Origin of the sequence: Streptomyces sp. NPDC002232 (assembly GCF_042890295.1) — a bacterium.
Lineage (GTDB): Bacteria > Actinomycetota > Actinomycetes > Streptomycetales > Streptomycetaceae > Streptomyces.
In genome coordinates this window covers 227240-284568 of sequence record NZ_JBIARV010000005.1, presented here as the reverse complement: position 1 = coordinate 284568, position 57329 = coordinate 227240, and the positions used below count along the sequence as shown (strand labels likewise).

The following is a 57329-nucleotide window of genomic DNA, read 5'->3' as shown; positions in this document are numbered from 1 at the left end:
GCAGGGCTCCGACCGGGAGGGGTGCCGCGCCGAGCGGGCGGGGTACGGGTGGGGGCGCCGTCCGCCGGCCCGGCGCGCGGACGGCGAGCAGCGCGAGGCCGAGGAGGACGGCGGCGGCGAGCGCGTCGAACCAGTAGTGGTTGGCGGTGCCGACGATGACGAGCAGGGTGAGGAGCGGGTGCAGGAGCCAGAGCACCCGCCAGCGGGACCGGGTGGCGGCGATCAGGCCGATCGCGACCATCAGGGCCCAGCCGAAGTGCAGCGACGGCATGGCCGCGAACTGGTTCGCCATCGAGTCCGTCTCCGGCGTCGCCCCGTAGACGGAGGGGCCGTAGACGCGGGCCGTGTCGACGAGTCCGGAGGCGGCGAGCATCCGGGGCGGGGCGAGCGGCATCAGGAGGTGCAGCGCGAGCGCGGCGCCGGTGGTGAGGGCCAGTACCCGGCGCGACCACAGGTAGTGCGCGGGGCGGCGCCAGTACAGCCAGACCAGGAAGGCGACGGTGGCCGGGAAGTGCACGGCCGCGTAGTACGTGTTGGCCGCCCGGATGAGCGGCTCGCCGTGCAGGAGCAGCTGCTGGATCGTTCCCTCGCCCGGCAGGTGGAGCGCGCGCTCGGCGTTCCAGACGTGGTCGGCGTTCCGGAAGGCGCGGGTCTCGTGACCGTTGGCGAAGAGCCGGCCGCACTTGTAGACGAGGAAGAGCGCGGTGACGAGCAGGAGCTCGCGCACGAGCGGAGGCCGGGCGGGCCCGGCCGCGGTCGACGCCGGGGACCCGGGCGCGGATGCCGATTCGGGCTTCGGTTCGGGTGCGGAGGCGGGCTCGGACGTGCTGTCCGGGTGCTCGGTGCCCCCGGTCCCGGCCGGGCCGGGGTGCGGAGGCGTCCCCGGTCCTGCAGGACGTGGTCCTCGTATCCCGCGTATCCCGACAGCCATCGTGCGGCCCTCTAATCCGTCAAATCGCCAACAAACGGAGTGAGCCTAGATCCGATTCAATCGAGACGCAAGCGTATCGATACGTTTGCGTCTCGATTGTGCACCCCCTACTCTCGTATGTGCAGAGACAGAGGTGTCCGGGAGGGATCGATGTCCACTCAGGCCGCGACCGCGGCAGCCCGTCGGAGCAAGATCACGCCGGAGCGCGAGACGGAGCTGTACGACGCCGTGCTGTGCCTCCTGCGCGAGGGCGGCTACGACTCGGTGACCATGGAGGGCGTCGCCGCCCGCACCAAGTGCGGCAAGGCCACCCTCTACCGGCAGTGGGGCACCAAACCCCAGCTCGTGACCGCGGCCCTCGCCCGCCGCCGCTGCACCGTCTTCACCGGCATCGACACCGGCACCCTCGCCGGCGACCTGCGCGAGGCCGCCCGGATCGCCGTGTCCCACCGTGAGCGGGACGCCGAGCTCATGGAGGCCGTCGCCCAGGCCTACATGCAGCACCCCGACCTGCGCGCCGCGCTCCGCGAGACCGTCATCGCCCCCGAGATCGCGGCCATCGACGCCGTCGTGGCCCGCGCGGTCGACCGCGGCGAGGTCGACGCCGACAACCCGGCGATCGGATTCGTCGCGCCCTGCTTCATGGGCATGCTCCGCATCGAGCGGATCTTCGAGGAGCGCTTCGCGGACGCCTCGACCATGCCCACCTTCGTCGACGCCGTCCTCCTCCCGGCCCTGCGCGTCCAGGGATGACCCCGGGGCCCCGCGCGGACCGGCGACGACCCGCGCCGGACCGGTGACGACCCGCGCGGACCGGTGACGGCCCGCCGGACCGGCGACGACCCGCGCGGACCGGTGACGACCGCGCGGACCGGTGACGACCCGCGTCGCGCCGCGCGTCGGGGCGGGCGGGACGCGGCCCCGTCCCGCACCCTGGAGCCATGGCCGCAAGCACACCCGCCGTCCGCGTCCGCCGCGTCTACGAGGACCCGTCGCCCGACGACGGGGTGCGCGTGCTCGTCGACCGCCTCTGGCCGCGCGGCCTGAAGAAGACGGACGCCCGCATCGACGAGTGGCCCAAGGCGCTCACCCCGTCCACCGAGCTCCGCCACTGGTACCACGGCCCCGAGGGCGAGTACGAGGAGTTCAGCCGCCGCTACGAGGCGGAACTCGCCGCCCCGGAGGCCGCCGCGGCGCTCGACCGGCTCCGGGACCTCGCCGCCCGGGACACGGTCACCCTCCTGACGGCTGCGAAGGACCCCTCCGCGAGCCACACGTCCGTCCTGGCCCGAGCGCTGAGAGGCCCCGGCGGAAGTCGTTGATCACGTGATGGCCGGCCCGGCGTGGGTCGGCAAGGGGAATCAACCGCGAGCCCGGGGGCACGCTGCACTCCATGACCACCGGGGAACGACGCACGCGGAAGGAAGCCTCATGGCTCGACTCGGCTGGACCTTGGAACAGCGCGCCGGCGTCAGGACGTTCAGCCGTCTCACCACGATCTTCGCCGTCCTGTGTCTGATCATCGGCGTCGTCACCCTCATGATGGGCAACGCGGCGGGCTGGGTGATGATCGGCCTCCCCGTCCTCGTGTGGGCCGGCATGTTCCTGTTCCTGCGGAACACCGAGAGGTCACAGCCCTGAGACTCTCCCGGAGCCGGGACCACCCCGGCCCCGCCCGCCCTGAGCCCGTAGCCGAGGCGCCTCCGCGGCGGCGTCCACCGGGTCCCCGCCCGTCGACTCCGTACGCTCGGCCAACTCCCGCGCCCACGCCACCAGTCCGGCCACGTCGATCCCGTACGCGCCGGACACCGGGCTCCCGCCCGCCAGCCGGTCCGCGCCCCGGCGCAGCAGCCGGGCGCCGCCCGACGCGTTGCCCCGGGCCGCGTGCGTCAGGCCGACGGCGAGCTGGGCCAGCCCCTGCCACAGGTCCCGCTCCGCCGCCGGGCCGGACTTCCAGGCGTCCTCGAAGACCTCGTGCGCGTGGAAGGGCATCCCGGCGTCGAGCAGCCGCTGCGCCTCGCGCACGGTCTCCCCGGGCTCGCGGACGACGCCCTCGGGCAGCCGGGGCACCCCCTCCGCCCCGTACGGCAGCGGACGGCCCAGACCGTCCCGCGGCCTGGCGCTGCGGGCGCGCCCCTCCTGGTCACGATCCCTCCGCGCGCCCTTCCCCGCGCCGTCGCCCCCACCGGAGGCTCCGTCACCCCCACGGTCCTGGCCATCCGTTGTCCGGTTCACCCGCCCATTGTGGCCCGTCGGACGATCACGGGCGCTAGGCTCGACGGTCCGGCGCTGTTCCGGTCCGCGCGGGGGTGCCGGACGCGTCATGCCAACAGTTCGTGTGGGGAGTGAGTCACCGGTGCCGACGGATCCCGAACAGTCGCCGCCCGCAACGCCTTTCGCACCCGTCCGCCCCGACGCGGAACGGGGCGGTCTGCTCGAGCGCGGTCCCGAGCTCGCCGCGGCCGCCCACGCCGTCGACGAACTCGTCGCCGGAGCGGCGGCGGGCGGTCCCGGACGCGGCGGCATCCTCGTCTACCGGGGCGAGGCGGGCATAGGCAAGACCGCGCTCCTGACCGAGATACACCGCACCGCCCGCGACCGCTGCACCGTGCTCACGGCCCGGGGCGGCGAGACCCTCACCTCCGTCCCCTTCCACCTCACCCGTCAACTGCTCCAGCCCGCCCTCGACGGCTTCGCCGAACACGAGGTGCGGCAGCTCTTCGGCGACCACTTCGACCTGCTCGCCCCGGCGCTCGGCCTCGCCGTGCCCTCCTCGGACGCGCCCGCCGACCCGCAGGGCGTGCTCATCGGCCTCGCCCGGCTCCTGGACCGCCTCGCGGAGCGGCTGCGGGACCGGCCTCCGGTGCTGCTCGTGGACGACGTGCACTGGGCCGACGCCGAGTCCCTGGCCTGGCTCGACGCCTTCACCCGGACCCGGCGCGACCACCGCCTGCCGGTCCTCGTCGTCCTCGCCCACCGCCCGTTCCTGCGGGAGCCGAAGGGCCCCGGCGGGCCCGCGACGCTCGCCGCGCTCGCGGGCCGCGCCGTGCTCACCCTCGGCCTGAACGCCCTCACGTCCGGCGCCACCGCCGAGCTCGCCCGGGACACCCTCGGCGGGCACGCGGACGAGCCGTTCTGCCGCGAGGTGTGGACGGTGACCTCCGGCAACCCGTACGAGACGGTCGAGCTGCTGGCCAAGGCCCGCGACCGGATGCTCGAACCCGTCGCCGGCTCCGCGGGCCTCCTCCGCGACCTCGGCGCCGGCGCCCGGGGCGGCGGTCTCGTCGCGCGTCTGGAGGAACTCGGCAGCGGCCCGCGCCAACTCGCCTGGGCGACCGCGATCCTCGGGACCGACAGCACGCCGGAGCTCCTCGCCGCGCTCACCGGCATGGGCGCGCAGCAGGTCGCCGAGCACACCGAGAGCCTCCGGGCCGCCCGGATCGTGACCGCGCCCACGCGCGGCCGCAACGGACTCGCCCTCGTGCCCGTCCCGCCGCTGGAGTTCACCCATCCGCTCATCGCGACCGCCGTGTACGGCTCGGTGCCGTCGAGCGTGCGGACCGCCCTGCACGGCCGCGCCGCCTGGGCGCTCGCCGAGGCCGGGCACGGACCGGCCGCCGTCTCCCGCCACCTCCTCGAAGTGCACCCCGACGAGGACCAGGACGTCGTGGGCCGGCTGCGGGCCGCCGCCGTCGAACACCTCGCCGTCGGAGCCCCGGACGCGGCCCGCCGCTGCCTGGAGCGCGCCCTCGTGGAGCCGCCGGGCGCCGACACGTACGCCAGGGTCCTGTACGAACTCGGCTGCGCCTCCCTGCTCACCGCGCCCGCCGCCACCGTCCGGCACCTGCGCTCCGCGCTCGACCTGCCCGGCCTCGACGACGAGCTGCGCATCGACGCGACCTACCGGCTCGTCCAGGCCCTCGCCCACAACAACCAGCTCCAGGAGGCCGCGCGGGCCGCCGCCGTCGCGTACGCCCGCACCCCGCCCGGCACCGGCCGACGGCGTCTCCAGGCCGCGCACTTCATCTACGAGGGGTTCCAGGCCTCCGAGGAGGACGGCCCCGACCGCTCCCGCCGGCTCGCCGAACTCACCGCGGGCCTGACGGGCGCCGACAACTCGGAGCGGGCCCTCATCACCGTCCGCAGCTTCGACGCCACCATGCGCGGGGAGCCGGCCACCGAGGTCGTACGGCTCTGCGACCTGTCCCTCGTCGACGGCGCGCCCGCCCGGGGCCTGGGCTGGACCGACCCCGTCTGGGGCTTCGAGATCCCCGCCTTCACCGGCATCGCCTACGCGTTCGCCGACCGTCCCGACCGGGCCGAGGCCCTCTTCACCGAGGCGGTCCGGGCCTTCGAGATCTCCGGCTGGAGCGGGGCGCACCTCGCCTTCGGCCACACCCTCCTGGGCCTGGTGCACCGGCGCCGCGGCAACCTGCCCCGCGCCCAGCACCACCTGGAGGAGGGGCTCCGGCTCGCCGACCGCGTCGGCGACGGTCTCCCCGTCCACTGGGACACCGCCTGCCTCCTCGTCGACACGCTCGTCGCCCGGGGCCTCACGGGCCAGGCGCGGGCCGTGGCCGACCGGTACGCCTTCGGACCGCCCTGGCCCGGCGCCATCGTGCTGCCGGACGGCCCCAGCGTCCTCGGCCGGCTGCTGCTCGCCGAAGGCCGCGTCGAGGAGGCCGTGTCCACCCTGGAGGGCGCCGCCGAGGCCCTGACCGTCCGGGGCCGCCACCACATCGTGTGGGCGCCGTGGCCGCTCGACCTGGCCCGCGCCCTCGCACCCACCGACCCCGACCGGGCGGCGGGGATCGCACGCGAGGCCCTCACCCACGCGGAACGCCTCGGCACCCACACCGCGCTCGGCGAGGCCCTGCGCTGCCTGGCCCTCTTCGCCGGCCCCGCCGAGGCCCGCGAGCTCCTGGAGCGGGCCGTCGCCCACCTCGCGGCGTCGCCGTCCCGCTACGAGGAGGCCCGCGCCCGCTTCGACCTCGCGCACGCCACGGGCTCCGCCGCCCTCCTCGCCGAGGCCACCGCCCTGGCCGCCACCTGCGGCGCCGACCTCCTCGCGCCGGACGCCGTGACAGCCCGTGCGTCATCCCGCCCCCGGGAGTGAGGTAGTGTTTTCCCTGCACGGCGACGCGGGAGAAACCCCGCGATGACGAGCATCGGGACGTGGCGCAGCTTGGTAGCGCACTTGACTGGGGGTCAAGGGGTCGCAGGTTCAAATCCTGTCGTCCCGACTTGAGGAAGTCGGAAGCCAGGGGCCGTTTCAGAGCAATCTGAAACGGCCCCTGACTCGTTCCCGCGACCCGTCGGTGACCAGCTCGCCTCGGCCGCGTCGCCGGGCGACCACGATCGGGCTCGGCTCGGCATGAGCGCAGCCCGCCCCGGTCGCCCTCGGCTCAGCACGACCGCAGCCCGCCCCGGTCGCCCTCGGCTCGGCACGGCCGCGGCTCGCCCCGGTCGCCTTCAGGTGCACGCTGGCCAGCGGCTTCGCGTCAAGAACGTGTGAAGAGCGGGGTACTCGGCGCAAAGAACGCGCCAGGACGTGCCGGGACCGCGCGGGCGCGGGGACACCCTGAGCGGACCTGAGTACGAAGGAGACACCCGCATGTCCGCTCTGACCACCGAGAACGGGGCCACGCCCGTCGCCGAGGAGCCCCCTGATACCGGTGCGCGCCACAAGCTGACCGCCGTCACCGGGCTCGCCGCGCTCTCCCTGGACGCCATGGCGTCGGTGGCGTACGGGCCCGAGGCCATCGTCCTCGTCCTGGCCGCGGCCGGCGGACACGGCCTCGGTTTCACGCTCCCGGTCACGCTGGCCATCGCGGGCCTGCTGGCCGTCCTGGTGGCCTCGTACCGGCAGGTCATCGCGGCCTTCCCGGACGGCGGCGGCTCCTACGCGGTGGCCAGGACGCACCTGGGCCGGCGGACCAGCCTCGTGGCCGCCGGCTCGCTCGTCCTCGACTACGTCCTGAACGTGGCCGTCGCCGTGACGGCCGGTGTCGCCGCCCTCACCTCGGCCTTCCCCGAGCTGTACGGCGACCGCCTGTGGATCTGCCTCGCGGTCCTCGTCCTGATCACGGGCGTGAACCTGCGGGGGATCGTCGAGTCGGCCCGCGCCTTCATCATCCCGACCGCCGTCTTCATCGGCGCGATCCTGGTCCTGATCGCCGTCGGTCTGTTCCGCGACGCCCCCGTCTCCACCGCCGCCTCGGAGGGGCACGCCTCCGTGCTCGCCGACAACGCCACCGCCGTCGGCGCCCTCCTGCTCCTCAAGGCCTTCGCCTCGGGCTGCTCGGCGCTGACCGGCGTCGAGGCGATAGCGAACGCGGTGCCCTCCTTCCGCGCCCCCGCCGCCCGCCGCGCCATGCGCGCCGAGGTCGCCCTCGGCGCGCTGCTGGGGGTGATGCTCATCGGCCTGTCCGTGCTGATCTCCCGCTTCGGGCTCCAGCCGGTGGAGGGCGTCACCGTCCTCGCGCAGCTGGCCGACGCCTCCCTCGGGCACAACGGGGCTTTTTACGTCATCCAGTTCGCGACCATGGTGCTGCTCGCGCTCTCCGCGAACACGTCCTTCGGCGGACTGCCCGTCCTGCTGAAGCTCCTCGCCCGCGACAACTACCTGCCGCACGTCTTCGGTCTGAAGGCGGACCGCCAGGTCCACCGCCACGGCGTCGTCTGGCTCGCGGTCGTCTCCGCCGGGCTCCTCGTCTTCTCCGGCGGCGACACCAACACCCTGGTCCCGCTCTTCGCGATCGGCGTCTTCGTCGGCTTCACGATCGCCCAGACCGGCATGGTCCTGCACTGGCGCCGCGAGCGCGGACCCCGTTGGCTCGGGAAGGCCCTGCTGAACGGCCTCGGAGCCGTCCTCACCGGAGTCTCCGCGGTCGTCGTCACCGCCACCAAGTTCCACGACGGGGCCTGGCTGATCGTCATCGCGCTGCCCGTGCTCGTCGCCCTCTTCGAGACGGTCCACCGCGCCTACGGCCGGATCGGCGAGCGCCTCGGCGTCGGCCGGATCCCGGAGGCGCCGCACCGCGAGCGTTCGCTCGTCCTGGTGCCCGTCTCCTCGCTGACCCGCGTCACCAGTGAGGCCCTGACCGCGGCCGTGTCCCTCGGCGACGAGGTCCGTGCCCTCACCGTCTGCCACCCGGACCCCGAGGACCAGGCGGCCACCGAGGCGCTCGAACGCGACTGGGCGCTGTGGAACCCCGGTGTCCCCCTGGTACGGCTCCCCTCCGAGCGCCGCTCCCTCGGCCGGCCCATCGCCGCCTACGTACGCGAACTGGGGGCGACCCGGCCCGGCACCCGCGTCACCGTCCTCATCCCGGAGGCCGAGCCGGAGCGCCTGTGGCAGCGGGCCCTCCAGAACCAGCGGGGCGCCGTCGTCGCCCATGCCGTCCGCCGCGACACGGACGCGGTCGTCTGCCGGCTCCGCTTCCGCTGCTGACGGGGGCCGCGACCCGTCAGGGATCCGTATGGGACTCCTCCGCCCGGTGCACTCCACGCCGCACCGGGCGGAGGCTTGACGTGCAGGGGGCAGAAGGGGGGCCGGATCCTGCGAGGTGGATCATGAGGGTTCCGCTTCGGGACACGGCCGCCGTCGCCGCCGGAGTCCTGGCACCGTTCGTCGCGGCGCTCGCGCTCCTGCCGCTGCGGACGTCCGTCACGCACACGAACCTGGCGCTGCTGCTCGTCGTCGTGGTGGTCGCCGTGTCCGCGCTCGGCAACCGCCTCGCGGGAGCCCTCGCCGCCCTGTCGGCCGCCGCCTGGTTCGACTTCTTCGCCACCGCGCCGTACCAGAGCTTCCACATCCAGGACCGCGCCGACGTGGAGACCGCCGTCCTGCTGCTCGTCGTCGGCCTGGTCGTCTCCCAACTGGCCGCGTACGGACGGACGATGAAGCGGGTGGCCGTCGCCGACGCCACGCATCTGGAGCGGCTGCACGGGACGACGCGACTCGTCCGGTCCGGCGGTTCGTCCGCCGACGTCGTCCGCAGGGTCCGACAGGAACTCGTCGAGGTGCTGGAACTGCGGTCCTGTCGCTTCGAGTACGGCACGCTCATCGGGCGTCCGCCCCGGCTCGACCCCGACGGGTCGGTGCAGGTGGAGGGCTGGGTGTGGGACCTGGAGCGGCAGGGCTGGCCGGAGGGCGAGATCGAACTGCGCGCCCTCGTCCACGGCCGGTACCAGGGCCGCTTCCTGCTGACTCCCGCACCCGGCTCCGCACCGCCGCCGCTGGAGGCTCGGCTCGTCGCCGCCGACCTGGCGGCCCAGGCCGCCGCCGCACTGGACGAGGACGCGGTCAGCGCAGCCCGGAGATCCTGAAGACCGACGCGGCGGTGTCCCGTTCGACCCGCCGCCCGAGCCGCTGGAGGTCCCGCTCGCCGTCCCTCAGCGTGCCGTTCTCGCGGGAGCTCCTCGCCCCCGCTTCCAGGAGCAGCCAGAGCGGCGGGTTGGCGAGGAGGACGCGCAGTTCGACACGGGCCGCGCCGCCCTCCGCGTCGGCCAGCACGAGACGCTGCTCGACGCCGTCCGGCCAGCGGAGGACGGTGAGCCGGTCGGTGCGCACGGCCGTCCGGGTCCACAGGGTCCGGACGGTCAGCAGGCCCGGCTCCGCGACGACCTTGGCGGGCAGCAGGACCACGAAGAGGACCACGGCGAGGGCGATCCACAGCAGCGTCGCCGGCAGGCGCAGGCCACCGTCGAAGGCGTCCACGATCAGCGAGACGGACAGGAGCAGCCCGGCGCAGCCGGTCGCGGCACGGGCCTCCCCGGCCCACTCGCGGTCCTGGACCGCGGGGTGACCGGACTGCGGCTGCGGGATGAATCGTGGCTCCATGGCTCGGACGCTAGAGCTGTCGAGGGGCCCCGGCGGTCCGTCCTGACGGGCTTCCTACGCGGCCTCGGCCGACCTTGACGCCCGGCTGACGGGTCCGGCGACGTGCTGGACGTACTCGCGGGTGAGCCGGAAGCCGGCGGTCCAGGCGAGGAGGCGGCCCTCCCGGTCGTCGCGCGAGCAGCTCCAGCTCGCGCGGTGGCCGCGGGCCGTGATGTCCGAGGTCAGGCCGGTGACGCAGGCCAGGGCCAGGTGCCGGCGGCGCTCGTCGGGCGCGGTGGCGCAGGCGACGTCCTCGTACCGGCTGCCGACGAACCGGGAGCAGGCCACCGCCAGGACCCTTCCTCGGCGCGTCGCGATCCATCCGAGCCCCGAGGCCGCGAGGGCGCCGGATCCGCCCCAACTCCCGTGGATCCAGGCCATGGCCGGGTCCAGCGCGGCGAGTGCCGGGGCGTCCTCCGGGGTGATTCCGCGGACGGTCACGCCCCGGGGCACGCGGGGGGTGACGGCGGGGCCGCGGTGGACGTAGAGCATCCGCTCCCACGGTACGAGGGGGTCGAAGGCGGCACCGAGCACGGGCACGAAGCGCCCCGACGTCTCGACGAAGTGGCCCGCGAGCGGGGCCAGTTCGGCCGGAGTGATCGCGCTGGGGTCGCCGGCCAGGAGAGCGTGGCCTCCACAGGTCACCGCCACGACGCGGGGCTCGTCGGCCCGGTCGGTCCACCACTGGCCGTGACCGGTGGAGAGGACGTGGTCGGCGAGGGCGGCGGTGCCGGGTGCGCCCGAGAGGAACACGCGTGCGGGCGCGGGCGGTTGGTGGGACGCGTGCGGGATCACGGGACCTCCTGGTACGGAACGGGGGAGGGGCGGCCCGGACCCGGGCCGCCCCCGGGGAGCTCAGCGGGCGCCGGCCCCGCGGCCGTGGTGCGCCTTCTTCCTGCGGCGAAGCGGGGTAGGGCGGGAGGGGCGGACGGCGCCTGCTGGGGCGCGCGGGAATGCATCGCGGAGGGCCTTCTGGATGGGCCAGGCCACCGCCCGATCGGCGTGAGCCGGGAGGCTACGGCGGGGCCGTCCTCGTCCGCTTCCCGTGGGCGCGGAGGGAAGCCCTCCGACGCCCACGGGACCGCTGCGGACGGACAGCGACGCTCGCGGTGCGGGGGCGCGGCAGCCGGATGGGAGGGCAGCCGTGCCCCCGCGGTCCGGGGACGATCAGGCCACTGACGTCCACGGCCCGGTGAGCGACCGAGAAGAAAGCTAGGCCCACGGAGGGGATGAGACGCTCTCGGAGGGCCCGAATTGACGCCGCTCTGACGGAGGTTGGCCCCGGTCGTCAGAGGCCCGTCAATTCAGACCGCGAGACCATCAGGAGCACGTCAACGGCGTCGGGGGGTGGCCGCGCCGGGCCGCAGACTCCTCGGCACGGGGGATCGGACGACCGTCCGAGGTGTGAGGGTGGGAGGGACGCGCGGCGACCGCGACCGGCGGCGCGCACGGTCCGGACACGACGGCCCGGACCGTCACTCCCGCACCGGCGCCGGTGGTACGACCGGTGGGCCGTTCCGGGCCGCGACCACGAGGGGGCGCGGCCCGGACGGCCGTTCACCCGCCTCCTCGATCTCCGCCGACCGGGTGGCTCCGCGTCAGGGCCCCGCCAAGACGCCGTCAGCATGCGGTCGTACCCCGCAAGGGTCCCGTCAAGGTGCTCGTACGCGCACCGCGCAGCGGGTTTCCTCACCTCGGGAAGCCCGTCGGGACTCAGCAAGGAGTGACGCGCCCATGAGCGTGGAGAACGTCGTCGGACTGTTCGTCGCCGCCGGCATCGTCGGCTATCTCGTGGCGGCGCTGATCCGCCCGGAGAAGTTCTGAACCTGCCCGCGCCGTCGAAGCCCGTCCACCCGGAGGGACCGCCGGGGACGCTCACGGTCTTCGTCGGCGCGGCCACCGGGGTCGGCACGACCTACCGCATGCTGGACGAGGGCCGCCGCCGCGCCGCACGCGGTGCGGACGTCGTCGTCGGCGTCGCGGCCTGCCGGGGCCGGCCCCGCACCGAGGCGATGCTCGCAGGCCTGGAGGTCCTGGGGCCCGCCCGCGCCGTGCACGAGGACCTCGGCCGTCCCGAGCTCGATCTCGACCGGGCCCTGCGACGCGCGCCCGCCCTGATCCTCGTCGACGACCTCGCCCACACCAACGCGCCGGGTCACCGCAACATCCACCGCTGGCAGGACGTCGGGGAACTCCTCGCCGCCGGCATCGACGTCGCCACCACGGTCGGCGTCCGGCACCTGGAGTCCCTCGGCGACGTCGTCGAGAAGATCACCGGAGTGCCGCAGGACGAGACCGTGCCCGACGCCGTCGTCCGCCGCGCCGACCGGATCGAACTCGTGGACATGGATCCGCAGGAACTGCGGCGCCGCATGGCCCACGGCGACATCCACCCGCCGGAGGACGTCGACGCGACCCTCGCCAGCTGCTTCCGTACGGGCAACCTCATCGCGCTCCGCGAACTGGCCCTGCTGTGGGTGGCCGACCGGGTCGACGACGCCCTGCGGAGATACCGCGCCGAGCGGGGCATCGACGGCGTCTGGGAGATACGCGAACGGATCGTCGTCGCGCTCACCGGCGGACCCGAGGGCGACACCCTGCTCCGGCGCGCGAGCCGCATCGCCGCCCGGACCGCCCAGGGCCGGCTGCTCGCCGTCCACGTCGTGCGCGGCGACGGACCGGCGGCCGGTACCTCCCACGCGGCCCTCGCCCGCCAGCGGCGGCTCGTCGAAGGCCTCGGCGGCTCGTACCACACGGTCCTCGGCGACGACGTCCCCACGGCCCTCGTGGAGTTCGCCCGGGCCGAGAACGCCACGCAGCTGGTGCTCGGCACCAGCCGCCGGGGCCGGCTCGAACGCCTCCTCACCGGCCGGGGCATCGGCGAGACGACCGTCGCGCTCTCCGGCGACATCGACGTCCACACGGTCACCCACGAACGGGCCGGGCGCGGCCGCACGCTGCCCTCGCGACGCCCGCCCCTGCCGCTCGCCCGCCGGATCGCCGGGCCCCTCGCGGGAATCGTCCTGCCCTTTCTGCTCACGTGGGTCCTCGACGGGACGCGAGGCGTGTTCAACCTGACGAGCGAGGCGCTGCTCTTCCTCGTCACCGTCGTCGGCGTGGCCTGCATCGGCGGGGTCGTGTCGGCGCTCGTCGCCGCCGTCACCGCGTCGCTCCTGCTCAACTTCTGGTTCGTCCCGCCCGTGGGAGCCTTCAGCTTCGCCGACGCGGACAACGTGCTCGCCCTCGCCGTGTTCCTGCTCGTCGCCGCCGTCATCGCCGGGGCCGTCGACCGTTCCCTCCGGCTGACCAGACGGGCGGCCCGCGCGACCGCCGAGGCCGAGACGCTCTCCTCGCTGGCGGGTTCGGTCGTGCGCGGCGACCACACCGTGCCGGCGCTGCTCGCCCGTACCCGGGAGATCTTCGGCGCCGAGTCCGTCGAGCTCGTGCCCGCCGCACAGGTCACCGGCGCACACGCGGGAGACCCGGCCGTCAGCCAGGTGGCCGTCGGCGACAGCCACTTCCTCGTCCTGCGCGGCCGGACCCTGCCGGCCTCGGACCGGCGTGTCCTGGCCGCCCTGGCCGCCCACGTGACCGCGGCCGCCGAGCACGCCCGGCTCGCCGAGGCCGCGGCCGAGGTGGAGCCGGTGCGCGCCGCCGACCGGATGCGCACCGCGCTCCTCGCCGCGGTCAGCCACGACCTGCGCACCCCCCTCGCCGCCGGATGGGCGGCCGTCGCCTCCCTGCGCGGTACCGACGTCGAGTTCACCCCCGACGAGCGCGAGGAACTGCTCACCACCGCCGACGAGTCCATGGCCCGGCTGGCCCGGCTCATCGACAACCTGCTCGACATGAGCCGCCTCCAGGCGGGCGCCCTGAAGCTCTCCCTGCGCCCCACGGCACTGGAGGAGGTCCTGCCCGCCGCTCTCGACGCCCTGTCCTCCGACGTGCCCCCACCGGTCCTGCGGGGCTTCGAGCAGGCCCCGCCGGTCTTCGCCGATCCGCCCCTGCTGGAGCGGGTGATCGCCAACCTGGTCGGCAACGCCGGCCGTCACGCCCCGCGTGCCCACCCGGTCCTGCTCACCGTGAGCGCGCTCGCCGGCCGGGTGGAGCTGAGGGTCGTCGACCGGGGCCCCGGGCTCCCGCCCAGCGATCGGGAACGCGTCTTCGAGCCGTTCCAGCGCCTCGGGGACACCGACAACACCACGGGCCTCGGCCTCGGCCTCGCTCTCGCCCGGGGCCTCACCGAGGCGATGTCCGGCACGCTGACGCCGGAGGACACCCCCGGCGGCGGCCTGACCATGGTCGTCTCGCTGCCCTGCGCGGACTGAGACGCACCGCTCGGCGCGGTCGTCGATACGGCCGGGCACCCGGAGCCGGCGGGGCGGTCGGTCCGCGAGGCGTTCCGTGGGCCCCGGGAAGACGGACGCGTACGGGCAGGCGAAGGCCTGGTTCCGGCCTCGGAGGCCAGGGAGCCGTAGGGGACGCGTCAAGACGGCACCGCGCCGCGTATGGGGGCCGTTAACGAGCGCCGATCCGTGGCCGAAAGGCGATTTCCTCATCTCGTCCGAGAATCCGTTCTTCCTTCTTCCTTCATCCGGGAGCTCACGATGGCCGACGTGGCCTTCGTCGTCACCACGATCGCGGTCTTCGCGCTGGTGGCCTTCATCGCCAAGGGGGTGGCCAAACTGTGACTGCCGAGAACATCGTCGGTCTGATCGTGGCCGTCGCCCTGCTGGTCTATCTCGTCCTCGCCCTCGTCAAGCCGGAGAGGTTCTGAGTACGGATATGAGTCCTGTTCTTGCTGGCGTGCTCCAGCTCCTGGCGTTGATCGTCGCCCTGGGCCTGTCGTACCGGCCGCTGGGTGACCACATGGCGAAGGTGTACTCCTCGGAGAAGCACCTGAGGCCGGAGAAGTGGATCTACAAGGCGATCGGCGCGAACCCGTCGGTCGAGATGCGCTGGCCGGCCTATCTGCGCGGGGTTCTGGCCTTCTCCGCGGTGAGCGTGCTGTTCCTGTACCTGCTCCAGCGGGTGCAGGGCTCCCTGCCCGGCTCGCTCGGGTTCGTGTCGATCGACCCCGACCAGGCCTTCAACACGGCCGCCTCCTTCGTGGCGAACACGAACTGGCAGTCGTACTACGGCGAGCAGGCCATGGGCCACGTCGTCCAGACCGGTGGCCTGGCCGTGCAGAACTTCGTGTCGGCGGCCGTCGGCATCGCGGTCGCGGTCGCCCTCGTCCGGGGCTTCGCCCGCTCCCGCACCGGTGAGCTGGGCAACTTCTGGGCCGACCTGGTCCGGGGCACCGTCCGCGTCCTCCTCCCGATCTCCGTGATCGGCGCCCTGGTGCTGGTCGCCTGTGGCGCGATCCAGAACTTCTCCGGGATCCACGAGGTCGGCCAGTTCACCGGCGGCTCCCAGCAGTGGAACGGCGGCGCGGTGGCCTCGCAGGAGGTCATCAAGGAGCTGGGCACGAACGGCGGCGGATACTTCAACGCCAACTCGGCCCACCCCTTCGAGAACCCCAACGGCCTGTCCAACCTCTTCGAGGTCTATCTGATCCTCGTGATCCCGTTCGCGCTGACGCGGACCTTCGGCCGGATGGTCGGCTCCCTGAAGCAGGGGTACGCGATCCTCGGCACGATGGCCGTCATCTGGGTCGGCTTCACCGCGCTGATGATGTGGACCGAGTTCGCGGGCAAGGGTCCGGCGTTCGAGCTCGCCGGCGGCGCGATGGAGGGCAAGGAGACCCGCTTCGGCATCGGCGCCTCCGCGATCTTCTCGGTCGCCACCACCCTGACGTCGACCGGTGCGGTGAACTCCTTCCACTCGTCGAACACCGGCTTCGGCGGCGGCATCAACCTGCTGGGCATGCAGCTCGGCGAGATCGCGCCCGGCGGTGTGGGCTCCGGCCTGTACGGCATGCTGATCATGGCGGTCATCGCGGTGTTCATCGCGGGTCTGATGGTCGGCCGCACGCCGGAGTACCTGGGCAAGAAGATCGGCACCCGCGAGATCAAGTTCGCGGCCTGCTACATCCTGATCACCCCGGCGCTGGTGCTCTGCTTCACGGCGGCCTCGTTCGTCCTGGACACCCCCGGGCACTCGATGACCAACTCCGGCGCGCACGGCTTCTCCGAGATCCTCTACGCGTACACCTCCGGCGCCAACAACAACGGCTCCGCCTTCGCGGGGCTGAACGCGGACACGCAGTGGTTCAACACCACGATCGGTCTCGCGATGCTCCTCGGCCGGTTCCTGCCGATGGTGTTCGTCCTCGCGCTGGCCGGTTCGCTGGCCGAGCAGACCCCCGTCCCCGAGACGGCGGGCACGCTCCGCACGGAGAAGCCGCTCTTCACCGGCCTGCTGGTCGGCACGATCCTGATCATCACCGGCCTCACCTACTTCCCGGCCCTCGCGCTGGGACCGCTCGCCGAAGGGCTCGCGGCATGACCGACGACCTGAAGAAGCACGAGGACGACATGTCCACCACCACGACGGCCCCCAGGGCGCCCCACGGCGACCTGTCCGGAGGGCACCAGGCCCCGGGGCGGATCGGCGGGGGCCTGTTCGACCCCCAGCAGCTGATCAAGTCCTTCCCCGACGCGGTCAGGAAGCTCGACCCGCGCGTGATGATCAAGTCACCCGTGATGTTCGTGGTGCTCGTCGGTTCGGTGGTCACCACCGTCCTGGCGGTCATGAACCCGGGGGACTGGTTCGGCTGGGCGATCACCGCCTGGCTGTGGCTGACCACGGTCTTCGCCAACCTGGCGGAGGCGGTCGCCGAAGGCCGGGGCAAGGCGCAGGCCGACACCCTGCGCAAGGCCAAGACCGACACCGTCGCGCGCCGGATCATCGGTACGAACGAAGAGCGGGTCCCGGGCACCGAGCTGAGGATCGGTGACCTGGTGGTCTGCGAGGCCGGCGACGTCATCCCCGGCGACGGCGACGTCGTCGAGGGCGTCGCGTCCGTGGACGAGTCCGCCATCACCGGCGAGTCCGCCCCCGTGATCCGCGAGTCCGGCGGCGACCGGTGCGCGGTCACGGGCGGTACGAAGGTGCTGTCCGACCGCGTCGTCATCAAGATCACGACCAAGCCCGGCGAGACGTTCATCGACCGGATGATCAACCTGGTCGAGGGCGCGGCCCGGCAGAAGACCCCGAACGAGATCGCCCTCAACATCCTGCTGGCGTCCCTCACGATCGTCTTCCTGCTCGCCGTCGTCACGCTGAAGCCGTTCGCGATCTACGCGGGCGCCGACAAGCAGACCTCCCTCATCGTCCTGACGGCCCTCCTGGTCTGCCTGATCCCGACGACCATCGGCGCGCTGCTCTCGGCGATCGGCATCGCCGGCATGGACCGGCTGGTCCAGCGCAACGTGCTCGCCATGTCCGGGCGGGCCGTCGAGGCCGCCGGCGACGTGTCCACCCTGCTCCTGGACAAGACGGGCACGATCACGCTCGGCAACCGCCAGGCCTCGGAGTTCGTACCGGTCAAGGGCACCACCGCGGCCGAGCTGGCGGACGCCGCCCAGCTGTCCTCGCTCGCCGACGAGACCCCCGAGGGCCGCTCGATCGTGGTCCTCGCCAAGGAGAAGTACGGCCTGCGCGAGCGCCACCAGGGCGAGCTGACGGGCGCCACCTGGATCGAGTTCACCGCCCAGACCCGTATGTCCGGCGTCGACGTGGACGGCAGGCGGACCCGTAAGGGCGCGGCCGGTTCGGTCGTCGACTGGGTCCGTGAACAGGGCGGCGAGGTCGCCGACGACGCCGACGCCCTGGCGAACGGGATCTCCGAAGCCGGCGGCACCCCGCTGCTCGTCGCGGTCAAGGACGCCAAGGGCGCCCGCGTGCTCGGCGTCATCCACCTCAAGGACGTCGTCAAGGAGGGCATGCGGGAGCGGTTCGACGAGCTGCGCCGCATGGGCATCAGGACGGTCATGATCACGGGTGACAACCCGCTGACCGCCAAGGCCATCGCCGAGGAGGCGGGCGTCGACGACTTCCTCGCCGAGGCGACCCCCGAGGACAAGATGGCCCTCATCAAGCGCGAGCAGGCCGGCGGAAAGCTGGTCGCCATGACCGGTGACGGCACCAACGACGCCCCCGCGCTCGCGCAGGCGGACGTCGGCGTCGCGATGAACACGGGCACGTCGGCCGCGAAGGAGGCCGGCAACATGGTCGACCTCGACTCCAACCCGACCAAGCTCATCGAGATCGTCGAGATCGGCAAGCAACTCCTCATCACCCGAGGCGCGCTGACGACCTTCTCCATCGCCAACGACGTGGCGAAGTACTTCGCGATCATCCCCGCGATGTTCGCCGTCGCCTACCCGTCGCTGGACAAGCTCAACATCATGGGCCTGGCCTCGCCCGAGTCCGCGATCCTCTCCGCCGTCGTCTTCAACGCCCTGATCATCGTGGCCCTGGTGCCGCTCGCCCTCAAGGGCGTGCGCTACCGGCCCTCCAGCGCCGACTCGATGCTCCGACGCAACCTCGGCCTCTACGGACTCGGCGGCCTGATCGCCCCGTTCATCGGCATCAAGATCATCGATCTGCTCCTCTCCCTCATCCCCGGAATCGGCTGACATGAACAACTCGGTAGGAAACACCGGCCGTGTGCTCTGGGCGGGCCTGCGCGCCCTCCTCGTCCTCACCGTGATCTGCGGCGTCCTCTACCCGCTCGCCGTGACCGGGATCGCCCAGGCGGTGTTCCCGGGCAGGGCGAACGGCTCCGAGGTGAAGGAGGACGGCAGGGTCGTCGGCTCCGAACTCATCGGGCAGACCTACAACCTCCCCCCGAAGGACGGCGAGGAGACGCCGGCCCCTGACCTGAAGTGGTTCCAGCCCCGTCCCTCCAACGGCCTGGGCGCCAACAGCGTCAACACCCAGTACCAGCTGATCCTCTCCGGCGCCACCAACCGCTCCGGCGACAACGCGGACCTCATCCAGTGGGTGAAGGACGCGAAGGCGGCCGTCGTCAAGGACAACTCCGTCCCCGGCCACACCGTGAAGCCGTCCGACGTCCCCGCGGACGCCGTCACCTCCTCCGGCTCCGGCCTCGACCCGCACATCTCCCCGGAGTACGCGAAGATCCAGGTCCACCGGGTCGCCGAGCAGAACCACCTCACCGTCGCCCAGGTCGACAAGCTCGTCGCCGACCACACCGACGGCCGCATCCTCGGCTTCGTCGGCGAACCCCGCGTCAACGTCCTCCAGCTCAACATCGCGCTCAAGGAACTGACCCAGGGCTGATGAGCTTACCGAAGCGGCACGGGAGCCGGCGGATCCGGGAACACCCCGGGCCCGCCGGCTCCCGCGGCACCCCGTACGACACGGACCAGGCGAACCACACGAACCGCACGCACAAGAGGAAGGCAGCACGCCGATGACGCGGGTGCTGGTGGTCGAGGACGACGCACAGCTCGCACGAGCTCTGGTCATCAATCTGCAGGCCCGCCGCTACGCGGTGGACGCGGCGCCGGACGGAGCCACGGCGCTCTCCCGCGCCGCCGCCGACCCACCGGACGTGCTGATCGTCGACCTGGGGCTGCCCGACATGGACGGCGTCGAGGTCATCCAGGCCGTGCGGCGCTGGAGCCGGGCCCCCGTCCTCGTCCTCTCCGCGCGCAGCGGCTCCGAGGACAAGATCCGTGCCCTCGACGCGGGCGCCGACGACTACATGACCAAGCCGTTCAGCATGGACGAACTCCTGGCCAGGCTGCGCGCCGCCACCCGCCGCGCGGCCGAGGCACCGACGCTCGAACCGGTCGCGGGCGGCCGGGTCAGCACCGACGACTTCACCGTCGACCTGGTGGCGAAGAAGGTGAGGCGGGCGGACCAGGACGTGCGGCTCACCCCGACCGAGTGGCACCTGCTGGAAATCCTGATCCTCAACCCCGGCCGGCTCATCAGCCAGCGCAGGCTCCTCCAGGAGGTCTGGGGCCCGAGCTACAGCACCAAGACCAACTATCTGCGGGTCTACATGGCCCAGTTGCGGCGGAAACTGGAGGCGGACCCGTCGCACCCCCGCTATCTGATCACCGAACCCGGTATGGGCTACCGGTTCGAACCGTAGAGCCGTAGGAGAGACGCAGAACATGGGACGCGGGAAGCTGCGCATCTACCTGGGGGCCGCGCCGGGCGTCGGCAAGACCTACGCGATGCTCTCCGAGGGGCACCGGCGCGTCGAACGCGGCACGGACTGCGTCGTGGCCTTCGTGGAGCACCACGACCGGCCCCGGACCGAGGTCATGCTGCACGGCCTGGAGACGATCCCGCGCCGGACGATCGAGTACCGGGGCACCTCCTTCACGGAGATGGACGTGGACGCCGTCCTGGCCCGGCGGCCCGCCGTCGCGCTCGTCGACGAGCTGCCGCACACCAACGTCCCCGGCGCGCGCCACGCCAAGCGCTGGCAGGACGTCGAGGAACTGCTCGCCGCCGGCATCGACGTCGTCTCGACGGTCAACATCCAGCACCTGGAGTCCCTCGGCGACGTCGTCGAGGTCATCACGGGCATCCGGCAGAAGGAGACCGTCCCGGACGAGGTCGTCCGGCGCGCCGACCAGATCGAACTCGTCGACATGTCGCCCCAGGCGCTGCGCCGCCGCATGGCGCACGGCAACATCTACAAGCCGGACAAGGTCGACGCGGCCCTCTCCAACTACTTCCGCCCCGGCAACCTCACCGCCCTGCGCGAACTGGCCCTGCTCTGGACCGCCGACCGGGTCGACGAGTACCTCCAGGAGTACCGGACCGAGCACCGCGTCTCCAAGATCTGGGGCTCCCGGGAGCGGATCGTCGTCGGTCTGACCGGCGGGCCCGAGGGACGCGCCCTGATACGGCGGGCCGTGCGGCTCGCGGAGAAGGGCGCCGGGGGCGAGGTGCTCGCCGTGTACATCTCGCGCAGCGACGGTCTGACCTCGGCGTCCCCGAAGGAACTGGCGGTCCAGCGCACGCTCGTCGAGGACCTGGGCGGCACGTTCCACCATGTCGTCGGCGACGACGTCCCCGCCGGGCTGCTGGACTTCGCGCGCGGGGTCAACGCCACACAGATCGTGCTCGGGGTGAGCCGCCGCCGCTCCTGGCAGTACGTCTTCGGCCCCGGCGTCACCGCGACCGTCGCGCGCGAATCCGGACCCGACCTCGACGTCCACATCGTCACGCACGACGAGGCGGCCAAGGGCCGCCGGCTGCCCGTCACCGGGCGGGTCCGCCTCGGCCGGTCACGGACCATCTGGGGCTGGCTCGTGGGCCTGGGCGGGCCCGCCCTCCTCACCGTGCTGCTCGGCACCGCCGCCCCGGACGTGGGGCTGGCCAACGACGTCCTGCTCTACCTCACGCTCACCGTCGCGGCGGCGCTCCTCGGCGGACTCAGGCCGGCCCTGGCCTCCGCCGCCTTCGGGTCGCTGCTGCTGAACTGGTTCTTCACCCCGCCCCTGCACCGGCTCACGATCGCCGACCCACGCAACATCGTCGCCCTGGTGGTCTTCGTGGGAGTGGCGATCTCGGTGGCCTCGGTCGTGGACCTGGCCGCGCGCCGGACGCATCAGGCAGCCCGGCTGCGCGCCGAGGCGGAGACCCTGTCGTTCCTCGCGGGAAGCGTCCTGCGGGGGGAGACGACCCTCGAAGCGCTCCTCGAACGGGTCCGGGAGACGTTCTCGATGGAGTCGGTGGCGCTGCTCGAACGCCCCGGCGAGACGGAACCGTGGTCCCGCGTCGTCGTCGTCGGGCACCACCCCTGCGACCGGCCGGAGGACGCGGACGTGGACATGCCCGTCGGCGACCACCTGGCCCTCGCCCTGACGGGCCGGGTGCTGCCGGCCGAGGACCGGCGGGTGCTCGGCGCCTTCGCCGCCCAGGCCGCCGTCGTCCTCGACCGGCAGCGGCTCGTCGGCGAGGCCGAGGAGGCCCGGAAGCTCGCCGAGGGCAACAAGATCCGCACCTCCCTGCTCGCCGCCGTCAGCCACGACCTGCGGACACCGCTGTCCGGCATCAAGGCGTCGGTCACCTCCCTGCGCTCCGACGACGTGGACTGGTCGGAGGAGGACCGCGCGGAACTCCTCGAAGGCATCGAGGAAGGCGCCGACCGTCTCGACCACCTCGTGGGCAACCTCCTCGACATGTCCCGCCTGGAGACCGGCACCGTCACCGCCGTCATCCGGGAGACCGACCTCGACGAGGTCGTCCCGATGGCCCTGCTGGGCGTCCCCGAGGACGGCGTCGAGCTCGACATCCCCGAGACGCTCCCGATGGTCGCCGTCGACCGGGGCCTCCTGGAGCGGGCCGTCGCCAACATCGTCGAGAACGCCGTCAAGTACAGCGCGCCCGGGCGGACCGTCCTCGTCTCGGCGAGCGCCCTGGCCGACCGCGTGGAGCTCCGGGTGGTCGATCGCGGCCCCGGCGTCCCGGACGACGCCAAGGACCGCATCTTCGGGCCCTTCCAGCGGTACGGCGACGCCCCGCGCGGCGAGGGCGTCGGCCTGGGCCTCGCGGTGGCCCGGGGCTTCGTGGAGGCGATGGGCGGAACCGTGACGGCGGAGGACACACCCGGCGGCGGGCTGACCATGACGGTCACCCTGCGGAGGGCCGAGGGCGCCGCCGCCTCCGCCCCGGACCTGGCGGCCGAGGGGACCGGCTGAGGCGCCCGGCGCCGGCTCCGACCTCGCATCGCTGCGCACCCGCGCCGAACCGGCGGGACGGCGGCGCTGAATCAACGCGCAGTTCCGTACGAGGAGTTCGGACCCCTCAACGACCCCCGGCCCCGCCCGTGGGTGCCGGGGGGCGTACCGCCGGTGGGCGGATGTCCTCCGGGTGGGCCGTGTGCCGGAGGGCCTCCTCGTACGAGATCATGCCCGTCGAGAGGAGGGCGTTGATGCCGGTCTCCAGGGTCTGCATGCCGTCGCGCTGGCCGGTCGCGACCATGTTGCGGATCTGGCGGGTCTTGCCCTCGCGGATCAGGTTGCGGATCGCCGACGTGCCCACCAGCACCTCGAAGGCGGCCACGCGGCCCCCGCCGGTCCGGGGGATCAGCGTCTGGTTGAGGATGCCGACCAGCGTGTGCGCCAACTGAAGCCGGATCTGCGGCTGTTGCTCGGACGGGAACACGTCGACGATCCGGTCCAGGGTCTGCGACGCGTCGTTGGTGTGCAGGGTGGCGAAGACGAGGTGCCCGGTCTCGGCGATGGTCAGGGCCGCCGCGATGCTCTCCGGATCGCGCATCTCGCCGAGGAGCAGGACGTCGGGATCCTCGCGCAGCGCCGCGCGCAGCGCGCCGGCGAACGAGTCGGTGTCGGTGCCGACCTCGCGCTGGCTGACCGCCGAGCGCTTGTGCCGGTGCAGGTACTCGACCGGGTCCTCGATGGTGAGGATGTGCACCGCCCGGTATGTGTTGACGTGGTCGAGGAGCGCCGCCAGGCTCGTCGACTTGCCCGATCCGGTCGGCCCGGTGACCAGGACGAGACCCCGCGGCACGCCCGCCCAGCCGACGACGACCGGGGGCAGCCCCAGGCGCTCGGGCGACGGCACGTCGAACGGGATGATCCGCAGCGCCAGCGCAGACGCGCCGCGCTGCACGAAGGCGTTCCCGCGCAGCCGGGCCTTCTCGCCCCAGCTGAACGCGAAGTCGACCTGCCTCTCCCGGCGGAACCGCTCCGTGAGCTCTCCGCCCAGCACCCCGGTCACCAGCAGGTCGACGTCCGCCTCGGTCAGCGCGGCGTCCTCGACCGGGCGCAGGGCCCCGTCGACGCGGAGGAACGGCGCCGATCCCGCTGTGAGCAGCAGGTCGCTGCCGCCCCGCTCCCACAGCTCGCCGAGCAGATGGTCGATGATCGCGGCACTCGGCCCGGACATGGTGGCCTCCAAGAGGTCGTGCTGGTTCACGGCCGGACCGTCCACTGCTTGACGGTGCCGGTGTGTCCGTCGAAGGACACGGCGGCCCGGACGAGCGGGCCGGACAGCAGGTCGATCCGGGCGCCGGCGAGGTGCGCGCGGGCGCCGCCGCTCCCGGCGGTCACGGTGGGGGTCACCGTCAGCCCGGCCAGCTGGGAGACCCGGGTCAGGCCGCACGCGGCCAGGTCGATCTGGTCGGTCACCGGGCCCCCCGCACCGGGACGGACGGGCACGTCCCATGAGCCCTCCGCTCCGGCGCAGGTGCTGCCGGGGAAGTCCACGGACACCGCCACCGACCGCACGTCGCCGTCCTCGTGGTGCGCCACCCGCAGGACGGCGTGGTCGAGGGGGCCCGTGGTGACGGGCGCCGGCCGGTCGTACCCGCCGAGCGTCAGGGACGCCCGGCCGCCGCCGGGGATCGTGGCGTCCGTGACGTCCACGGGGGCGCCGGGCGCGGGATCCGTGAATCCGGTGACCGAGGCGGCCGAGGACGGGGGCGCGATCACGGCCGGATACGTCGTGAACAGCACCGGCTCCGGCGGGATCCCGATCACCGGGCGGAGGTACCCGGCGGCCGGGCCGATACCGAGCCGCACGGTCCGGGCGACGATGCCCCGGGTGACGACCTGCGAGCGGACCTGGCGCATCGACAGGTCGACGGCGCCCGTCGGCGCGTAGACGGTGCCGTTGACCAGCAGGCGACTGTGGTCGGTGGCCGTGTCGGCGTCGGCGGTGGACTTCAGGACCGCGCACCCGCGGCCCGAGGTGAGGCAGCCGGACAGGGGCCGGAGGGACGGGGCCCGGAACACGATGTCCAGCTCGACGCCGTCGAGCCGGTCGACGGCGGCGGAACCGCCCGCCCCGAGCCGCGCCGTGTAGTCCACGGTCAGACCTGACAGCTGGCCGTCCTTCGTCACCCCGCAGGCGCCGAGGTCGACCACGTCGACGCCGAGCGCCCCCGCACGCGGGGTCAGGGGGTGGTCCGCGTCGCAGGCGGTACCGGTGCCGGAGACGGTCAGCGTGGTCGTGGGCGGCACGGCCGGCGGGGGCGGTTCCGTCGGCTCGGGGGGTTGCGTCGGCTCGGGCGGTGCCGGGGTGGTGTCGTCGTCCTGGTGCGCCACGCGCAGCACGACCCTGTCGATCACCGAGCCCGCCGGGAGGGGCGGCGCCGCGAAGCCGCCGAGCCGGATCGACGCCGACGGGGTGGCCGTGGCGAGCGTGGCGGTGGCGGCGGCGTTGTCGATCTCCCGCGCGCTCTCCGGGGCGAGGAACGCGGCGGCGGTGGAGGCCGAGGTGCTGACCGCCTCGGTCGGCCGCACCGGGAGCGGCGGGCGGTACGCCAGTTCCAGGGCGGCGCCGTCGAGTTCGGCGGTGGCGGTGGTGCCGTCGGCGCCGAGGGCGGCGGTGTACGTCACGGTCAGGCCGGTCAGCTGGGCGGGGTCGGTGAGCCCGCAGACGGCGACCAGGTCCAGGGCGTCGGTGTCCAGGGCGCCCTGGTGCGTGGCGAGCTTCCTCGGGGTGGTGCAGGAGCGTGGCAGGCCGGGCCCGGTCAGCGTGACCGAGGCCGACGGCGGCGGACCTCCGGCCGCCCCGGGCTCGTCGCGGTGCGCGACGCGCAACAGGGCGCCGTCCAGGACCGAGCCGGGCGGCACGGCGGGCGGGTCGAAGCCGCCGAGGACGATCTCGGCCTTCGGCGTCGTGACCGGGTCGAGTGCGGCCCGGGCCGTGCGGGTGCCGTCGATCGCCTCGGCGTCCGCCGAGGGGGCGAACGTCGTCGACTCCGCGCTCGTCGCCGGCCGGGGCTCCGGCAGGTCGTAGACGACTTCGAGCCACACGCCGTCCAGGGAGGCGCTGCCCTCGGCGCCGCCCGCCCGCAGCCCGGCCCGGTAGGTGGTGGTCAGGCCGGTCAGCTGTGCGGCGTCGGTGATGCCGCAGGCCCTCAGGTCGACGCGGTCGTCGCCCAGGCCGGCCCGTGCGGTGAGCGGCAGGTCCGTACAACCGCCGCCGCCCGCGGGGGCGACGTCGATCCTCGGTGCCGCCGCGTCGCCGGTCTCCCGGTGCGCCACGCGCAGCACGGCGGAGCGGACCGTCGCGTCCGGCGGCAGCGGCGGCTGCCCGAACCCGGCGAGGGTGAGCGACGCGGCCGGGGCCGTCGTGGTCAGATCGGCGCCGGCCACCGAAGGACCCGGCTGTTCGCCGATCTCCAGTGCGTCGTCGGGGTCGGTTCCGGCCGCTGTGAACCCGGTCGACGCCGTCACCTCGGTCGGCTTGAAGGTGGTCGGTGTGCGGTAGGCGACCTCCAGCCAGACGCCGTCGAGGCGTGCGGTGGCGGTGGTGCCGCCGCTGTCCAGGGCGGCGGCGTAGGTCACGGTCAGGCCGGCGAGCCGGGCCGGGTCCTTGAGCCCGCACGCCTCCAGCAGATCGAGCGGGGCATCCGTGGCGAGCGCCGTGTGCCGGGGCAGATCGGCGGTGCGGCAGGCGTCCCCGCCGACGGCGGCCGTGACCTTCACGGCGCCGGGGGCGGTCAGGTCGCCGTCCTCCTCGTGCCGGACCCGCAACGTCGCTCCGGTGGCGACCGAGCCGGGCGGCACCCGCGGGGTGAATCCGGCGAGCTCCAGGGACGCCGAGCGGTGCTCCGACGGGTCGAGTACGGCGTCGGCCGTGCAGCCCGAGGCTCCCGTCGGGCGCGGACACCCGGGCAGGGTCGGCCGCTCGCCGCCGGTCAGGGCGTGCCCCGGGTCGGCGAAGCCGGAGTTCGTGACGATCGCCGTCGGCTTCAGCGTGTGCGAGGGCTTCGGCGGCTGGATCCCGTACACCGCCACCTGCTGGGCGTCCGGGGTCACCGGGGCGCACAGTTCGGCCCGGCCCCGGTCGACCTGGAAGCGGCTGCCGCCGCCCATCATGATCGCGACGCCCTCGGGCCGCGTGGGGGCGCAGCCGCCCGGGTCGGGAACCGCCGGGCGCGAGGGGGCCCCGGGGTCCCACCCCGCCGGGGTGCCGCCGATCACGTCGACCGTCGGGTCGTCGACCGTCCAGACCGTGCTGCCGCCGGTGAAGCCGAAGTCGAAGGAGTACACGCCCGGTTGCAGCCACACGACGACGCCGGGACAGCCGCCGCCGGTGAGACGGGTGAGGGCCGCGGCGTCGTCGTAGTGGCCGGGCCGCAGCCGCACCAGCCAGGAAGCGCCGCCGGGGCACGCGGGCACTGCGCGCCGGACCGGGACGGCGGTGGCGGGCGGGGCGTAGTCGGGATCGCCGCCCACCACCGGGTCGGCGGGCGCCGGCGGGGTGTCGTCGGCGCAGCCGCGCACGTACGGCGCCTGGGTCGCGGGCAGCCGGGGCTGGGTCACCGCGTCGGAGCAGTTCCCGACGGCCGACACGTCGCCCGACACCACCATCGAGGCGCCGGTCCCGGTGGTGATGTCCCCCCGGGAGAAGACCCCGCCCTGCACGCGCAGGCCGCGGGTGGTCACGTCGATGCCGTCGTCCGGCGCCGTGCCCAGGCTGCGCAGGGCGTCCTGCGGCTGGGTGGCGCGCGTGGTGGCGGGGGACGAGTTCAGGGGGTCGCAGTGGACGGTCATCCGCCGTCCGTTGAGCGGTGGGGCGGTGTAGTCGGCGCAGGGGTTGCCCTGCGAGAAGTTCTTGATGGCGAGCTGGGTGGCACCGTCCGCGCTGTAGTCCCGCCCGCCCTGGTCGGCGTACGCGCGCGCGGCCCTCAGCCCGGTGCCGGCGAAGGACAGCACCGACACCGTGACCAGGCCGACGACGACCACGAACGCCAGCGCGAGGATGAGCGTCGCGCCCTGCTCGTCGCGGCGCGGGGCCGGACGGCCCGGAGTCCGGTGGCGAGGGGTCCGGTGGCGGGGGGTCCCTTCGTCAGGAGTCCGGTGGCGGAGGGGCCCACGCCCCTGGGCTCGCAAATCCGGTGTCAGGTGGCCCTGATGCCCGCGGCCCGTCATGAGGCGCTCGCCCTGCGGACGGCGGTGAGGGCCGTCGGGGGCGCGGCCGGGTTGCTCTGCACGGTCAGTGTTACCTCCAGGGGCGAGGTGCACGGGGTCTCGGCACCGCAGCTCAGAGTCACCGGACGGTTCGGCGCGGCCGGGTCGAACCGGCCGAGCGACGTGGTGACGACGTCTCCGTCGGAGCACGTCACGCGGTGGAGGACGCCGGTCGGCCGGTCGTACGCGTAGACGACGTCGGTGTCGGTACGCCGCAGGTGGACGATCACGTCGGTGACGCCGCACGCGGGGTCGGTCGTGACGGCGTCCGCGCTGCGCACGTCGCCGTAGAAGTAGCTGTTGAGCGTGGCCTGCGCGCCGGTGGCGGCCACCCGCTTCCCGGTGTCCGCGGTGAACCGCAGACCGAGGACGATGGCCCGGGGCAGCACCACCGCGATGATGCCCACGATGACGATCGTGACCAGCAGCTCGGTCAGCGTGAACCCCGACTCCGGGCGTCCGGTGCGTCGTCGTGCCGTCATGACAGCATCGACTCCCGCTTGACGACCTCGAGCGTCGTCTCCTCGACGGCGCGGGGGCCGGTCTGGTGGACGGTGAGCGTCACCTTCTGCACCCCGGTGTCGGCCGCGGGGCAGGACGGGCCGAAGGAGCCCACCCCGTCCCAGTACGCGATCTCGACGGTCACGGTGAAACCGGGCGGGGGCGGGGGAGTCGGGTAGCCGGCGGCGCAGGACACGTACGGCTCGCTCACGATCCGCTCGGCGGCGGTGCGGACCACGGAGTCGGCGCCGGTCAGCCTCTCCTGCGCGACCGAGCTGATGATCGCGGTGCCCAGGCCCCCGAGGACCGTGACGAAGGCGACGCCCATGAGCACCACGGCGACGAGGACCTCGACCAGGGTCTCGCCCTCATCGCCGCGGGGACGCCAGGTGCGCCGTGCCGGGCCGGTCACGAGACCTCGACCTGGTTGTAGACGCCGTAGATCGCCGAGAGGAGGGCGACGGCCACGAACCCCACCACCACCCCGACCATGATCACGATGGCCGGTTCGAACAGGCTGGTCAGCCGCTTGAGCTTGTACTGGAGTTCCTTCTCGTAGAACTCCGAGACGTTCTCCAGCTGGTCGTCGAGCGTTCCGGTCTCCTCGCCCACCCGCATCATCTGGGTGACCGCGCCGGGGAAGAGCTTGGTGCGGGCGATCGGTCCCGAGATGCCGCCGCCTTCGAGCATCTCCACCCGGGCCCTCCCGATGGCCCGTTCGTACACCAGGTTGTTGGCACCCGCGCTCGCCAGGCCGAGTGCCTCGGGTATGGGCACGCCGGCCTTGATCATCGAGGTCAGGATGCGGCAGAACCGTTCGATGACCATGGAGCGGACGGCGTCGCCCGCCACGGGCAGGGCCAGCAGGAAGCGGTCGCGCAGGAAGCGTCCCCGCTCGGTCCGCAGACCGGCGGCCACGGCCACGACGAGCGCGGCGAGCCCACCGAGGATGACCGGGTACCAGTCCGTGACGAAGTCGGTGAAGCCCAGCAGGATCCGGGTCGGCAGCGGGAGTTCCGCGTGGAAGGACGCGAAGAACTGCTTGAACCGGGGGAGCACGAAGACGACGAGGACGAGGATGACGGCGATGGCCAGGACCATCACCAGGCTCGGATAGGTCAGGGCGGAGCGGATGGTGCGCCGCCCCTCGACGTCCCGTTCGATGTAGCGACCCAACTGGGCCATCACCACGTCGAGTTCGCCGGTCGCCTCGGCCGAGCGGAGCACGGAGACGTAGAACGCCGGGAGCGCCTTGGTGTGGGCGGCCATCGCCGCGGCGAAGCTCTCGCCGAACCGCAGCTGGTCCATGACGTCGACGAGAAGCTTCGCCAGCTTCTTGTCCTTGGTCTCGGCGCGGATGATCTCCAGGGCGTCCAGGAGGGGGACTCCGGCCTTGATGAAGGCGGCCATCTGGCGGGAGAAGTTGCTCAGTTCGACCAGGTCGACCTTCTCCGCGGTGAGTTCGAGCTGGAGCAGATTGCGGCCCGCGGCCTTCACCGACCGGACGTCGTAGCCCTGCCGGGCCAGGCTGTCGGTCACGCCGTCGACACTGGAGCCCGTGAGGACGCCGGTGGCTTGTCTTCCGTCCGGCCCGACCGCGACGTACTTGAAGGTGGCCATGCCGGTGCTCTCCTGGATTCCGTGTCGGGGGTCGGGTCGTGGGTCTGGGGGTGCGACATCAGGGGCGCCGGGTGCCGCGGGGGTCCGGCATCCGGGGTGCCGGGTGCCGCGAGCCTCCGGCTAGACCACGTACACGCTGGACATGATTTCGGCGATGGTCGTGACCCCCTCCTCGACCAGACGGACGCCGCCGTCCAGGAGGCTGTCCATGTCCTGCTCGCGGGCGGCCCTGCGCAGGGCGCTGACGGGGGCCTTCTCGACGAGCAGCCGCTTGACCGGGTCGCTCATCACCAGCAGCTCGAAGACGCCGATCCGCTCCTGGTAGCCGGTCCGGGAGCAGAAGTTGCAGCCCCGGCCCTGCCAGAAGCCGACGTCGGTGGATCCGCCGGCCTTCGCGAAGAAGGCCAGTTCGTCCACGCCCGGCTCGTAGGGCTCGCGGCACTGGTCGCAGATCCGTCGCACCAGGCGCTGGCTGACCACGCCGGAGACCGTGGAGGTGATCAGGAACGGTTCGATGCCCATGTCGGTGAACCGGTGCAGCGCGGAGCAGGCGTCGGCGGCGTGGATGGACGAGAGGACGAAGTGGCCGGTGAGCGCGGACTCGACGGCGATGCGCGCGGTCTCGCCGTCCCGGATCTCGCCGACCAGGATCACGTCGGGGTCCTGCCGCAGGATCGAGCGCAGCCCGGTCGCGAACGACACGCCCGCCTGCTCGTTGATCTGGATCTGGTTGACCGACGGCACCACGTACTCCACCGGGTCCTCGATGGTGGTGATGTTGCGCTCGCTCTGGTTCAGCTCGCCGAGCGTGGCGTACAGGGTGGTCGTCTTGCCGCTGCCGGTCGGTCCGCCGCAGGCGACCATGCCGTACGGGGAGCGGAGCAGGGACGAGAACCGCTCGTAGGTCGCGGCCGGCATGCCGAGCTCGGCCAGCCGCAGGAGGGTGCGGTTGCTGTCGAGCAGCCGCAGCACCGCCTTCTCGCCCCAGATGGTGGGGGTGGTCGCGACCCGGATGTCGACCGACCTGCCGTCGATCTCCGTGGCGATCTGCCCGTCCTGGGGGCGCCGCTTGTCGACGATGTTCATGTTGGCCATGATCTTGATCCGGCTGACCACGGACGGGCCCATGTTCTCCGGCAGGCTCAGCACGTCGTGCAGCGCGCCGTCGATGCGGTACCGGACCCGCACCCGGTCGGAGTGCGGTTCGATGTGGATGTCCGAGGCCCGGTCGCGCAGGCCCTGGGTCAGCATCAGGTTGACCAGGTGCACGACCGGGGCGTCCTCGCTCACCACCCTGGCGCCGGAGGCGGCCCTGCGGACGGTCTCGGTCGCCTCGAAGGCCTCGACCAGACTGCTGACGCCGGCCAGCGCCCGGTAGGCGCTGTCGATCGAGCGCCGGATGTCCGAGGGAGCGGCGATCGCCAGCCGCACCCGGTCCGGCGCCACGGCCCGCCCGACCTCGTCGAGCACGCGCGGGTCCGTCGGGTCGCCGGCCGCGATCAGCAGGGTGCCCTCGGAGCGCCGCACGGCGACGACGCCCAGCGAGCGGGCCAGCGCCTCCGGCACCCGGGCGGCCGCCTCGGGATCGGGCTCGCTCTGCCGCAGATCGGCGACCGGGACGTCGAGTCGGACCGACAGCGCCTCGATCAGGGACCGCTCGTCGATCATGCCGAGCTCGACCAGCAGCGCACCGAGCCGCTTGCCCGACGCCGACTGCTGCAACAGCGCCTCGTCGACCTGCGCGGGGGTGAGCAGTCCGCGCTCCACGAGGAGTTCCCCGAGGCGCGGCCGGTCGCGCCCCTCGGGTGAGGGCCGCGCGGTGCCGGACGTCCCGCCGTGGAGCGGTCCGTCCGAGGGGGCGGGGGCTCCCGCTCCCTCGGGCAGGGTCCCGTCCTCGCCCGCAGGTCCCGTCGTCGCCCCGCGACGCCGGAGAAGCCGGCGATTCGCCATGGAACCCACCCCATTCGCGCATCCGGATCAGCGCCCGATCGCGTGCCGCGAGCACCTCACGGAACAGTCAGTCACTGAATAGTCAGCTGCACACTACATCACGGCTCCGGCCTGTCATCTGCCGTACCGATTCGGCGATAAGTGCCGCAGCCGCCTCTTGTGTGCGCACCCGACGATGAGTAGTCTCCCGCTGATTAATCAGGTTGTTACTAGTACCGGGTTCCGCTGAACCGGTCGCCGTAGATGGAGAAAGATGTCCACTTACCTGCAAGGCAAGCTGCGCCGTCGCACGCGCGCGCTGAACGAGACGGCGGAGGCCGGCTTCACGCTCATCGAGCTTCTCGTGGTCATCGTGATCCTCGGCGTCCTGTCCGCCATCGTCGTCTTCTCCGTCAAGGGCATCAACGACAAGGGGCAGGACTCGGCCTGCGACACCGACAAGGCCACGATCGCGACCGCGGAGGAGGCCTACTACGCCTCCCACGGCAAGTACGTCGAAATGGACACGCTGAAGGAGCAGTACCTGTCCGGCCCCTCCCAGTGGTACGACGTCGAGCTGGTGGGCGGTGGCGTCGACTACAACATCAAGCCGCTGGGCACCACCTGCTCCTGACGCGGGGATCGTCGCCGGGTGGCAGCGCGAGCGCCACCCGGCGCACCGGTGTGCGCGCCACGTGCCCCGCTGTACGTCCTTGACCCCTGCGCCTCGAAGCGTCCAGCCCCGTGGCGAGAGAGGCGAGCGGTACGGCACGATTGCGCCTATGTCATCCACATATGTCGCGATCATCGGTCTGCTGGGACTCGCCGTCGGGTCGTTCCTCAACGTCGCCGTGTCCCGGGTGCCGGCCGGCCGCTCGGTCCTGCGGCCCCGCTCCGCCTGCCCCGGATGCGAGACCCCGATCGCGGCCCGGGACAACATCCCCGTCGTGTCCTGGCTCCTGCTGGGCCGCCGCTGCCGCGCCTGCCGGGCCCCGATCCCCGCGCGCTACCCGCTCGTCGAGGCACTCACCGCGCTCCTGTTCGTCGCGGAGGCGCTGCGCTTCGGCCGGTCCGAAGTCCTCCCGGCCGCCCTGGTCTTTACCTCCGGCCTGCTGGCCCTGGCCGCCTGCGACGCCGAGCACTTCCTGCTCCCGCGACGGCTCGTCTACCCGACCCTCGGACTCACCGCCGCCTGCCTGCTCGGGGCCGCGGCGGTCACCGGCCAGTGGCAGCGGCTCGGCGTGACCGCCGCCTGCGGCGTCGGCGCGTTCGCCGTCTTCTTCGCCCTGCACGAGATACGGCCGGCCTGGCTCGGATTCGGGGACGTGCGCCTCGCCGGTCTCCTCGGCACCGGCCTCGGCTGGTTCGGCCCCTCGCACCTCGTCTTCGCGCTGCTGGCCGGCAGCGCACTCGGGCTGCTGGTGGGCGTCGCGCTCATCGCGACCGGGCGGGCGACCCGCAAGACCCGCCTCCCCTTCGGCCTGTTCCTCGCCGCCGGGGCCGTCACCGCGCTCCTCGTCGGCGCTCCCGTCGTCCACTGGTACGAGACGCTCGGCGACCCGTACGCGACGGGGGCACCGCTGACCCCGGTCGACCACCGGCCGTGACCCTCCCGGGGCCGGAGGCGGGGCGGGCACGACCGCGGCTCCGTACCTCCCGCTTCGGGCGCGGGGGAGGCGGGCCGGACAGCCCCGACGGGGGTGCGATCCGCTCCCCGTCCCCGCCCTCCTGAACCGGGCCGGGGCAACATCGCCCACCCCAGCGGGGCCCCTTAGGGTAGGGCCATGGGACAACCTGACCTGCCACTCGCCGAGTGGATTGTGCTCGCTCTCATGGCCGAACGCCCCACCCACGGCTTCGCCATCGCCTCCCTCACCGCGGAGGGCGCGGAGATCGGTGAGTTCTGGTACATCTCGCGACCCATGGTGTACCGGTCGATCACGCGGCTCGTCGAGCGTGAGCTGATCACGCCCGTCGGCGCCGAGGAGGGAAACCGCGGACCGCAGCGCATGATCTACGCCGCCACCCGCTCGGCCAAGGCCTCGGTCAGCCGGTGGCTCAGCGAACCCGTGGTCCAGCTCTTCGACGTACGAGCCGAGCTCACCTGCAAGCTCCTGCTGCTCCAGCGGCGCGACGCGAGCCCGACGCGCCTCGTCGAGCGGCAGCGGGTCGTCATCGGCGAGATCGAGGAGTCGCTGCGCGCCAAGGAGCACACCGGCGACTACCTCACCCGCGCGATCTACGCCTGGCGGCTGGAGCACGTCCGCGCCGCGAGCCGGTTCCTCGACGCCGTCGACGTCGACGCCGAGTCCAAGCGGCCCTCGGTCACGTCGGGCTGACGTCACGCCCGCGTCCGGTACGGACACGGGCGGAGAGGGGCTCGGCCGTCGCGTCTCCGCGACGGCCGAGCCCCTCTCCTACGTGCTCTCTCCTACGTCAGGGCGTCAGCGCGTCAGAGGCGGCCGCCCTGAGCGGCTCGCCGCCCTACGGGACCTCGACGACCGTCTCGCAGGAGCCGCCGACCGCGATCTTGTCCGTACCCGGCAGCGTCGGACCGCCGTTGGCGTCGCCGGCGCAGAGGTCCGCACCGCTGCCACCGGCCAGGGTGTCGCTGTCGGAGCCGCCCACCACGGTGTCGTTGCCGTTGCCGCCGGAGAGCGCGTCGTTGCCGGCCCCGCCCTTGAGGACGTCGATGCCGTTGCCTCCGGTGACGGAGTCGGCGCCGTCACCGGCGTCGACGTAGTCGCTGCCGCCGCCGGCCGCCACGGCGTCGTTGCCGCCGAAGGTGCAGATCGTGTCGTTGCCGCCGTTCCCGCTGACGCTGTCGTTCCCGTTGCCGGTCACGATCACGTCCGAGCCGCTGGTTCCCTTCACGCTCCCGTTTCCGGTGATCGTGGCGGCGAGACCGTTGCAGCCGGCGGAGACGTTGAGGGTCACGGTCGCGATGTTCGAGGCGACCGTGCCGTCCGTGGCCTTGTACGTGAAGCTGTCGGCACCGACGTAGCCGGCAGCCGGCTGGTAGCTGAAGGAGCCGTCGGCGGCGAGCGTGAGCGTGCCGTGCGCGGGCCCGGCCACGACGGAGGCCGTCAGGGTGGTGCCGTCGGGGTCCGTGTCGTTGCCGAGGACACCGGGGGAGGCGACGACGAGCGGGGAGTCGGCGCCGATCTTCCCGTACGACTCGTTCGCCGCGGTCGGCGTCCGGTTCGTGGCGTTGAACAGGACCGACGCGTCCTTGACGTACGACGACAGGCTGTTGCTGTTGGCCGTGACGACATCGGGACGCCCGTCGCCGTCGAGGTCGGCCACCGCGACGGCCTGCGGGTTGCTGCCGCCGTCGAGGCCGAAGGTGAGGGGACTGCCGAACGCGCCGGTGCCGTCGCCTTCGAGCACCACGATCTCGCTGGACTCGGAGCTGGCGGCGACCAGGTCGGTGTGGCCGTCGCCGTTCAGGTCGGACACCGAGACGGAGGTGAGGTTGGCCCCTGCCGACAACACGCTCGCGGTGCCGAACCCGCCCGCGCCGTCACCGGGCAGGACGGCGACACGTCCCGGCACACCGGGCGCGGCGACGACGGCGTCCAGCGTGCCGTTCTCGTCGACGTCGGCGAGCTTGAGCTCGGACGGCAGCGTCACACCGGCCGGGATGCTCGACGGCGTGCCGAAGCCACCGTGCCCGTCGCCCGCCAGCACGGAGAGCGTGCTGTTAGCGGTGTTCGCCGTGACGAGGTCCAGATGCCCGTCGCCGTCGAGATCCGCGGCCGCGACGCCCTGCGGGCCGGTGCCGGTGCCCAGGGCGAACTGCGTCGCCGCGCCGAATGTGCCGTCGCCGTGGCCGGCCACCACCGAGACGTTGTGCGTGTTCGTGTTGGACGTCGCGAGGTCGGGCTTGCCGTCCTCGTCGAAGTCGCCGACGACGGCGTCGGTCGGGAAGCGCACGACGCACGGGTTGCCGCCGGTGGTGTCGCACCCGGCCGTCGGGTTGAGCTGCACGACCGACCCGGCGCCGAGGGCGCCGGATCCGTCGCCGAGCCAGACCAGGGCGACGTTGCCGCGCGCGTCCTGGCTGACGACGTCCTGGTGGCCGTCGCCGTTGATGTCGCGGATGACCGCGGAGTGGAGGAACAGGCTCGACGAGGTGCGCGGAGCCGCGTACTTCGTCACCGCTGCGAAGGCGCCGCCGCCCGAGCCGAGGAACACGCCAAGGCCCTCGGCGCGGATCGCCGTCACCAGGTCGGGAGTTCCGTCGCCGTTGAGATCGCCGATCGCCACGGCGGAGCCGCCGCGGCCGTTGTCGTCGAGGTTCACCGCGGTGCCGAAGCCGGTCGTGTTGGCGCCGGCCGCGACGGCCGGGGTGGCGGCCAGGACGACGGTCGCCACCGCCAGGGCGAGAGCCGGGAGCCGGAGCGGCCTGACGCGCGTGACCGCGGTCGGGCCACCGTCCGGGGTGAGGTGACGACGTGGTGATCTGCTCATGTGGAGGCCCCTCCTGTGGGCCTGGAAAACGGAGAGTCGGTGACGCACGGCGGCGCGACCGTCGAGAAGTGAGGTGGCGTGCCGGCCGTCGACGATCCGGCCGACACGCGTGGCCGGGCGACAGCGCCCGGCCCTCAGCTAGTCAGTGACTGACAACTCAAGCGAGGGGGTGCGGCCCGCGTCCTCCGGCGTGGTGGGACCGGTGGCGAGGGCCGGCGGTCCGGGATCACCGGCGGGCGCTGTCCGCGCCCGGCCGGTGGTCCGCTGTCTCTTGCTCGGTGGTCCTAGTAGCCGTAGGCCGCGAGAGTCGACTGGATGGTGCTGTCGGTGTCCCACTTGTTCCGGAACAGGTCGCTCCAGGCCGTCGCGGCACCGGCGTGGCCACCGGTCAGCGCGACGCCGAACTGCTCGATGTCGCCGTAGCCGGAGTACTCGCTCGAGTCGACCTCGGTCCACACGTTGGGGTCATTGCCCGTGGTGCCGTTGAGCGAGCTCGACGTCCAGCTCACGTTCACGACGTTCGACTTCGCGACGAGTCCCAGCTGGGTGTTCCCGCCGGCGTTCGCCGTCACCGCGCCACGGACCTGGCTGATGCCCGACTCGATGCGCACCTTGCAGGCCGTGCCCGCGGTGTCGCACGCGCTGCCCCGGTACACGTTCTGGCCCGCACCGGTCTCGGTCCAGGTGAACCCGTTCTGGATCAGCGCCTGCTTGGACGCCGCGCCGAACGGAGCGGAGGCCGGGTCGGCGACCGCGACGCGGCGCCCGCTCGTCCCGAGCCACGTCACGAGGCCGGCGACCGTCGTCGGGGCGCCGCCGGAGACCGGGGAGGCGTCACAACGGGGCGACTGGGCCTTGCCGTTGCCGCTGCCGTTGGCGTCCGCACCGAGAGCCAGCGGCGGGGTGGCGCCGTTGGACGGGTCGTCGCCCTTGGTCGAGCCGGCCCAGTTGCCGTCACAGCTGTAGATCGCCAGGTGCCCGATCGCCACGGGGCGCTTGCTGTTGGCATCACCGTTGCACTGGACGGTCGCGCTCGCCGTGCACGTCCCGCCGTTCGCGGTGGGGATGACCGCGTCCACGTTCGCCTCGTCGGCGGACAGGAACGCGTCGATGTGCAGGGGGCCGTCGACGCAGTTGTTCGACGAGGAGGGGTTGCACGTGGTGTACGGACCGGCGCTCTTCAGCTGCTGACGCAGGCTTCCCGAGGTGATGCCCCGCATCGTCGACGTGTCGATCGCCGGCTTGTTCCAGAACCCGCCGACCTGCGAGGCGTTGTTCGCGGTGAATGCCGTGAAGCCCTCGATCGTCGCGATCCGGCTCTTCATGTCCTTGACGGCCGGATACATGTTGTTCGCGATTCCGACCTCCGAATCCGTCGTGGCGGATGCCGCCGGCGCCACGGCCGCGATCAGCGCCGTGGCCAGGGCGCCCACCGCGAACGCGTTGCGGAGGCGGCGCATCGCGCCGAGTCCGGAGCGCGAGCCGGTCCGGGATCGCATGGACTGTCTTTGCATTTGCTACTCCTTGTTGTTTCTTTTGCTGGCGACCGGTGAGGTGGAGCTCTACCGGAGAGAATGAGCGGATGTCCGGAATCTCTTATGCATCTGCGCAACCTCTCGGCGAGACCGTGCCGCACACGCCTAGATGGTGCTCACGTGATCACTCAGTAGTCAATCGTTGACAACTTTGCTCGCTGTGGGTGTAATGCACACGTCCAGCCCGCGGCGGGCCGACGGGTGTGTGCCGTCGGCCCGCCGCGGCACGCAAGGGGAAGGGCCGGCGGCACGATGAGCAGAGGCGTCACATGGCAGTGAAGAGCAGACCGTCGCGCTCACGCGCGATCTGGCGGGGTGCGCTGGTCCTCGTGTTGGCCGCGGTGGCGCTGGTCGTGGTGGTGCTGGTGCGGGGCGGTTCGGACTCCGACCCCCGGGCCCAGAGGCCCGAACGGGAGTGGTGCACGCCGGGCACCCCGCGTTCCGCGCTCTGCCCGAACAACGAGGTGTTCGTCGCGAAGGAGTACGCCACCCACGGCAACGCCTTCGAGTGCGACAACTTCGCCAGTCAGGCGGACGCCCAGGCGGTACTGCGGGCCAACCCCCGCGATCCGAACCGCCTCGACGACGGAGGTGGCGTCGCGTGTCGTGGGCTGCCGGAACCGCGTGACACCCGACCGGTTCCCGTCACGGAGAAGGCCGCCTGCGGTCCTGGCGCCACACGCAGCGCGCTGTGCCCGCAGCCGAAACGGGCCTTCGACGCCCGCTGGTTCCTGCGCTTCGGCAATGACGCCTACGACTGCTCCGACCTCGCGAGCCAGGCGGACGCACAGGCCGTCCTGCGCTTCGAGCCGGGCGACCCGAACCGCCTCGACGACGACGGAAACGGCGTCGCGTGCCCGGACCTGCCGGGACCCAAGGACAACATGCCGGTCCGACGGTGAACACCGTCACGCGGCAAGGGCTCGTGCGTGCGCTCGGGCCGGACGTGACCCATCGATCGAAGGAAGCCCCGACCGCCATGACACCGGACCCTCGCCTGTTCTCCTTGCGCGCCAGACGCCAGGACGGCTTCACGCTCATCGAGTTGCTCGTGGCCATCGTGATCCTCGGTGTCCTCGCCGCCGTCGTGGTGTTCTCCGTCAGGGGCATCGGCGACAAGGGCCGCGAGAACGCGGTCGCCGCGGACGCGGCGACCCTGCGGACGGCCGAGGAGACCTACTGCGCGAAGCACGGACGCTACGCGTCGATCGAGGAGCTGAAGGCCGACAGGCTGCTGGTCGGCGAGCCGAGCTACAACATGGTGGCGGTGGGCAACGAGAACAAGTGCGGCCAGGGGGCCAGCTCGTCGTTCACGCTGTACGGCACCTCCCCCTTGGAGGGCGGGGCGAAGGGGATCCCGGTGGGCACGGATCCGGTCGACCTCGCGGTCGACGAGAAGGCCGACCGCGTGTACGTCGTGGCCTCCGGAAGCACCAACGTGACCGTGATCGACGGCAAGACCGACACCCCGCTCGGGGCACCGATCGACGTGTCCGGTGCCGTGTCGAATCCGACCAGGATCGCGGTCAACACCGGAACGGGACAGGTCTACGTCGGGGGTACGGGCGGTCTCGCCGTCATCGACACGGCCAACGCCAACCGAGTGACCCACATCGACTTCGCCGAGACGGTGAGCGCCGTCGCCGTCTCGCCCGAGAACGGTGACGTCTACGTCGCCGGTGGTACGTTCGGCAACTCGACGGTCGCCTACATCGCGGCCGGCAGCTCGAAGGCGACGCCGATCCCGCTGCCCGTCGGTGGAGTCGCGGACCCGGCCAACGGCACGGACTTCGCCTTCGACGCCGCGCGCCACGCGGTGTACCTCGCCAAGAGCAACATCGGCACCGGCGAGAGTGACGCCGCAAGCATCGGCCTGTACGCCATCTCCTCGAAGACCCACGAGGCCAGACTCACCTGGAAGTTCCGGACGAAGACGTCCTGCGGAACCAGTTATCCCGGGAACTACCTCGTCGCGGGCACCGTTCGTGGCAGCACCGTGGTCGATCCGAGCCGGAACCTCGTCTACCTCCTTGCCCAGAGGTGCGTTCCGGGCGGTCAGAGGACCGGTGTTCCGACGACGATCGCCATCAACCCCGTCAACGGCACCGCGACGCCGATCGACGACCCGGCGGGAACGCAGGCCACTCCCCAGACCGCGGTCTACAGCTCCGCGACGGGGACGGTCTACGTCTACTCCCGTGTGAACGCCCCGGCGCGCTGCGGCGGTAGCGCGGGCCTCGTTCTCCGCATCGCAGGGACGGAGCCCGGCAAGCAGGCGTCGGTCTGCGGCCCGGCCCTGTCGAACATCGGGAACTCCACACACAAGCTGGCCGTGCTGAACAGCGCCAACAGGATCTTCGCCGCACAGATGTACCTGGCCGACGAGAAGAGCGGCAGCGTCCTGGCGCCGGGCGGCCTCGCCGTGGCCGACGGCACCACGCTCCTGACGCAGGCTCCGCTGGGCGCGCCCACTCAGTTCACCGCGCTCGCGGTGAACAACAAGACGGCGAAGGTGTACGCGCTCGATCCGGCTGGAACGGCAGCGGTGTTCCGGACGGGATCGGCCTGACCATGCGAGACCAGTCACACACCCGACACCTGTTCCGAGGTCCCCGTCCTCTCGTGGCCGCCCTCGCCACGATCGCCGCCCTCACCCTGACCGCCTGCTCCGGCACCGAAGCCCCGGCCCGCTCGTTCGACGTCACGCCGTACGTGCGCCAGGGCCACGTGATCGACTGCGAGGCGTTCACGAGCCAGGCCGACGCGCAGGCGGTGCTGCGGGCGGACATGTTCGACCCGAACGGGCTCGACCGGGACGGCGACGGCATCGCCTGCCCGAAGCTCCCCGGGCCGACGGACAAGACGCCGGTCCACCGCGACTTCGTGACCGACAAGGACGGCGCGCCGGTCGCGGAGCAGCGGGCCGAACCGTCGCCGAAGAAGCGACCGTGACCCGAAGGGGCCCCCGCCGACCTGACCGTCGGCGGGGGCCCCTTCACGTCCGCCCGGGGCGGGTTCGGGCCTTCTCCGGGGTTCGGCGATCGGCCCGCCGCGTTCTGGCCTATCTTCTAGGGGCCCGTACCGGTTCATGCCCCGCCAGGAGGTCCGCTTGCAGTCCCGCGGCATACGCGTCCGTCGCGCCCCGATACTCGTCGCGCTGGGCCTCGGCTCACTGCTCGTCGGGGTCACCCCCTGGCTCGGAGTGGCGAGCCCGGGAGCGGGGAGCGGCGGTGCGATACCCCGGCCGGTGCCCACGGACACCGCCCAGTCGGCGTCCAAGCCGCCGCCCCACCACGGCCTGGTCCCGGCGAACGCGATGGAGCCCTCCGCCCCCGTACTCGCCCGCACCGGCTGGACCGTCACGGCCAGCGACGAGGAGACCTCCGCGGAGAACGGCCGCGCGTCCAACGTCCTCGACGGCGACACCACCACCGTCTGGCACAGCAGGTGGTCCGGCACCCCGGCCGCGCTGCCGCACAGCATCACCGTCGACATGCACCGCACGGCGGTGGTCTCGGCGCTCGTCTACCAGCCCCGCATCGTCGGCACCAACGGGCGCCTCGGTGAGTACAGCATCAGTCTGAGCGTCGACGGCCTGGACTGGGGCGCCCCGGTCGCCACCGGCACGCTCGCGGACGACTCCGTCGCCAAGACCCTCGGATTCGCCCCGCAGGGCGCCCGGTTCGTCCGGCTCACCGCCGTCACCGAGGCCGGCAAGCGCGGTCCGTGGACCTCCGCGGCGGAGCTCAACCTCCTCGGCGACCCGGGCACCCCGGCGGCCACCGTCGACCTGCCCCGGACCGGATGGACGGCCACGGCGAGCGACGAGGAGACCGCCCGGGAGAACGCCCGCGCGGCGAACGTCCTCGACGGCGACCTCGACACCTACTGGCACAGCAGGTGGTCCGGGACCCCGGCCCCGCTGCCGCACAGCATCACCGTCGACACGCACCGCACGACCACCGTCTCCGCGCTCGTCTACCAGCCCCGCAAGGCGGGTGTGAACGGGCGCGTGGGCACCTACACCGTCACCACGAGCACCGACGGCACCACCTTCGGGGCGCCGGTCGCCGCGGGCAGCTGGCGGGACGACGACACCGTGAAGACCGCCACCTTCACCCGTGCCGTCGACGCCCGCTACATCCGCCTGACCGTGTCCCGCGAGGCCGGAAACCGGGGGCCCTGGACCGCCGCCGCCGAGATACGCCTGAGCGGTCCGGCCGCCCCGGCCGTGCACGGCTCCTGGGGCCGGATCACCGGCTTCCCGCTCGTCCCGGTGGCCACCGCCGTCCTGCCCGGGGACAAGCTCCTGGCCTGGTCGGCGTACGGGTTCGACCGCTTCGGCGGCAGCCTGGGCTACACGCAGACCGCGATCCTGGACCTCAAGACGGGCCGGGTCACCCAGCGCCGCATCGACAACACCGGCCACGACATGTTCTGTCCGGGCATAGCGATGCTCGCCGACGGCAGGGTCCTGGTCACCGGCGGCAGCAACGCCGAGAAGGCCAGCATCTACGACCCGGCCACGGACAGCTGGTCCGCGACCAGCAGCATGAACATCCCGCGCGGCTACCAGGCGATGACCCTGCTCTCCACCGGCGAGGCCTTCGTCCTCGGCGGTTCCTGGAGCGGCACCGCGGGGGACAAGTCCGGCGAGGTCTGGTCCCCGGAGACCGGCACCTGGCGCACGCTCCCGGGCGTCCCCGCCGTCCCGGCGATGACGGCCGACCCCCGCGGCGCCTACCGCGCCGACAACCACATGTGGCTGTACGCCACCTCGGGAGGCAAGGTCCTCCAGCTCGGCCCCAGCAAGCAGATGAACTGGATCACGACCACCGGGGACGGCAGCATCACCTCCGCCGGCACCCGGGCCGACAGCCAGGACGCCATGACGGGCAACGCCGTCCCGTACGACATCGGCAAGGTGCTCACCCTCGGCGGCTCGCCCGCGTACGACAACGTGCCCGCCACCCGCCGCGCGTACACCGTGGGCGTCGACGGCGACCGGGCCGAGGCCGCGCGCACCGGCGACATGACCTACCCCCGCGCCTTCGCCAACAGCGTGGTCCTGCCCGACGGCAAGGTCGCCGTCTTCGGCGGGCAGTCCTACCCCGTACCGTTCAGCGACGCCACCTCCGTGCTGACCCCGGAGCTGTGGGACCCGGCGACCGGGCGCTTCACCCCGCTCGCCACGATGGCCGTCCCGCGCAACTACCACAGCGTCGCGAACCTGCTGCCCGACGGGCGGATCTTCTCCGGCGGCGGCGGCCTGTGCGGCAACTGCGCCACCAACCACGCCGACGGGGCCGTGTTCACCCCGCCCTACCTGCTGAACGCGGACGGCTCGCCCAAGCCGCGTCCCGTCATCACCGGCGGGGTGCCGCCCCGGGCCGCCGCCGGCAGCTCGCTGACCGTCGGCACCGGGGGGCCCGTCGCGTCCTTCGTCCTGATGCGGGCGGCGGCCGCGACCCACTCCACGGACAACGACCAGCGGCGGGTCCCGCTGGCCTCCACGGCCGTGGCGCCCGGCTCGTACACCGTCTCCCTCCCGGCCGACCCGGGCGTGGTCCTGCCCGGCACCTACATGCTCTTCGCCCTGGACGCCCAGGGGGTGCCGAGCACCGCCCGCTTCATCACCGTCACCTGACGGCGGGGCAGCGGGAAGCGGGACGCGAGCGGCGTCCGCCACCGGCCGGGAACACCCGGCGGCGGCGGACGCCGCTCGTCGTACGTCGCCGGTCCGGCCGTAGATTGTGCGGTACGGGCGCGATCCGCGCCCGTACCGCACACGGCCCGGGAGTCCCCATGCACCGCTTCGACGTCGAGACCCTGACGGCGGGCCGCTGGAAGAACGGGGGCGGCACCACCCGGGAGATCGTCTCGTGGCCCCGGGGCGCCGAGGCGTTCCAGTGGCGGGCGAGCGTCGCCGACATCGACGGCGACGGGCCGTTCTCGGCGTTCCCCGGGGTGGACCGGACGCTCACCCTCCTCGCGGGCGACGGGGTGCGGCTGACGGCCGCCGGAGGGTTCGACCGGACCACGCGCCCGGAGGAGCCCCTGGCCTTCGCCGGAGACCTGGAGCTCGTCGCCGCACTCCGCTGCGGGCCCTGCCGGGTGCTCAACCTCATGGTGCGCAGGGACCGTTGGACGGCCCGGGTCCGGCGGATCACCGGCCCCGTCGTGCCGCCCCAGGGACACGCCGGGGTGCTCCTTGTGCTGCGCGGCCGGTGGCGGTCCGGGGACGCCGCCGCCCCGCTGGAGGCCGGGCAGGGCGTGTGGTGGGACGGGGAGGAGGGGGCGCCGGGCGGAGCGTTCGAGCCGCTCGCCCCCGGCGCCGCCGCCCTGTGGGCGGACGTCGCACCCGTGCGGTGAGTACGGGTCAGGCGACCGGCGCCGCGGTCCTGGCGTCGCCGTCGGTGTCCGCCGGGTGCACCGTCTCGGCGGGCGGATCGGCGGTGCGGCGCGCCCACAGCCCGTACAGGGCCGCGGTGACGGCCAGGCCCACGATCCAGGAGATGTCGGCCCCGCCGAGCCGCTCGGTGAGCGGGCCCGTGTACAGCTTGGTGGCCAGGAACGGGACCTGCACGGCCACGCCGACGACGTAGCAGGTCAGCGCCGTGACGTTCCACCGGCCGTAGCGGCCCCGGGGGTCGTACAGGGCGGGGATGTCGACGCGCTCGCGGGAGATCAGGTAGTAGTCGACCAGGTTGATCGCGCTCCACGGGGTGAACACCGTCAGGATCAGGAGCACGAAGTTCTTGAAGTTGTCCAGGAAGTCGGCGCTGGCGGCGAGCGCGATGCCGATGGACACGGCGGTGAAGCCGACGATGGAGGCGGCGCGGGCGGTCGCCGAGATCCGGGAGCGGCCGTCGAAGGCGGTGACGGTGGTCAGCATCGCCATGAAACCGCCGTACGCGTTCAGGCAGTTGACGGTCAGCTTGCCGACCACGATCACCAGGTGGATCAGGAGGGCGACGGCCGCGGGACCGGCGAGTTCGCCGAGGAAGCCGACCTGGTCGGTGAGGAAGGCCTTGCCGGCGACGGCCGCGGTGAGCGCCCCGAGCGTCATGGCCCACTGGGAGCCGATGACGGAGCCGGCGAACGTGGACCAGAACGTGGCCCGGGCGCTGGTGGTGCGCGGCAGATAGCGCGAGTAGTCGGCGACGTACGGGCCGAAGGTCAGCTGCCATCCGGCGCCGAGCCCGACGGCGAGCAGGAAGGTCGGGGCCTCGAAGCCCTTGATGCCGACGTGCGCCCCGACGTCGTACTGGGTGAACACCCGCACCAGCAGGTAGCCGAGGCCGAGCACACCGGCGACGGTGGCGACCCGCCCGGCCGCGTGGATGAGCCGGTAGCCGGTGACGGCGACCACGGCGGTCAGCACGCCGAAGACGAGGATGCCGATCCGGGTGTCGTCGAGGTGCAGCATCGCGGACAGCGCCTGGCCGGCGAGCACGCTGCCGGTCGCGGCGAAGCCGAGGTACATGAGGATCACGAGCAGCAGCGGCAGGACCGCGCCGTGGACGCCGAACTGCGCGCGGCTGGAGATCATCTGCGGTACGCCGAGCCGTGGACCCTGCGCGGAGTGCAGCGCCATCACGATGCCGCCGAGCACGTTGCCGAGGAGCAGGGCGGGTATCGCCCACAGGGCGTCGGCGCCGAAGACGACGGAGAGCGCGCCGTCGACGATCGCCGTGATCTGCATGTTGGCGCCGAACCAGAGCGTGAACTGGCTGCGCGGCGTGCCGTGCCGCTCGGCGTCGGGAATGACCTCGATGGTGCGCCGCTCCATGGCGAGGCGCTCCCCGGGGGTGTGTGGGACCGGCATGGTGGAGACCTCTCCCCGCAGCGATCGCTGGGTGTCCGGACGGACCGCAGCCGTCGACCCGCACTGCGGTGCGCCCGAATCTCGCATGACTGCCAACAGGGATCAAGACTCTGAATGAAGAATTTCACCCCGTGGGACGGCCGCGCGTCCCCGGCGCCCGCGTCGGCCCACCGAATCCGGCGCCCGCGTCAGGCCCCCCCGAATCCGGCGTCCGCGTCAGGCCACCCCCCGGATCCGGTGCACGAGGAGCCCGCCGGCGAGGATGACCAGCGCCGCGACGGCGTACAGACCGGTGTAGCCGCCGAGGTGGGCGATGACCGGCGCGGCGAGCGCCGGGGCCAGGACCTGGGGGCCGGAGTTCGCGATGTTGATGACGCCGAGGTCCTTCGCGCGGTCGGCCGCCGCCGGCAGGACCTGGGTGACCAGGGCCTGGTCGACCGCGAGGTAGATCCCGTACCCGCCGCCGAGGACCGCCGCGGCGGCGAGCGCGGACGGCCAGGTGTGGACCAGTGCGAGCAGCAGCGCGGCGGCGGCCATGACGAGCGAGCAGACGACGACGAACCCCTTGCGGCGCCCGGCGCGGTCGGACAGCACGCCCACGGGCACGGCCGTGAGCGCCGCGCAGAGGGTGTAGACCACGGTGAGGATCAGTACGCCCGTCCCGGGGTCGTCGTAGCGCACGGCGTCGGCGAGGAAGTAGAAGAGGTAGAGGGTGCCGAGCGCGTTGCCCAGGTTGATCAGGAACCGGGTGAGCCACGCCCAGCCGAAGTCGGGGTGCCTGCGCGGGCTCACCCAGAACGAGCGGGCGAAGGCCCGTCCGTCGAAGGCGGGCCGCAGCTCCCGGGGCAGGACCGGCTCGCTCTGGCGCAGCGCGAAGGGGAGCGCGAGGGCGACGGTGAGCACGGCGAGCGTCACGTAGCCGGCCCCCACGCCGGTGACCAGCAGGGTCGTGATCAGCGCGCCGAGGACCAGGCCCACGGACTGCATGAGGCCCGTCCAGCCCGAGACCACCGCGCGCTGGCCGAGCGGCACCCGGTCGGCGATCGGGGTGGTGACGCCGGCCAGCATCGCGTTGAGGCCCAGCTGCGCGAGGCACCAGCCGACCGCCACGCCCGCCACGGTGTGCTGCGAGGCGGTGGCGACGAGGCCCACCGCACCCACCAGGGCGCCGCCGACGATCCAGGGCCTGCGCCGCCCGAACCGGCTCGTGGTGCGGTCCGACCACGCGCCGGCGAGCGGGTTCGCGAGGACCGCGACGAGCGCGCCGAGACCGGTGACGAGCGACAGGGCGGTGTTCTTGTCGTGCGGGTCGATGTGCTCCAGCTGGAGCGGCAGGAGGATCTGGATGGGCGTCATGAACGCCATGAAGACGGCGAGGGTGGCCAGCGAGAGGCTCGCCGTCCATCCGGCCTTGACCGGGACCGTGGGCTCGGCGAGGACGGCGGCGACGTCCTCGGCGGCCCCCTCCGCAGCGTGGGCCATGCGCGATCCGCCGCTCAGGGCCGCTGCGAGGCGATCAGGTCGCGGTACCACGCGAAGCTCGTCCGCGGGGTGCGCCGCCCGGTGGCGAAGTCGACCTCGACCAGGCCGAAGCGCTGGTGATAGCCCTCGGCCCACTCGAAGTTGTCGAGCAGCGACCAGGTGAAGTAGCCGCGCACGTCCACCCCCCGGGCCACGGCGTCCGCGACCGCGGTGATGTGCCCCGCGAGGTAGTCGACCCGCTCCGGGTCCCGCTGCCCGGCCGGGAGCGAGCAGCCGTTCTCGGTGATCCACACGGGCGGGAGGGCGTCGCCGTAGCGGTCCTTGAGGCCGGTGAGCAGCTCCGTGAGCCCCTCCGGGACGACCGGCCAGCCGAACGCGGTGCGCCGGTACGTCTCCTGGGGCTCGGCCAGGTCGAACGGCAGCCCGGCGGCGGGATCCGCCGGGGCGGTCACCCAGCTCGGGTTGTAGTAGTTGACGCCGAGGCCGTCCAGGGGCGCGGAGACGATCTCCAGGTCCCCGTCCCGCACGACGCCTCCCCAGCTCGGGTCGGTCATGCCGTACGCGGAGAGGTCGGGGTACGCGCCGGTGAGGACCGGGTCGTTGAAGAGCCGGTTGTGCAGGGCGTCGTAGGCCGCGGCCGCCGCCGCGTCCCCGTCCGAGCGGGCGTCCGGGCGCAGCCGTACGGGGGTGCAGTTGTTGGCGAGGAGCACGCGCGTCTCCGGAACGGCCGCCCGCAGCGCGGCGGTCGCCAGGCCGTGGCCGAGCAGCTGGTGGTGCGCGACGGGCAGCGCGTCCAGCATCAGGGCGCGGCCCGGGGCGTGGACCCCGAAGGCGTAGCCGAAGGCCATGTGGACGAAGGGCTCGTTCAGGGTGATCCACCGTTCGACCCGGTCGCCGAGCCGCTCCGCCGTCACCGCCGCGAACTCCGCGACCCGGTACGCCGTCTCGCGGTTCAGCCAGCCGCCCTCGTCCTCCAGGGCCTGTGGCAGGTCCCAGTGGAAGAGCGTGGGCGTGGGCTGGATCCCCGCGTCGAGCAGGGCGTCGACCAGCCGGTCGTAGAAGTCGAGGCCGCGCGGCTCGGCCTTGCCCGTGCCGGCGGGTAGGACGCGCGGCCAGGAGACCGAGAAGCGGTACGCGTCGAGCCCGAGGCCGCGCATCAGCGCGACGTCCTCGTCGAGCCGGTGGTAGTGGTCGCAGGCGACGTCACCGGTGTGGCCGTCGCGGACGGCCCCGGGGCGCCGTACGAAGGTGTCCCAGATCGACGGCCCCTTGCCGTCCTCCTCGGCCGCGCCCTCGATCTGGTAGGCGGCGGTGGAGGCGCCCCAGACGAAGCCGGGCGGAAGGAGGGGGAGTCGGGTGGGATCGGTGGGGCTGGAGGTCACGGGTTCCTGCCTTCGCTGCTGGCTCGCCGTCCGAGGTGGGCCGCAACGTAACATGAACACTTGTTCATGTTCTACGGTCGGGACCCGCCGGATTCCCCGTCCTCGGCGGCCAGTCGCCCGCGCAGGTCCTCCCAGTAGCGGTCCAGCATCCGCTTGAGCTCCTCCACGGTCTCCAGGTCCGGCTCGCCGTCGCCCCGGAACACCTCGTGCAGCACCGCGTTGGCCGCCCACACGACCATGCGCGTCGCCCGCCGGGCCCGCTCGCCGCCGGGCCCGCCGGTCAGGTGCTCCATGATGCGCAGCAGACCCTCGGCGATGAGCGCGTTGCTCGCCTCGTCGGCCCGCGCCAGCTCGGGGCTGAGGTGGCGCCCGGCCCACAGCGCCATGCCGCCCGGCTGCGACCGGAACACCTCGCTGTAGACGTCGACCATCGTGCCGACCAGGTCGGTCAGCCGCCCCTCGGCGGCCCGCTCGACCAGCTCGTCGATGGCGGTCCCGAAGGCCTCCAGATACCGCCGGCCCAGCGCGTCCACGACGGCGCCCTTGTCCGGGAAGAACTGGTAGATGCTGCCGACCGGCACGCCCGCGTCCTCGGCGATCCGGCGCATCGTCAGCGCCTCGTACCCCTCCTGGGAGAGGATCCGGTCGGCGGCGCCGAGGATGGCCTCGACCCTGGCCCGGCTCCGCGCCTGCCGCGGCTTCCGCCGCACGCGCGGACCCGCCTCCCCCTCGGACCGTGCCGCTTCTGTCGCCTCTGTCACGTCCTGCTCCCGGTCGTCCGACGGGGGCCGAAGGTAGCACCCGGCCGCGTCCGGACCGGGACGGCCTTCTCTCGCCCATCCTCGTTGTTCCTAGACTGGGCCGGTGGAGGACATCGACGCGATCGCGCTGTTGCAGGATCCTGTACGGCGCCGACTGTACGAGTACGTGGTGGCGCGGGGCCGCGAGGTCGGGCGCAACGAGGCCGCCGAGGGGGCCGGGGTGGCGCGGACGCTGGCCGCGCACCACCTGGACAGGCTGACCGAGGCCGGACTCCTGGAGAGTGGCAGCCGGCGCCTCACGGGGCGCTCGGGCCCGGGCGCGGGACGGCCCGCCAAGGTGTACACACGGGCACCCGCCGAGCGCGCGGTGTCGCTGCCCGGCCGCGACTACCGCACCGCGGCCGAACTGCTCGCCGAGGCCGCCGAGGAGGCCGGGCTCGACGCGGGGCTCCGCGCGGCGGCCCGTCGCAGGGGCGAGGCGCTGCGCGGCGGAGAGGGCCCGGGCGGCCTGGAGGAGGCCGCGGAACTGCTGGCCGCCCGTGGCTACGAGCCGTACGTGGAGGACGACGGCCCCCGGCCCGTCGTCCGGATGCGCAACTGCCCCTTCCATGCCGTCGCCGAGCGCTTCCCGCCGCTGGTCTGCGGGATGAACCTCGCCCTCCTGGAAGGGCTGTTGGGTGCCGGGGGGCCGGTCCGTGCCCGGATGGACGCCAGGCCGGGGGAGTGCTGCGTGGTGGTCGAGGATTCTAAAAACAATGATCGTTGACATAGAAATGGGGGCCGTGCTGGGATGAGGCCATGACCACCCTCATGCCGTCCCCGCAGCTCGCCCAGCTCAACGTCGCCCGGCTCCGCTTCCCCCTCGACGACCCGCGCCTCGCGCCGTTCGTCGAGATGCTCGACCCCGTGAACGCCGCCGCCGACGCGGCGCCCGGCTTCGTGTGGCGGCTCGTGGAGGACGGGGAGGCGGACGCCACCGGCCTGCGCCCGCTCGGCGACGACGTGATCGTCAACCTCTCGGTCTGGGAGAGCCAGGAGGCCCTGTGGGACTTCGCCTACCGCAGCGGACACCTGGAGGCCATGCGCGGGCGCCGCGACTGGTTCCACCGGCACGTCGCCTCGCACCTGGTGCTCTGGTGGATCCCCGCCGGACACCTCCCGACCGTCGCCGAGGCCGCGGAGCGCCTGGCCGACCTGCGGGCGCACGGCCCGTCCCCCCGCGCCTTCACCTTCGCCTCGCCCCACACCGCCACCGAGGCCGCCGCGCACGCACGGGGCGGGGAGTCGGCGGGGGTGTGAGGCGTACGGCCCCGGGCGGGGAATCGGCGGCGGCCTGAGGCGTACGGCCCGGGGCGCGGAGGGGCCCGGCGCCTGGTCCGGGGGCGCGGCGGCCGGGCGGTACGGAGGGCGGAAGCGGTCCGGTCAGGCGCCGGTGCCGTTCACCGCGTCCTCGATCAGGTCGACCACGGCTCGGGGCTGCGAGGCCAGCGAGGCGTGGCTCGCGTCGAGCTCGACGGTCTTGCGCGGGTCCATGCGCGCGGCCATGCGGCGCTCGTTGTCGGGGTGGATCATGCGGTCCTGGGTGGACACCTGGTACCAGACGGGCTTGTTCCGCCAGGCCGGCGCGCTGACGGTGTCGCCGAACGTCGAGGCGAGCGGAGCCTTCTGGGTGACGGCCATGACGAGCGCCTCCTCGGGGGAGAGGTCCTGGGCGAAGCTCTCGTGGAACTTGTCCTGCGCGATCCAGAGATATCCGTCGGAGTCGGGGGCGATGTTCGCGACCGCGGCGGGCGGCTTCTCCTCGGTGATCCCGCCCGGGCTCTCCCCGGCGTCGGGAGCGAAGGCCGCGATGTAGACGAGGGCGGAGACGTGGGGCAGGTCGCCCGCCTCGGTGATGACGGCGCCCCCGTAGGAATGGCCCACGAGGACGACGGGACCGTCGATCTGCCGCAGCATCTTGCGGGTGCGCTCGGCGTCGTCGGCGAGCGAGGTCAGCGGGTTCTCGACCGCGTGGATCCGGTCGTACCCCCGCCTGTCGAGCTCGACGACGACGTTCGCCCAGTGGGCGGCGCCGCCCCAGAATCCGTGGACCAGGACGATGGCGGGCTTGTCGCTCATGGTTCTCTTCCCTCTCGATCCGGCTTCGGCGGTGCGGGTGGTCGGCGGGTGGTCCCGTCACCGCCGCCGGCGAGGAGCGCGCCCGCGCCGGCCGCCGGACAGGAGACGCACCGCGCGGCGCGTCTCCGCGGTGACACGCGGACTCCTTCGTCGGCGGGACGCACCGAGAGTGAGTCTGCTGCGCCGTGGCCGGTCCGGCGCGGTGCGTGGTCCGGGGGAGTGACGTCACCGCGCCCCGTCGGGACCCGGTCCCTCAGTGGCCTCCGACCAGGTCGTCGGTGAGCCGCATCAGGCGCGCGCGAGCCGCGCGGTCGTACGCCTGCTCGTGGGCCCGCGCTTCGGTGAACCGGTCGAAGTAACGCCCCGTGACCGCCTCCAGGTCCGGGTCCAGGAGGAGCCGTACGGTCGGGCGGACTCCCTCCTCCGTGGTGGTGACCGGCGTGAGGCCGTGGTCGCGGACGCCGGGCGTGTCCATCAGATGGGCCGGGTGCAGGGCGTTCACCGTGACGCCGGTGCCCGCCAGTTCGGCCGCCAGCTCGAAGGTCGCCATGATCATGGCCAGCTTGCTCCGGCAGTACGCCCGCAGGCCCTCGTAGTCCCGCTCCAGCATCACGTCGTCGAAGTCGAGGGCCTCCTGGCCCATGGAGGCGACGTTGACCACCCGCGCCGGAGCCGAGGCGACGAGCAGCGGCAGCAGCGCGCGGGTGAGTGCGTGCGGCGCCAAGTGGTTGACCGCGAAGCGGAGTTCGTGTCCCTGGCGGCTCACCTCCCGGACGAGCGGCCGCGCGCCGCCCCCGGCCACCGCGTTGTGGATCACGCCGTCGAGCCGCGGCTCCGCCGCCCGGATCCGCTCGGCCATCGCCTGCACCTGGTCGAGGTCGGAGAGGTCGGCGAGGTAGGTACGGACGGTGGTGCCGGGGCCCGCGGCCCGGGCCTCGGCGGCGACGGCCGCCAGCCGTTCCGCGTCCCGGCCGTGCAGGAGGAGCGTGCCGCCCCGGGGTGCCAGGTCGAGCGCGAGCGCGCGCCCCATCCCGTGGGTGACGCCGGTGATCAGAGTGGTGCGTTGGGTCATGGGGACCAGGGTGACCCACCGGGCGCCCGGCAGGGAGGGCGTACCGCACCTGGTGTCGACACCACCAGGCACGGGCGCGTGCCGCGCTGTCGCCCAGGCCGCGGCCGACGGGAACGGGCGACGGGAACGGCCGAAGGGAACGGCCCACGGGAACGGGCGATGGGAACAGCCGACGGGCACGGCCCACGGGAACGGCCCACGGGAACGGGCGATGGGAACAGCCGACGGGCCCGGCCGCGGGAGGCCCGGCCCTGCCTCCCGCGGCCGCCGCCCGTTCAGCGCAGGTCGAACCGGTCCAGGTTCATCACCTTGTCCCAGGCGGCGACGAAGTCGCGCGCGAACTTCTCGCCCGCGTCGGCCGACGCGTACACCTCCGCGAGCGCCCGCAGCTGGGAGTGCGACCCGAAGACGAGGTCGACCGGGGTGGCGGTCCGTCGCACCTCGCCCGTCCTCCGGTCGCGGCCCTCGAAGACGTTCTCCTCGGTCGCCGACGCCTTCCACTCCGTGCCCATGTCGAGGAGCCCGGCGAAGAAGTCGTTGGTCAGCGCCTCCGGCCGGTCCGTGAAGACCCCGTGCGACGACCCCCCGAACCCGGTGCCGAGCGCCCGCATCCCGCCGACCAGCACCGTCATCTCGGGCGCGGTCAGCGTCAGCATGCTCGCCCGGTCGAGGAGCAGGGTCTCGGGCGACAGCTTCTCGCCCGCTTGCAGGTAGTTGCGGAAGCCGTCCGCGCGGGGTTCGAGCACCGCGAAGGACTCCACGTCGGTCTGCTCCTGCGAGGCGTCGGTACGCCCCGGCGCGAACGGGACCGTGAGGTCGTACCCGGCGTTCTTCGCGGCCCGCTCCACCGCCGCGCACCCGCCGAGGACGATCAGGTCGGCGAGCGAGATCCGCGTCCCGCCGGCCGACTCCAGGTCCGCGCGGATCCCTTCGAGGGTCTCGACCGTCCGCGCCACCTCGGGAGAGTCGTTGACCTCCCAGTCCTTCTGCGGCGCGAGCCGGATCCGCGCCCCGTTCGCGCCGCCGCGCCGGTCGGTGCCCCGGAAGCTCGCCGCCGACGCCCAGGCGGTGGTGACGAGCTGGGCGAGCGAGAGCCCCGAGTCGAGGATCCGGTCCTTGAGGGCGGCGACCTCCGCCTCCCCGACCAGCGCGTGGCCGGCCTCGGGGACGGGGTCCTGCCAGAGCTGCGGCTCGGGCACCCACGGGCCCAGATAGCGGGAGAGCGGGCCCATGTCGCGGTGCAGCAGCTTGTACCAGGCCCGCGCGAAGGCGTCCGCGAGCTGGTCCGGGTTCTCGTGGAAGCGCTTCGCGATCGGCGCGTAGACCGGGTCGAGCCGCAGCGCCAGGTCCGTCGTGAGCATCATCGGCGCGTGCCGCTTCGACGGATCGTGCGCGTCCGGCACCGTGTCCTTCGCCGACGCGTCCTTGGGGGTCCACTGCCGGGCGCCCGCGGGACTGGTGGTCAGCTCCCACTCGTACCGGAAGAGGTTGTCCAGGTAGCCGTTGTCCCACTTCGTCGGCTCGGTGGTCCAGGCCCCTTCGAGCCCGCTGGTGAGGGCGTCGGAGCCCGCACCGCTGCCGTAGGCGTTCCGCCAGCCGAGCGCCTGCTGCTCCATCGGCGCGGCCTCGGGCTCCGGGCCGATGTACTCGGGGTCGACCGCGCCGTGACACTTGCCGAAGGTGTGGCCGCCGACGATGAGCGCGACGGTCTCCTCGTCGTTCATGGCCATGCGCGCGAACGTCTCCCGGATGTCCCGGGCGGCGGCGACGGGGTCCGGGTTGCCGTTCGGGCCCTCCGGGTTGACGTAGATCAGGCCCATCTGCACGGCGCCGAGCGGGCCGGTGAGCTGTCGGTCGCCGCTGTAGCGCTCGTCACCGAGCCAGGTGTCCTCCGGACCCCAGAAGATCTCCTCGGGCTCCCAGACGTCGGGACGGCCGAAGCCGAAGCCGAAGGTCCTGAACCCCATCGACTCCATCGCGCAGTTGCCCGCGAAGACCAGCAGGTCGGCCCAGGAGATCTTCCGCCCGTACTTCTGCTTGACCGGCCACAGCAGCCGGCGCGCCTTGTCGAGGCTCGCGTTGTCCGGCCAGCTGTTGAGCGGGGCGAAGCGCTGGGCGCCCCGGCCGCCGCCGCCCCGGCCGTCGGCGATGCGGTACGTCCCCGCCGCGTGCCAGCTCATCCGGATGAAGAGGGGCCCGTAGTGGCCGTAGTCGGCGGGCCACCACTCCTGCGAGTCCGTCATGACCGCGAAGACGTCCCGCTTCAGCGCGTCGACGTCGAGGCCGGCGAACTCCTTCGCGTAGTCGAACTCCTCGCCCATCGGATCGGACAGGGGCGAGTGCTGGTGGAGGACCTGGAGGTCCAGCTGGTTCGGCCACCAGTCCATGGTGGTCTTGGGCCGGGTCTCGGTCGGGGTGGGTGCGGGAATCGCCGGGTTCTCGCTGTCGCTGCCGGGCACGTGGGTCCTTCTTCCGCTCATCGGGACGGTTTCGGCGTCCGTCATGCTCGCGCACCGCAGCCCGCGTGACCGTGAGAACACGCAGAGCCACGCCGACCGGCGGAAATGATCGGAAGGAGGGACTTTCGGACGATCCGGCCAGGCCCGGGGCCGGGCGACTTCAGCCGCTGGTGGCGTCCGCCGCGGGGCCGTCCCGGAGGAGGTCGTCCCTGAGGTCGCCGAGGATGCGGGTGAGCAGCCGGGAGACGTGCATCTGGGAGAGGCCGATCCGGGCGCCTATCTCCGCCTGGGTGAGGTCCTGGCCGAAGCGGAGTTCCAGGATGCGCCGGTCGCGGTCGTCGAGCCGGGCCAGCAGGGGGCGGAGGGCGGTCAGCGACTCGATGAGCTCGTACGAGGGCTCCGTCTCGGCCAGGTGGCGGGCGCCCTCGGTGGGTCCGGCGTCCTCGTCGCCGGCGGGGACGTCCAGGGACCGGGCCGCGTAGCCGTGCGCCGCGAGCTGGCCCTCGGCGACCTCCTCCGGCGTGAGGTGCAGCTCCTCGGCCAGCTCGGCGCGGCTGGGGCGGCGGCCGAGGCTCTGTTCCAGGGTGTCGGCTGCCTTGGCGAGGTCGAGACGGAGCTCCTGGAGCCGGCGCGGCACGCGCACGGCCCAGCTGGTGTCCCGGAAGAAGCGCTTCATCTCGCCGACGATCGTCGGCAGGGCGAAGGCGGAGAAGTCGACGGCCCGGCCGGGGTCGAAGCGGTTGATCGCCTTGATCAGGCCGATCGTCCCGGCCTGGACGATGTCCTCCGCGGGCTCGGCGCGGTTGCGGAACCTCCGGGCCGCGAACTTCACCAGGCTGAGGTTCAGCTCCACCAGCGTGTTCCGGACGTACGCGTACTCCGGGGTCCCCTCGTCCAGCTCACGCAGCCGCACGAACAGCGCCACGGACAGTGAGCGGGCGTCGTCCGTGGAGACGGCCCTCGGGCGGATCGGCTCGGGCAGCCCGTCCAGCGCCCGGCGGCGCGTCGCGGCACCGCAGCGGGCGGCGGCGGTGGGTGAGAAGTCCGAGCGGTCTCCGGCGGTGGTCATCAGGGCTCCTTCGACGGTGGCGAGGGGCCTGCGCCGTCGCCCGCGGGGCGGCGGCGGGGGTCCGTCGGTCGAGCGTCCTGAGTAAAGGATGCCCTTCTTCGGGTGTTTTGACACGATTGGCAGGAGAGAAGCGCAGAGGCACGACGCGCTCGCGTCGTCCCGCGGTGATCGGGAGGAGGTGTCCGCCATGGACGAGACCCGGCTCACGGCACACGAGCGGCGCATTCTGGCGGAGATCGAGGAGGCTCTGGAGCGGGACGCCTCGCTCGCGCGCAGGCTGCGCACGAAGCGTCGCCCCTCGCGCCTGTCCGTGCCCACGGTCACCGGAGCCCGCCGCCACCTCCCCGGCCTCTGCGTCGCCGCCCTCGGCGTCGCGACCCTCACGCTGCTCGTGCTCGCGGTCGCCACCGAGGCACCGGCGCTCATCTGGGCCTTCGCCGCCGTGTGGGTGCTGACCCTGCTAGCCGTGCTGGTCCTGGTCGTCCGCCGGATACGGAGGCGGGGGACGGGCGCGCCCCCGGAGGGCTAGCCACCGGCCTCCCCCCCCAGCAGTACGTGACACGGCCCCGGACGGACCTCCGGGGCCGTGTCACGTGCTGCGGGGTGCGGCACGTCCGGATGCGGCACGTCCTGGGTGCTCGCCGAGGGGCCGACCGCAGGGCGGGCCTCCCGCCTTGGCGCGTCCTGAGGCGCGCCGGGACGACCACCGGCCGGGGCGCTCGGGCGCCCCCACGCGTGACCTGACGCACCGTCCGGACGCCCCACGGCCGTCGCGTACCACCTCAAGGGCACGGTGGGGCACGTCACACCCCGGGAGCGGCGCCCCCGCACGGCCGGCCGATCTCCTTGCGCGCAAGGCGACTTCGCCCCGGACCCCGCCCGGACCCGGATCCGGGCGGGGTCCGGGACGGCAGTTGATCAGGATTCGGTGAAACCTCGCAGCTCCTCGTACCGTCCTCTCACCAGGGAGAGATCGGAACCAACGGGGAGTGGGGATTTCCATGGGGCAGGGCAAGTACACCGCGCACATAGCCGTGGTGGCGTCGGCGGTGGGGCTGAGTCTGGCGGTGTGGGGAGCCGCGGCGCTGCTGGACGGTGAGGCCGCCGCGAACATGGGCGACGCGCCCACCTCGCAGGGCCCGGCCGGGAAGCCTGGCGAGCCGGCCAAGGTGCCGCCGCGGAAGGTGCCCGAGAGCATCGCGCACGCGGCCGAGGCGGGGGGCACGGCCGTGAACATCACCATCGACGACGGCCCGGACCCGCGCTGGACGCCCGAGATGCTCGACATCCTCAAGGAGAACGGCGTCAAGGCCGTGTTCTGCATGATCGGGCCCCAGGCCGAGCAGCACCCCGCCCTCGTCAAGCGGGTCGTCGCGGAGGGCCACCGGCTCTGCGAC

47 protein-coding genes and 1 tRNA gene (2 of these 48 running past the window's edge) are annotated in these 57329 nt (G+C 73.1%); 28 read left to right on the top strand and 20 right to left on the bottom strand.

Annotation, left to right across the window (positions count from 1 at the left end):
- A protein-coding gene (locus ACFYXU_RS24395; protein WP_389406253.1) for a phosphatase PAP2 family protein crosses the window boundary here: on the bottom strand, positions 1–727 show its 5' portion. 5 nt of this gene lie to the left of the window's left edge; only the first 727 of its 732 coding nucleotides appear in the window; the start codon lies at positions 725–727; its stop codon lies off the left edge, out of view.
- A 354-nt stretch (positions 728–1081) separates the two neighbouring features.
- Between ACFYXU_RS24395 and ACFYXU_RS24390 the strand changes: the two genes are divergently transcribed.
- The 3 genes from ACFYXU_RS24390 (at position 1082) to ACFYXU_RS24380 (ending at position 2572) form a co-directional block, all read left to right on the top strand.
- A complete protein-coding gene (locus ACFYXU_RS24390) occupies positions 1082–1684 on the top strand; it encodes a TetR/AcrR family transcriptional regulator (RefSeq protein WP_361400834.1) in 603 nt (200 codons plus the stop codon).
- A gap of 188 nt (positions 1685–1872) precedes the next feature.
- Complete coding sequence (locus ACFYXU_RS24385; RefSeq protein WP_376515291.1) at positions 1873–2253, top strand: DUF488 domain-containing protein; 381 nt, start codon at positions 1873–1875, stop codon at positions 2251–2253.
- Positions 2254–2362: 109 nt separating this feature from the next.
- The gene (locus ACFYXU_RS24380) at positions 2363–2572 is read left to right on the top strand and encodes a hypothetical protein (protein WP_389406252.1); all 210 of its coding nucleotides are present in this window, start codon (positions 2363–2365) and stop codon (positions 2570–2572) included.
- Here ACFYXU_RS24380 and ACFYXU_RS24375 read toward each other — a convergent pair.
- Positions 2561–3166: a DUF309 domain-containing protein gene (locus ACFYXU_RS24375; RefSeq protein ID WP_376515286.1), complete on the bottom strand. Its 606-nt coding sequence runs from the start codon at positions 3164–3166 to the stop codon at positions 2561–2563. The genes ACFYXU_RS24380 and ACFYXU_RS24375 overlap by 12 nt on opposite strands.
- A gap of 196 nt (positions 3167–3362) precedes the next feature.
- Between ACFYXU_RS24375 and ACFYXU_RS24370 the strand changes: the two genes are divergently transcribed.
- From ACFYXU_RS24370 to ACFYXU_RS24355, 4 genes are all read left to right on the top strand, one after another.
- Positions 3363–6047 carry an ATP-binding protein gene (locus ACFYXU_RS24370; RefSeq protein ID WP_389460541.1) on the top strand — a complete coding sequence of 895 codons (2685 nt, stop codon included), beginning with the start codon at positions 3363–3365 and terminating at the stop codon, positions 6045–6047.
- 53 nt (positions 6048–6100) lie between these two features.
- Positions 6101–6174 (top strand) — tRNA-Pro (locus ACFYXU_RS24365).
- Positions 6175–6545: 371 nt separating this feature from the next.
- Positions 6546–8384 (top strand): APC family permease, encoded by a 1839-nt coding sequence (locus ACFYXU_RS24360; RefSeq protein WP_376515285.1) that lies wholly within the window; start codon positions 6546–6548, stop codon positions 8382–8384.
- 122 nt (positions 8385–8506) lie between these two features.
- Positions 8507–9262 (top strand): DUF4118 domain-containing protein, encoded by a 756-nt coding sequence (locus ACFYXU_RS24355; RefSeq protein WP_376515282.1) that lies wholly within the window; start codon positions 8507–8509, stop codon positions 9260–9262.
- Here ACFYXU_RS24355 and ACFYXU_RS24350 read toward each other — a convergent pair.
- Together ACFYXU_RS24350 and ACFYXU_RS24345 are read right to left on the bottom strand one after the other, a co-directional pair.
- Positions 9240–9776 (bottom strand): hypothetical protein, encoded by a 537-nt coding sequence (locus ACFYXU_RS24350; protein WP_376515280.1) that lies wholly within the window; start codon positions 9774–9776, stop codon positions 9240–9242. The two genes, ACFYXU_RS24355 and ACFYXU_RS24350, sit on opposite strands and share 23 nt — an antisense overlap.
- A 54-nt stretch (positions 9777–9830) precedes the next feature.
- Complete coding sequence (locus ACFYXU_RS24345) at positions 9831–10610, bottom strand: GNAT family N-acetyltransferase (RefSeq protein WP_389459922.1); 780 nt, start codon at positions 10608–10610, stop codon at positions 9831–9833.
- A 939-nt stretch (positions 10611–11549) separates the two neighbouring features.
- Between ACFYXU_RS24345 and kdpF (ACFYXU_RS24340) the strand changes: the two genes are divergently transcribed.
- The 9 genes from kdpF (ACFYXU_RS24340) (at position 11550) to ACFYXU_RS24300 (ending at position 22456) form a co-directional block, all read left to right on the top strand.
- Entirely contained in the window at positions 11550–11639 is a 90-nt protein-coding gene (gene kdpF, locus ACFYXU_RS24340) for a K(+)-transporting ATPase subunit F (RefSeq protein WP_329853619.1), read from the top strand.
- A 98-nt stretch (positions 11640–11737) separates the two neighbouring features.
- A complete protein-coding gene (locus tag ACFYXU_RS24335; protein ID WP_389459920.1) occupies positions 11738–14143 on the top strand; it encodes an ATP-binding protein in 2406 nt (801 codons plus the stop codon).
- A 207-nt stretch (positions 14144–14350) separates the two neighbouring features.
- A complete protein-coding gene (locus ACFYXU_RS24330; RefSeq protein ID WP_329853615.1) occupies positions 14351–14506 on the top strand; it encodes a hypothetical protein in 156 nt (51 codons plus the stop codon).
- Positions 14503–14592 (top strand): K(+)-transporting ATPase subunit F, encoded by a 90-nt coding sequence (gene kdpF, locus ACFYXU_RS24325; protein WP_329853613.1) that lies wholly within the window; start codon positions 14503–14505, stop codon positions 14590–14592. The genes ACFYXU_RS24330 and kdpF (ACFYXU_RS24325) overlap by 4 nt, the downstream gene beginning before the upstream one ends.
- An 8-nt stretch (positions 14593–14600) precedes the next feature.
- Entirely contained in the window at positions 14601–16265 is a 1665-nt protein-coding gene (gene kdpA, locus ACFYXU_RS24320; protein ID WP_361400860.1) for a potassium-transporting ATPase subunit KdpA, read from the top strand.
- Entirely contained in the window at positions 16262–18400 is a 2139-nt protein-coding gene (kdpB, locus tag ACFYXU_RS24315) for a potassium-transporting ATPase subunit KdpB (protein WP_376516394.1), read from the top strand. Before kdpA ends, kdpB begins: the two co-directional genes overlap by 4 nt.
- 1 nt (position 18401) lies before the next feature.
- Complete coding sequence (locus ACFYXU_RS24310; RefSeq protein WP_389459918.1) at positions 18402–19067, top strand: potassium-transporting ATPase subunit C; 666 nt, start codon at positions 18402–18404, stop codon at positions 19065–19067.
- 133 nt (positions 19068–19200) lie between these two features.
- On the top strand, positions 19201–19890 hold the full coding sequence (locus ACFYXU_RS24305; protein WP_376516390.1) for a response regulator: 690 nt from the start codon (positions 19201–19203) through the stop codon (positions 19888–19890).
- Positions 19891–19912: 22 nt separating this feature from the next.
- Positions 19913–22456, top strand: a complete 2544-nt coding sequence (locus ACFYXU_RS24300) for an ATP-binding protein (RefSeq protein WP_389459915.1) — start codon at positions 19913–19915, stop codon at positions 22454–22456.
- A gap of 106 nt (positions 22457–22562) precedes the next feature.
- On the opposite strand, the gene ACFYXU_RS24295 is transcribed toward ACFYXU_RS24300, so the two are convergent.
- The 6 genes from ACFYXU_RS24295 to ACFYXU_RS24270 all read right to left on the bottom strand — a co-directional run bounded on the left by ACFYXU_RS24295 (position 22563) and on the right by ACFYXU_RS24270 (position 31774).
- Positions 22563–23696: a type IV pilus twitching motility protein PilT gene (locus ACFYXU_RS24295; RefSeq protein WP_389459913.1), complete on the bottom strand. Its 1134-nt coding sequence runs from the start codon at positions 23694–23696 to the stop codon at positions 22563–22565.
- On the bottom strand, positions 23693–27478 hold the full coding sequence (locus ACFYXU_RS24290; protein WP_389459911.1) for a hypothetical protein: 3786 nt from the start codon (positions 27476–27478) through the stop codon (positions 23693–23695). Before ACFYXU_RS24290 ends, ACFYXU_RS24295 begins: the two co-directional genes overlap by 4 nt.
- A gap of 182 nt (positions 27479–27660) precedes the next feature.
- A complete protein-coding gene (locus ACFYXU_RS24285; protein WP_384569119.1) occupies positions 27661–28185 on the bottom strand; it encodes a prepilin-type N-terminal cleavage/methylation domain-containing protein in 525 nt (174 codons plus the stop codon).
- A complete protein-coding gene (locus ACFYXU_RS24280; RefSeq protein ID WP_389459909.1) occupies positions 28182–28616 on the bottom strand; it encodes a type II secretion system protein in 435 nt (144 codons plus the stop codon). The genes ACFYXU_RS24285 and ACFYXU_RS24280 overlap by 4 nt, the downstream gene beginning before the upstream one ends.
- Entirely contained in the window at positions 28613–29824 is a 1212-nt protein-coding gene (locus ACFYXU_RS24275) for a type II secretion system F family protein (protein WP_376516379.1), read from the bottom strand. Before ACFYXU_RS24275 ends, ACFYXU_RS24280 begins: the two co-directional genes overlap by 4 nt.
- A 120-nt stretch (positions 29825–29944) precedes the next feature.
- On the bottom strand, positions 29945–31774 hold the full coding sequence (locus ACFYXU_RS24270) for a GspE/PulE family protein (protein WP_389406243.1): 1830 nt from the start codon (positions 31772–31774) through the stop codon (positions 29945–29947).
- 253 nt (positions 31775–32027) lie between these two features.
- On the opposite strand from ACFYXU_RS24270, the gene ACFYXU_RS24265 reads away from it, so the two are divergent.
- The 3 genes from ACFYXU_RS24265 to ACFYXU_RS24255 all read left to right on the top strand — a co-directional run bounded on the left by ACFYXU_RS24265 (position 32028) and on the right by ACFYXU_RS24255 (position 34092).
- Positions 32028–32387, top strand: coding sequence for a type II secretion system protein (locus ACFYXU_RS24265; protein ID WP_389406242.1), 360 nt, complete (start codon positions 32028–32030; stop codon positions 32385–32387).
- Between the two features lie 148 nt (positions 32388–32535).
- Positions 32536–33360: a prepilin peptidase gene (locus ACFYXU_RS24260; RefSeq protein ID WP_389406241.1), complete on the top strand. Its 825-nt coding sequence runs from the start codon at positions 32536–32538 to the stop codon at positions 33358–33360.
- A 177-nt stretch (positions 33361–33537) separates the two neighbouring features.
- Entirely contained in the window at positions 33538–34092 is a 555-nt protein-coding gene (locus ACFYXU_RS24255) for a PadR family transcriptional regulator (protein WP_376516370.1), read from the top strand.
- A gap of 145 nt (positions 34093–34237) precedes the next feature.
- Here ACFYXU_RS24255 and ACFYXU_RS24250 read toward each other — a convergent pair whose 3' ends face one another.
- Together ACFYXU_RS24250 and ACFYXU_RS24245 are read right to left on the bottom strand one after the other, a co-directional pair.
- Positions 34238–36226, bottom strand: a complete 1989-nt coding sequence (locus ACFYXU_RS24250; RefSeq protein ID WP_389459906.1) for an FG-GAP-like repeat-containing protein — start codon at positions 36224–36226, stop codon at positions 34238–34240.
- A gap of 284 nt (positions 36227–36510) precedes the next feature.
- The gene (locus ACFYXU_RS24245; protein ID WP_376517744.1) at positions 36511–37725 is read right to left on the bottom strand and encodes a hypothetical protein; all 1215 of its coding nucleotides are present in this window, start codon (positions 37723–37725) and stop codon (positions 36511–36513) included.
- A gap of 305 nt (positions 37726–38030) precedes the next feature.
- Here ACFYXU_RS24245 and ACFYXU_RS24240 point away from each other — a divergent pair, with 305 nt between their 5' ends.
- From ACFYXU_RS24240 to ACFYXU_RS24220, 5 genes are all read left to right on the top strand, one after another.
- A complete protein-coding gene (locus ACFYXU_RS24240; protein WP_376639150.1) occupies positions 38031–38663 on the top strand; it encodes a hypothetical protein in 633 nt (210 codons plus the stop codon).
- Between the two features lie 77 nt (positions 38664–38740).
- Positions 38741–40330 (top strand): prepilin-type N-terminal cleavage/methylation domain-containing protein, encoded by a 1590-nt coding sequence (locus ACFYXU_RS24235; RefSeq protein WP_389459903.1) that lies wholly within the window; start codon positions 38741–38743, stop codon positions 40328–40330.
- A 53-nt stretch (positions 40331–40383) separates the two neighbouring features.
- Positions 40384–40713, top strand: coding sequence for an excalibur calcium-binding domain-containing protein (locus ACFYXU_RS24230; RefSeq protein WP_389459901.1), 330 nt, complete (start codon positions 40384–40386; stop codon positions 40711–40713).
- A 157-nt stretch (positions 40714–40870) separates the two neighbouring features.
- Entirely contained in the window at positions 40871–43408 is a 2538-nt protein-coding gene (locus ACFYXU_RS24225; RefSeq protein WP_389459899.1) for a discoidin domain-containing protein, read from the top strand.
- 158 nt (positions 43409–43566) lie between these two features.
- On the top strand, positions 43567–44133 hold the full coding sequence (locus ACFYXU_RS24220; RefSeq protein WP_389459897.1) for a HutD family protein: 567 nt from the start codon (positions 43567–43569) through the stop codon (positions 44131–44133).
- Positions 44134–44140: 7 nt separating this feature from the next.
- On the opposite strand, the gene ACFYXU_RS24215 is transcribed toward ACFYXU_RS24220, so the two are convergent.
- The 4 genes from ACFYXU_RS24215 to ACFYXU_RS24200 all read right to left on the bottom strand — a co-directional run bounded on the left by ACFYXU_RS24215 (position 44141) and on the right by ACFYXU_RS24200 (position 49214).
- A complete protein-coding gene (locus ACFYXU_RS24215; RefSeq protein WP_389459894.1) occupies positions 44141–45589 on the bottom strand; it encodes a purine-cytosine permease family protein in 1449 nt (482 codons plus the stop codon).
- Positions 45590–45805: 216 nt separating this feature from the next.
- Positions 45806–47071: an MFS transporter gene (locus ACFYXU_RS24210; RefSeq protein ID WP_389459892.1), complete on the bottom strand. Its 1266-nt coding sequence runs from the start codon at positions 47069–47071 to the stop codon at positions 45806–45808.
- Between the two features lie 14 nt (positions 47072–47085).
- On the bottom strand, positions 47086–48453 hold the full coding sequence (locus ACFYXU_RS24205; protein ID WP_389459890.1) for a GH1 family beta-glucosidase: 1368 nt from the start codon (positions 48451–48453) through the stop codon (positions 47086–47088).
- A 71-nt stretch (positions 48454–48524) separates the two neighbouring features.
- Positions 48525–49214 (bottom strand): TetR/AcrR family transcriptional regulator, encoded by a 690-nt coding sequence (locus ACFYXU_RS24200; protein ID WP_376511716.1) that lies wholly within the window; start codon positions 49212–49214, stop codon positions 48525–48527.
- 103 nt (positions 49215–49317) lie between these two features.
- Between ACFYXU_RS24200 and ACFYXU_RS24195 the strand changes: the two genes are divergently transcribed.
- A complete protein-coding gene (locus ACFYXU_RS24195) occupies positions 49318–49980 on the top strand; it encodes a helix-turn-helix domain-containing protein (RefSeq protein ID WP_389459888.1) in 663 nt (220 codons plus the stop codon).
- Positions 49981–50012: 32 nt separating this feature from the next.
- Positions 50013–50513 (top strand): DUF3291 domain-containing protein, encoded by a 501-nt coding sequence (locus ACFYXU_RS24190; protein ID WP_376511712.1) that lies wholly within the window; start codon positions 50013–50015, stop codon positions 50511–50513.
- Between the two features lie 123 nt (positions 50514–50636).
- Here the strand turns inward: ACFYXU_RS24190 and ACFYXU_RS24185 are convergent, their stop codons facing one another.
- From ACFYXU_RS24185 to ACFYXU_RS24170, 4 genes are all read right to left on the bottom strand, one after another.
- The gene (locus tag ACFYXU_RS24185; protein ID WP_376511710.1) at positions 50637–51332 is read right to left on the bottom strand and encodes an alpha/beta hydrolase; all 696 of its coding nucleotides are present in this window, start codon (positions 51330–51332) and stop codon (positions 50637–50639) included.
- Between the two features lie 253 nt (positions 51333–51585).
- A complete protein-coding gene (locus ACFYXU_RS24180; protein ID WP_376511708.1) occupies positions 51586–52404 on the bottom strand; it encodes an SDR family NAD(P)-dependent oxidoreductase in 819 nt (272 codons plus the stop codon).
- Positions 52405–52679: 275 nt separating this feature from the next.
- Complete coding sequence (katG, locus tag ACFYXU_RS24175) at positions 52680–54884, bottom strand: catalase/peroxidase HPI (RefSeq protein ID WP_389460539.1); 2205 nt, start codon at positions 54882–54884, stop codon at positions 52680–52682.
- A gap of 139 nt (positions 54885–55023) precedes the next feature.
- Complete coding sequence (locus ACFYXU_RS24170) at positions 55024–55932, bottom strand: SigB/SigF/SigG family RNA polymerase sigma factor (RefSeq protein ID WP_389459885.1); 909 nt, start codon at positions 55930–55932, stop codon at positions 55024–55026.
- Positions 55933–56119: 187 nt separating this feature from the next.
- Between ACFYXU_RS24170 and ACFYXU_RS24165 the strand changes: the two genes are divergently transcribed.
- Both ACFYXU_RS24165 and ACFYXU_RS24160 read left to right on the top strand, forming a co-directional pair.
- On the top strand, positions 56120–56461 hold the full coding sequence (locus ACFYXU_RS24165) for a DUF3040 domain-containing protein (protein ID WP_389459883.1): 342 nt from the start codon (positions 56120–56122) through the stop codon (positions 56459–56461).
- 472 nt (positions 56462–56933) lie between these two features.
- Positions 56934–57329 carry the 5' end (the start) of a polysaccharide deacetylase family protein gene (locus ACFYXU_RS24160; RefSeq protein ID WP_389459881.1) on the top strand. It continues 399 nt past the right edge of the window, so 396 of the gene's 795 nt are visible here — the first part of the coding sequence; its start codon is at positions 56934–56936; its stop codon lies beyond the right edge, outside the window.

Coding starts and splice junctions, on each gene's coding strand:
- ACFYXU_RS24255 (WP_376516370.1), top strand. CDS start 33,538: ATGGGACAACCTGACCTGCCACTCGCCGAGTGGATTGTGCTCGCTCTC.
- ACFYXU_RS24190 (WP_376511712.1), top strand. CDS start 50,013: ATGACCACCCTCATGCCGTCCCCGCAGCTCGCCCAGCTCAACGTCGCC.
- ACFYXU_RS24250 (WP_389459906.1), bottom strand. CDS start 36,226: ATGAGCAGATCACCACGTCGTCACCTCACCCCGGACGGTGGCCCGACC.
- ACFYXU_RS24265 (WP_389406242.1), top strand. CDS start 32,028: ATGTCCACTTACCTGCAAGGCAAGCTGCGCCGTCGCACGCGCGCGCTG.
- ACFYXU_RS24360 (WP_376515285.1), top strand. CDS start 6,546: ATGTCCGCTCTGACCACCGAGAACGGGGCCACGCCCGTCGCCGAGGAG.
- ACFYXU_RS24275 (WP_376516379.1), bottom strand. CDS start 29,824: ATGGCCACCTTCAAGTACGTCGCGGTCGGGCCGGACGGAAGACAAGCC.
- ACFYXU_RS24270 (WP_389406243.1), bottom strand. CDS start 31,774: ATGGCGAATCGCCGGCTTCTCCGGCGTCGCGGGGCGACGACGGGACCT.
- ACFYXU_RS24220 (WP_389459897.1), top strand. CDS start 43,567: ATGCACCGCTTCGACGTCGAGACCCTGACGGCGGGCCGCTGGAAGAAC.
- ACFYXU_RS24170 (WP_389459885.1), bottom strand. CDS start 55,932: ATGACCACCGCCGGAGACCGCTCGGACTTCTCACCCACCGCCGCCGCC.
- ACFYXU_RS24260 (WP_389406241.1), top strand. CDS start 32,536: ATGTCATCCACATATGTCGCGATCATCGGTCTGCTGGGACTCGCCGTC.
- ACFYXU_RS24215 (WP_389459894.1), bottom strand. CDS start 45,589: ATGCCGGTCCCACACACCCCCGGGGAGCGCCTCGCCATGGAGCGGCGC.
- ACFYXU_RS24390 (WP_361400834.1), top strand. CDS start 1,082: ATGTCCACTCAGGCCGCGACCGCGGCAGCCCGTCGGAGCAAGATCACG.
- katG (WP_389460539.1), bottom strand. CDS start 54,884: ATGAGCGGAAGAAGGACCCACGTGCCCGGCAGCGACAGCGAGAACCCG.
- ACFYXU_RS24240 (WP_376639150.1), top strand. CDS start 38,031: ATGGCAGTGAAGAGCAGACCGTCGCGCTCACGCGCGATCTGGCGGGGT.
- ACFYXU_RS24245 (WP_376517744.1), bottom strand. CDS start 37,725: ATGCGATCCCGGACCGGCTCGCGCTCCGGACTCGGCGCGATGCGCCGC.
- ACFYXU_RS24285 (WP_384569119.1), bottom strand. CDS start 28,185: ATGACGGCACGACGACGCACCGGACGCCCGGAGTCGGGGTTCACGCTG.
- kdpA (WP_361400860.1), top strand. CDS start 14,601: ATGAGTCCTGTTCTTGCTGGCGTGCTCCAGCTCCTGGCGTTGATCGTC.
- kdpF (WP_329853619.1), top strand. CDS start 11,550: ATGAGCGTGGAGAACGTCGTCGGACTGTTCGTCGCCGCCGGCATCGTC.
- ACFYXU_RS24300 (WP_389459915.1), top strand. CDS start 19,913: ATGGGACGCGGGAAGCTGCGCATCTACCTGGGGGCCGCGCCGGGCGTC.
- ACFYXU_RS24165 (WP_389459883.1), top strand. CDS start 56,120: ATGGACGAGACCCGGCTCACGGCACACGAGCGGCGCATTCTGGCGGAG.
- ACFYXU_RS24210 (WP_389459892.1), bottom strand. CDS start 47,071: ATGGCCCACGCTGCGGAGGGGGCCGCCGAGGACGTCGCCGCCGTCCTC.
- ACFYXU_RS24180 (WP_376511708.1), bottom strand. CDS start 52,404: ATGACCCAACGCACCACTCTGATCACCGGCGTCACCCACGGGATGGGG.
- ACFYXU_RS24185 (WP_376511710.1), bottom strand. CDS start 51,332: ATGAGCGACAAGCCCGCCATCGTCCTGGTCCACGGATTCTGGGGCGGC.
- ACFYXU_RS24335 (WP_389459920.1), top strand. CDS start 11,738: ATGCTGGACGAGGGCCGCCGCCGCGCCGCACGCGGTGCGGACGTCGTC.
- ACFYXU_RS24235 (WP_389459903.1), top strand. CDS start 38,741: ATGACACCGGACCCTCGCCTGTTCTCCTTGCGCGCCAGACGCCAGGAC.
- ACFYXU_RS24385 (WP_376515291.1), top strand. CDS start 1,873: ATGGCCGCAAGCACACCCGCCGTCCGCGTCCGCCGCGTCTACGAGGAC.
- ACFYXU_RS24380 (WP_389406252.1), top strand. CDS start 2,363: ATGGCTCGACTCGGCTGGACCTTGGAACAGCGCGCCGGCGTCAGGACG.
- ACFYXU_RS24355 (WP_376515282.1), top strand. CDS start 8,507: ATGAGGGTTCCGCTTCGGGACACGGCCGCCGTCGCCGCCGGAGTCCTG.
- ACFYXU_RS24305 (WP_376516390.1), top strand. CDS start 19,201: ATGACGCGGGTGCTGGTGGTCGAGGACGACGCACAGCTCGCACGAGCT.
- kdpB (WP_376516394.1), top strand. CDS start 16,262: ATGACCGACGACCTGAAGAAGCACGAGGACGACATGTCCACCACCACG.
- ACFYXU_RS24310 (WP_389459918.1), top strand. CDS start 18,402: ATGAACAACTCGGTAGGAAACACCGGCCGTGTGCTCTGGGCGGGCCTG.
- ACFYXU_RS24350 (WP_376515280.1), bottom strand. CDS start 9,776: ATGGAGCCACGATTCATCCCGCAGCCGCAGTCCGGTCACCCCGCGGTC.